Here is a 55753-nt window from a genome sequence, read left to right as displayed (position 1 = left end):
ACCGAACTTCGCGTCGGCTCCGGTGGCGACCTTCTCGTGGTGGCCCGTCCCGATCCCGGGATTGATTCGAATGGCGATCCGACCGTCGTAACCGCGCTCGGCCAGTCGGTCGAGCGTGTCGGTCGCGCCGATCGTAATCGTCAGCCCGGGCGCCTCCTCGGCGAGGTCCGCAGCGTAGTCCAGGTCGTGATCCGGTGGGTTGACGGCGGTGTACTGGAGGGTGTTCGGGTCCGCGCCGGCGTCGATCGACCGCTGGAGTTCACCCCAGGCCGCACACTCGATGTCGGCGCCGGCCTCGAGGACGGCCTCGAGGACCGCCTTCCCGGTGTGGGCCTTCGCGGCGTACATGACCTCGGCGTCGGGGAAGGCCGCGGCGAAGCGGCCGTAGTTCTCCGTGACGCGGTCGAGATCCATCACGTACAGCGGCGTGTCGTACTCGTCGGCGAGGCCCTCGAGTCGCCCGTGGTCCCAGTCTGCGAGCCGGCGCACGGCCGGCGAGTCGGCGAGGTCGGTCATCGTTCGTCCCGAGTGACCGCGAGGAAACAAGGGTTTGGATTCCCCGGGAACGCCGCCCAATCGAGCGGGGCGATCAGCGTTCGGTTCCCAACAGTCGTCGAAGGAGTTCGACCAGATCCTCGAACGACGGGGTACCGCCGTACACCGAGACGGTATCGACGCCGGAGTAGCCGTGTTCGCCCGACTCGTCGCGTTCCCAGTAGAGCCAGGCGTCGTCGTCCCCGCTGGTGAGCCCCGTCTCTTCGACCGGGAACGACAGCGTGAGGACTTCGGTCGTCTGCTCCCGGTCGCCGCGCTCCGTCGTCGTGACCTCACCGTCGTCGACCGGTCGGGCGCCCTCCCCGTCGTCGAGTGCGCCTCGAGAGCCGAAGCGGTATCCGACCTCCCGCTCGGTCGGATCGAACCGTTCTCGCTCGCCGTCCGAGTTCAAAAACGTCGACGGGTGGACCGCGACCGAAACGTCCTCGTGTTCGTCGAGGTCGATAACGTTGTCTTCGTTTCCGGGCTGGACGTCGATATCCAGCTCGACCGGGAAGTGCGCCGCTGCCACGCCGCTGAGCGCGGGGACGGCAGCCACAGCGGCAGCGATCCCGGCCGTTCCGCTGAGGAACCGACGGCGGTCGAACGCGGTACGAACGCTCCGTGTCGCGGGCGTCTCGTCGGACATGGTACCGGAGTCGACCAGAGCGAACGTAGGGGTTCTGGTACGATCGACGAATCCACGCGTGCGTTCGCGGCGAGAGACCCTCGAGCGCCTACTCCGGGAACAGCTCCTCGGTTCGCTCGACGGCGTCGATGCGCTCGAGATCCGCGGGCTCGAGTTCGAATTCCAGTGCCTCGAGGTTCGCCTCGAGATGGTCGCGGCTGCTGGCCTTCGGGATCGGGACGACCCCCTCTTTCGCGGCCAACCACGCAAGACAGACCGCCTCGGGGGTGGTATCGCGGCGATTCGCGACGTCGACGACCGCGTCGATCTCGCCCGCGCGGCCGTTCGCCAGCGGCGAGTACGCGACCAGCGGGTAGCCGTGCTCCCGGGCGTGTGCGAGCAGTTCCTCGGGCTGGTACAGCGGGTGGTACTCGACCTGATGGGCCGCGATCGGCGCCTCGAGGACCTCTCGAGCGGTCTCGAGTTCGGGCACCGAGAAGTTGCTCAGGCCGACGCCGCCGATCGTGCCCTCCTCGTAGAGGTCGTCGAACGCCGGTAGCGTTCGCTCGGGCTCGTAGGCCTCGATCGGACGGTGGACGTACAGCAGGTCGACGCCCTCGAGGCCGAGTCGCTCGAGGCTCTCCGCGGTCGTCTCGCGGACGGCTTCGGGCGCCAGGCTGTCGGCCCACACCTTCGTCGCCACGACGACGTCCTCGCGGGGAACCGAACTGCGGGCCAGCCCCTCCCCGACGACGGCCTCGTTCTCGTAGATCTGTGCCGTGTCGAGGTGTCCGTAGCCACACTCGAGCGCCGTCGCGATCGTGCCGGGGTCGTCGATCCCCATCGTGCCGAGTCCGATCGGTGGTAGCTGCATGCGTCGGTGTTCTCGAGAGAGACCTAAGAGCCCTCGTATCGACGCCGCTCCCCGATCGATCGACCGCCCGCCGCAGCCCCCCGTTCGTTTCGGGGACGCTCGACGACCGCGTCGCTCTCGAGCCCGACTTCTCGGTACACACCGTGTATGTACTGGAACGTATTCGATAACTAGTATACTATGATATAATATGTAAGTGGTGAGACTCAGAATCGAGATCGGTAATCGGGTCCGACGAGAAGTCCCGCGCTACGCGCGGACGCGACCACGAAGAGCGGCGCAGACACTGGTGTGGCGCGATTCGGGTCCCGCTCGGTCCCCTTTCTCGACTTGTTCGATCGGTCTCGGCTCTCGGGCCGACTTCGGCCGATATAACGGAGGAATAGGTTCGACAGCGCGTTTTCTCCCGCGATCGCGGCACTATCGCGATGTCTTTCGCTCGCCACTCCGAGTACACATCAGTAGTATGGGAGTTACGACGAACGGAAAGTATTCGAACACGTTTCGGTACGAGACCGCTTCGGCCGAGGTTATCGCTCGAGCGCTCACAATCGATCGAGACCGACCTCGCGAAGCGGATCGAACGGGGCCGTTCGTCACTACGAGCGATCTCGCCGTCGAACGGCGTCGCTCCGTTCGGTCGCGTCGACCGGAGCGTTCGGACGCCCTCGAGGCGCCCGAGTCCTGCCCTCGACGGCAAGAAACGGGGCGACGGAGCTGTTCCTACGCGTTGTCGGACAGCGCGTGCCAGGAGAGACGCGGGCTCCGGGCAGCGCTCGTCTGGTCGATGTAGCGGGCGCTGGTCGTCTCCGGCGCGGCCGCGATGGTCTCCTCGCCTTCGTCGGCGACGGCGTTGAACGCGGCAGCCAACTGGTCGAGCGTCGTTTTGCTCTCCGCCTCGGTCGGCTCCGTCATCAGCGCCTCGGGGACGATCTCGGGCCACTTCGTGGTCGGCGGGTGAACGCCGTAGTCGAGCATCCGCTTCGCGAAGTCCGCCGCGTCTCGCTCGCCCGCGCTCGCGACGAACTCGTGGTGGAACGGTCCGAACGGGATCTCGAGATCGATCTGGGACGCCAGGTAGTTCGCGTTGAGGACCGCTTTGGCGCTGGTATCCCTCAGTCCCGCATCGCCCAGTCGACGGATGTACGCGTGGGTCTTGAGCAGCACCAGCCAGTTCCCCATCGCGCCGTGGACCTTCCCGATCGAGTGCTCCGGCTCGACCAGTTCGTACGTCCCGTTTCTCGCTTCGACTTGCGGACTGGGGAGGAACGGTTCCAGCTCTTCCGTCACGCCGATCGGGCCGGCCCCTGGACCGCCGCCGCCGTGGGGCGTCGCGAAGGTCTTGTGGACGTTGTAGTGCATCACGTCGAACCCCATGTCGCCGGGGCGGGCGCGACCGAGAAGCGCGTTGAGGTTCGCCCCGTCGTAGTACAGCAGCCCGCCCGCATCGTGGACCATCCCGGCGATCTCCTCGATGTCGCGTTCGAAGAGGCCGAGCGTGTTCGGGTTCGTCAACATCAGCGCGGCGGTCTCTTCGCCGACGGCCGATCGCAGCGCCTCCAGGTCGACGCGGCCGTCGTCGTCGCCCGGTAGCTCGACGACGTCGTACCCAGCCATCGCCGCGCTGGCGAAGTTCGTCCCGTGGGCGCTCGAGGGGACGATGACCTCCGACCGTCGTTCCCCCTCGCCGTTCCGTTCGTGATACGCTTTGGCCACCAGGATACCCGTAAATTCGCCAGCAGCCCCGGCTGGTGGCTGCAGCGTCACCGCATCCATTCCGCCGATCCGTCCGAGGTACTCCTGTAGTTCGTGATAGAGCTGTAGCGTTCCCTGAACGGACGCTTCGGGTCGGTCGGGATGTACCGCGGCTTCGGAGCGAGCCGCGGCGTCTTCGGTGAACTTGGGGTTGTACTTCATCGTACACGACCCCAGCGGATAGGGACCGCTATCGATCCCGTAGTTCATCTGCGAGAGTCGCGTGTAGTGACGAGCGACCTCCGGCTCCGAGAGCGCCGGCAGCTCGAGGGACTCCCTGGTAAGCTCGTCGGGTAGGTCCTCGAATTCGACGTCGATCGTCGTTCGATCCTTTTCCGAGAGGAGCGGTTCGTACCCGTCCGAGCGATCCTCGTTCCAGACCGCCTGCTCGTGCCGTTGCATTACGCTACCACCTCCTCGATCGCCGTAACGAGCTCCGCCGCCCTACTTTCGTTCGCGTCGGTCACGCAGACCTGGATCGTATCGGCGTCGATCGCGTGGACGGCGAACCCCTCCGCGTACAGCTCCGAAACGAGCTCCGTCGCATCGGGCTCGACGGTCGCCCTGAACTCGCGGAAGTGGTACCCGTTCCGAACGGGCGCCGAGACGCCCTCGATCTCGTTCAGCTCGCTCGACAGGGCCTCCGGCAACCGGTGACATTTCTTCGCGAGATCGACGAGTCCCTCTGGCCCCAGAACCGCCGCGTGAATCGCGGTTCGGAGCGCGATCCACGCCTGATTCGTACAGATGTTCGAGGTGGCCCGCTCCCGGCGAATGTGTTGTTCCCGCGTCTGAAGCGTCAGCGTGTACGCCCGGCGGCCGCTCTCGTCGCGGCTCGCGCCGACGAGCCGACCGGGGACCTGCCGGAGGAACTCCTCCCTACACGCGAACAGCCCCAGGCTCGTGCCGTACGCCGTTCCCAGCCCGAGGACGCTCGCGTCGCCGATCACCGCGTCGGCGCCGACGGCTGCGGGCGTCCGGAGCAATGAGAGGGCGATCGGATCCGAACCGAGACAGAACAGCACGTCGTCGTCGGCCAGAAGCTCCCCGACCGTCTCGAGGCGGTCCTGTATGAGCCCCGTCGTCGTCGGGTTCTCCACGTAAACGAGCGCGACGTCGTCGTCGAGGGCGTCCTCGAGGGCGTCGGGTTCGACGACGCCGTCGGCGGTCGGATACTCCTCGACGGCGAGGGCGGTTCCGCCGACGTAGTTCTCGAGGACGGCTCGCCGTTCGTCTCGAAGCGCGTCGGGAACGAGCACGCGGTCGCCGGTGACGCTCCGGGCGCGCCGGGAGAGCGTCGCTACCTCGCCGAGTGCGGTTGCGGCGTCGTACATCGAGCAGTTCGCGACCGCCAGACCGGTCAGCTCGACCAAAAGCGACTGGTACTCGAACAGCGCCTGCAGAAAGCCCTGCGTGATCTCGGGCTGGTACTGGGTGTAGGAGGTGAGAAACTCCGAGCGATCGGCCAGGTGGTCGACCAGCGACGGAACGTAGTGATCGTAGCGTCCCCGTCCGAGAAACTCGGTAGCCGATTCGTTCCGACCGAGCGTCTCCACGACGCTCCGTACGACCTCCTGCTCCGACGCGGCTTCGATGCCGAACTCGCCGTCGAACCGGACCGAGCTCGGGACGTCGAAGAGCTCCGCGACGGACTCCGCGTCGACGGCCCGCAGCATCGCTTCGACGTCGGCTTCGGTGTGGGGCGCGAACGGGCTCCCGGTCGATTCCGTCGCGGTCCCGTCCGTCCGTGACAGGTGGTTCTGATAACTCATCGGTTCAGATCGTCTCCTCGTACTCCGAGGCGTCGAGTAGGTGCTCGAGATCCCCCGCCGGTTCCAGCTCGATCAGCCACCCGTCGCCGTACGGATCCTCGTTGACGAGTTCGGGACTGTCCACGACCGCCTCGTTGGCGGCGACGACCGTTCCGGCGACGGGGGCGTAGAGATCCGAAACCGCCTTGATGCTCTCGAGGACGCCGAACTCCTCGCCCGCTTCGAGCTCCGCCCCTTCGGCGGGAAGCTCGACGAAGACGATGTCGCCCAGTTCGTCCTGTGCGAAGTCGCTGACGCCGACTCGCACCGCGTCCGTTCGCTCGTCCGCCCATTCGTGTGATTCCGCGTATCGTAGTTCGGTCGGTATTTCGAATTCCATCGTCTCAGGTATCGGCTTCGAGTGTGTTCAGGAAGCGCTGGTCGACGACCGTTGCATCCACGGTTCGGTTGCGAACGTCGACGCCGAGTTCCGTTCCGTCCGCGGCGTACTCCGCGTCGACGTATCCGAGCGCCAGGGGCACGTCGAACGTCGGGCTCATCGTCCCGCTGGTCACGTGCCCGACCTCGTCGTCGCCGTCCGTTATCGCGTACCCGTGTCGCGCGATCGCCCTGTCCTCGATTCGGAGCCCGACGATCCGTTCGTCGACGCCCGTCTCCTCGAGTTCGCGGAGCGCGTCCCGTCCGACGAACGAGGGTTTCTCGACGTCGACGACGAACCCCAGTCCGGCCTCGAGCGGCGTGCGAGGCTCGCTATCGGGATCGAAGTCCTGCCCCGAGAGGAGCAGTCCCGCCTCCAACCGGAGCGTGTCTCGAGCGCCGAGCCCGCACGGCTGGATCCCGTCGAACGCGGCCCAGACGGTCTCGGAGTCGGCCGCCGGAAAGACGACCTCGTACCCGTCCTCGCCGGTGTACCCAGTTCTGGCGACCAGACAGCTCACGCCGTCGATCTCCGTTCGTCGCGCCGTAAACTGGGAGAGCTCAGCCACGGAGTCGGCCGTAACGGACTCGACCGCCTCGACGGCGTCGGGCCCTTGAACCGCGAGCATCCCCGTCTCTTCGGTCCGATCTTCGACGGTCGCATCGAACTCGAGCGCCGACGCCCGCTCCTCCCACCGGGTCGACATCTGCTCCCCGTGACCCGCGTTCGGGACGAAGAGGTACCCGTCCCGATCCGGGTAGCGATAGACGACGATATCGTCCAGTATCACGCCCTCGTCGTTCAGCACGCACGAGTACTGCGCGTCGCCGGGTTCCAGTTCGCGTACGTCGTTCGTGGTCAGGCGATTCGTCAGCGCGGCCGCGTCGGGGCCGCGCACGACCACTTCGCTCATGTGGCTGATATCGAAGCGTCCGACCGCGTCCCTCACTGCGCCGTGTTCGGTGCGTATCGAATCGAACGAGGCGGGCATCTCCCACCCGCCGAAGTCGGTGAAGTCCGCCCCGGCGCTCCGATGAGTCCGGTACAGAGGTGGCTTGTGCGACGTCACGTCTGGTACGATCCGGGACGAATCACATAAAGTCCACTGTTTGAGACGGCCGCGGTCAGTTGATGCGCGTAACCGAGAACTCCGCGTCGCGAATCGCGTTCATGATACGGTCGGTCTGCTCCGTCCCGCTCGTCTCGACTCGGAAGTAGAGGTACGCCTCGCCGACGTCCAGGTTTTCGACGGATCGCTCGTGTCGCACGTTGCGGACGTTTGCGCCATGGTCCGCGACGATCTCCGAGATCCGCTCGAGCCGTCCCGGCTCGTCGACGATGTGAACTCGAAACCGAACGAGCTGACCCCGGGTCGTCAGCCCGTGGGTGAGAATCGTCTGCAGATCGGTCATGCTGAGGTTCCCGCCGGACAGTACCGGAACGACGGTCTCGCCGTCGACGTCTACCCGATCGCTGCGGAGTGCCGCGATCGTCGTCGCACCCGCACCCTCGACCATCTGCTTCGTCCGCTCGAGGGTAAACAGCAGGCTCTCGGCGATCTCCGTATCCGAGACGGTGACGACCTCGTCGACGTAGGTTTCGATGCAGTCGTACGTGAGCTGTGAGATCCCCCCGGTCGCGATTCCGTCCGCGATAGTCTGGACGGACTCCGTCCCCTGCGGTTCGCCCTTCTCGAGGCTTCGCGGAAGCGTCGCCGCCCCGGTCGCCTGGACGCCGACGATTCGCGTTTCGGGCGCCCGTTCGCCGACGACGGTGGCGATTCCGCTCATCAGCCCGCCACCGCCGACCGGAACGATCACGGTATCGACGTCGGGGACCTGCTCGAGAATCTCGAAGCCGAGCGTCCCCTGTCCGGCGACGATGTCCGGGTCGTCGTACGCGTGGACGAAGACCGACCCCTCCTCGAGGAGCGACTGTGCGTGTTCCATCGCCGCCTGAAAATCGCGTCCGTGTAGTTCGACGTCGGCACCGTACCCCGCCGTCGCGTCGATCTTCGCCTGCGGGGCGTTCCGGGGCATGACGATGGTCGAATCCAGCCCCGTCTTCGTCGCGGCGAGCGCGACTCCCTGGGCGTGATTGCCGGCGCTCGCCGCGACCGCGCGCGAGACCTCGGGATCGGACTCTACGACCTGGACGAGCTTGTTGTACGCGCCGCGCGTTTTGAACGAGCCGGTTCGCTGGAGATGCTCCATCTTGAGCAGCACCTCCGCGCCGGTTTCTTCCTCGAGTGATCTGCTCGTTTCGATCGGCGTTTGCTGAACGACCGATTCGTCCAGTCGCTCGCGCGCACGCTCGATATCGGAAACTGATACGGTCGTCGCTCGGTTGTCACGGGTCATTGCGGTGTCTTCGTGCACTACCCGTCACCGGCGCGTAATAACGTTAGCGCCGAACCGGGAATCGCCCGAGAGAACGCGCCGTCGGAGAATTCGTGTCCTGGGGAACGAGGAAGTGGCGGACCAGCCCTATATTCAGTGCAGTATCCACTCGTACGAATGCGTACCTGGAGGGCTGTGCAGTCGGAAGAGTCCCGAACAGCTGTACGCCGATAGGCGAGGTCGTACCGCCCGGCTTCGGGATCGGGATACTCCGGTGACTCGTACGTTGCGGGCGGATCTCCGACTCGACGACCGTGGCCCGACCGAACGTGTCCCGAATCCGGAATGACGGTCGCCGACGATCTGTTGTTTCCATTGTGGGGAAAATTTCGATGGGACCGATCCGAAAGTACTGACTCCGTCCAGGCGGTGCTCGCTGTCTCGCGATCGATATCGACGCGACCGGTATCGTAATTGTGGGATGACACGACGTTTTCCTGTCAGGAAAGGAGTCGAAAGAGACCACGAGCCGTGCTGCGTTTTCTGGAGCAGTCCCTTCCGGTTACAGTAGTACAGGTGTAAAGAAGATCGTTCTCGAGGGAGCGATCCGTAGCCGCCCTCTCAGTTCGATTCGGAGGACGCTAACTCGCGCTCTAACTCGGAGACGACCGGTCGGAGGAGTTCGACCAGCTCGGTATCGGCGGGAAGGCGATAGGGAGGCCCCGAAACGTCTAGCGAGCCAAAAACGGTCCCGTCGGGGTTCTCTACGGCGATTGCGACGGAATGCAGACCCTCGAAGGCTTCCTGGTCGTTCACTGCGTATCCTTGCGATCGAATCTCCTCGATCTCATCGAACAGTCGATCCCGATCGGTAATCGTGTTCGTCGTTTCCCTCGGCAACCCCCACCTGTCGATCACGTCGTCGATGTACTCGTCGGGGAGTTCGGCGAGCATCGCCTTCCCGCTGGCGGAGTTGTGCATGTAGAACTGGTGACCGACCTGAAATCCCTCTACCGAAGGGTTGCTAACCTCGTCGAAGAGGATGATGCTTCTCCCGTTCTCTTCTACGGCAAAGTTCACCTCCTCGCCCGTCGTATTCGCCAACTCCCGCGCGCTCTCCCTCGCGAGATCGTACCGATCGTCCCGCCGTCGCGCCTCTTCCCCAAGGTGGAAAAGCTTCAATCCGAGCTCGTACCGATCGCCGATCTTGGTGACGTACCCGTGGTCGGTTAGCGTGTTGAGGTGCGTGTACACCGTACTCGTCGACAGATCGAGTTCCTCGGCGATCTCCGTCAGTCGAGCGCCGCCCAGCTCGTCCACGGCATCGACCACTCGGAGCGACGTCGCCGTCGTTTTCCTCCGATCGCCGCCTCCGTTCGGTTCCATACTCCGTGTTGTCCCATACTCTACTTAAAGCCGGTTCTCCGGCTACGCGTACACGTTTGCTGTATACCCCGGTTCTCCGTCTCCGAGCCTCCTCGCAGTCTCCGAAGGCGGGGCTCGCTCCGCGCGACTGACTGCCGGGTCGCGTTCGGTCGGCGGACGCGATCGCAGGTGATCCTGAAAGGATCCACTGAAGCGGTGCGTGACGCATACCCGCGCGTTCGGACGTTAACCGAGCGATCGGCGCGAAGACGGACATCTCGCCGTCGGCCGTTCACTTTACCCGTAAATTTATAATGGTGCATTATAGGATAACAGTTACCATGGAATGGTACTCTAATACAGCTATTGCACCGGCCTATATGGACGTGGCAAACAGCAACTGGCTGTGGATCTCCGCGACGCCGGTGGTCCTGATGGTCCTCCTTCAAGCGGGGTTGTTCCTTCGACGAGCGTGGAAGAACGGACAGGAGATGGGACTGTCGGACGACCAGCTCAGAAGCGGCCTGAAGACGGGGATCATTTCGGCTATCGGGCCTGCGATAGCGGTACTCGCGGCGATGTTGGCGCTGATCGCGACCATCGGCGGACCGGTCGCGTGGATGCGCCTCTCGGTGATCGGATCGGTCGCCTTCGAACTGCCGGCCGCGGAGATCGGTATCTCCCAGCTGGGGTACGGCTTCGGCGACGACGGCATCACCGAAACGGCGTTCGCAACCTCGGTGTGGACGATGACGCTCGGCGGCATCGGTTGGCTGCTCGTCGTGGCCGTCGGGACGCCGCACATGGAGAAGGCGAGAGAGAGAATCGTCGGGGGGAGAGATACGCTCCTTCCGATCGTCACCTCGGGTGCGATGCTCGGAGCGTTCGCGTACTTCGTGTCCGGAGAGATCACGTCCGGGGCGCCCGAAACGGGATCCGCCGCGGTCGGCGGACTCGTTATGCTCGCGCTGCTGAAGATAGCCGACGAGAAGGACGTTCAGTGGATACGCGAGTGGGCGCTGGGTAGCGCGATGGCCGTCGGTCTCGTCGTCGGGACGGCGATTCACGCGGCAGCTGGAGGGGGGTGGTAACGGTGTCGTCGCCGTCCAGTTCGGGGGAGACCGTGTCCCCGTCCGACTCGAGCGAAAGCGTGTACGAGTCCAACTTCATCCCGTACATCAACAGGTGGGGCAGGATAACGAGTCTGCTCGCCGTGGCGTTTTCGTTCGGGCCGGCCCTGACGTTGCTCGCTATCTTCGAGATCGTTCCCCCGTCCGGGGCGATCGTCGGCGGGTTCCTGTCCGTCGCGGTCACGTTCGGTCTCATCTGGTTCATCGAGCCGATCTCGTACTACCCCGTGCTCGGCATTCCTGGAACGTACATGGCGTTTCTCTCGGGGAACATCTCGAACCTTCGCTTGCCCTGTGCCGCGGCGGCACAGGAAAGCGCCGACGTCGACGCGGGATCGCCGCGGGGAAGCATCATCTCCACGATCGCGATCGCCGGATCGATCTTCGTCAACATCACGGTCCTGACCGTCGGCGTTTTCGCGCTCGTCCCCGTCTTCGAGGCGATTCCCGAGTTCGGTCGGAACGCCCTCGAGTCCTACCTCGTTCCGGCGATCTTCGGCGCCATCTTCGCCCAGTTCGGCAGGGACTACCCCAAGGTAGCCGCCGTTGGACTCTGTATCGCGCTGGCGATGACGCTGTTGATGGAGTTCGGACTCCTCGCCTTCCTCCCCGGCGTCCCGCTCTATGCAGTGATCTTCGTCTCGGTGTTCGGGACGATATACGCTGCAAAGCTCATGTGGGAGAACGATATGATCGAACCCGACTCGTGACGCGTCATCCGCCTCTCGGCGAAGCCGTCTTTCACGGCGCGATCGGAGCGCGTTCCTCCCGGAACGTCCGGACGGCGAGCGGCATCGAATCCGAGCCTCAGCGGCGCCCCAGTAGCTTTAACTAACCAGCGTATGACAATACCGAACACATGGCGAAGGGTAAGACCGAGGTTCGAGCGTGGATCGACGAGAACTACGAGGACCTGCGAAACGTCGCCCGGGTGATCTGGGAGCGGCCGGAGGTGGAACTGGAGGAAGAGTTCGCGTCCGGGCTACAGGCGAACGTCCTCGAACGGGCGGGATTCGACGTGACGAGAGGGCTTGCGGGTCTCCCGACGGCGTTCGTCGCGGAGGCGGGATCCGGCGAGCCGACTATCGGGATCTTGGGCGAATACGACGCGCTGCCGGGGCTGTCACAGAAGGTGCAGGCCGAGGAGGAACCGCTCGAGGAAGGCGGCGCCGGACACGGCTGCGGACACAACCTCCTCGGAACCGCCGGCGTCGGGGCCGCGATAGCCGTCAAGCGTGTGCTCGACGCCGGAACCGGTTCCGGAACGGTTCGCTACTACGGGTGTCCCGCGGAGGAAACGCTGCTCGGCAAGGTGCTCCTCGCGAGAGACGGCGCGTTCGACGATCTGGACGCCGCGCTAACGTGGCACCCGATGAACACGAACGCGCCGTGGATGGCCGAGAGCCTGGCCATGAATTCCGTGCAGTTCAACTTCGAGGGCACCTCGGCCCACGCCTCCGCCGCACCGGAGCGAGGACGGAGCGCGCTCGACGCAGTCGAACTGATGAACACCGGCGCGAACTACCTCCGGGAGCACGTTCCTGATCCCGTGCGACTCCACTATTCGATCGTCGAGGGGGGCGGAAAGCCGAACATCGTCCCGAAGGAGGCGGCGGTCTGGTACTACGTCAGAGCTCCGAGCCGGCAGCGAGTCGAGTCCGTTACGGAGCGTCTCGAGAAGGTCGCGGAGGGGGCGGCGACGATGACCGAGACGACCGTCGAGACCGAGTACCGCGCCGGCTGTTACGACACGCTTCCGAACGGGGTTCTCGGGTCGACGATCCTCGAGAACATGGCGGAGATCGGTGAAGTCGGATTCTCGGAGGAAGAGTACGAGTTAGCCCGGGATCTCAGACGAACGGTCGACGACGTCGAGGAGACGATGAGCCGACAGGGAGTCCCCGACGACATCATCGAGACGGAGCTTCACGGGGCGCCAGTCGACGAGATCTACGACGAGGGGGAGCAGTTTACCGCCTCGACCGACGTCGGAGACGTGAGCTGGAACGTCCCGCTGGGGCAGTTCACCGCGGCGGCGTGGCCGATCGGGGTCTCCGCTCACTCCTGGCAATCGACGGCGGCGAGCGGCTCCGAGATCGGATACAAGGCGATGCGCTTCGCGTCGAAAGTGTTGGCGAGCACCGCGATCGATCTCTTTCGGGACGAAGCGATCCTCGAAAACGCTACCCGGGAGTTCGAGGCCGCATCGGAGGGATCCGACTATACCGCTCCGCTGCCGGAGGACTTCGTGTCGCCCACGTAGGATCGTCCCGTCGGGAGCAGACAGCGTATGCAGCGATCGTATACGGCCGGAACCGGACGACGCTGGCGTCTCGCTCGCGCTCCGGCCGTCGAAGTTCCGTGATAACGGCCTCGCGGCGGCGAGTCGCGACCGCCGGACGACTACAGCCCCAGCGCCTCGCCCGCGACCGTCGTTTTCTGGATCTCGGTCGTCCCGCCGATGATGCTCAGGATCTTCGCGTCCCGATAGTAGCGCTCGAGGGGGAGGTCGGTCCGGTACCCCTTCCCGCCGTGAATCTGGATCGCGTTCCGCGTGACGAACTCCGCGGCCTCGCTGGCGACGTACTTCGCCTTGCTCGACTTGCGCGTGTCGCCCTCGCCCTCGGCGATCGCCGTCGCGGAGTCGTAGACGAGGTGGCGGGCCGAGTCGAGCTGGGCGTCCATGTCGGCGACCAGCACCTGCACCGCCTGGTACTCGCCGACCGCCTGCCCGCCCTGCTCGCGGTCGCCGGCGTAGTCGACGGCCTCCTCGAAGGCCGCCCGGGCGATCCCCGTCCCGATGGCGCCTAGCCCGGTCCTGGCCATGTCGATCGTCCCCATGGCGATGCGGAAGCCGTGGCCGACCTCGCCCAGCAACGCGCCCTCGCCGACGCGGACGTCCTCAAGCGTCGAGTCGCCGGTGACGTGGCCGCGCATCCCCATGAACTCCGTTCGGTCGAACTCGAACCCGTCGGCCGCGTCGGCGCCGGGCACCAGGAACACGCTCACGCCGTGGCCCTCCTCGGGCGCGGGCCGCTTGCGCGCGACGACGAGGTGGACGTCAGCGATGCCCGCGTTCGTGCCGAAGGACTTCTCGCCGCTGACGAGGTAACCGCCGTCGTCGTCGGCCTGCGCGACCGTCGACAGCTCGGTCGGCGAGCTTCCCGCGTCGGGTTCGGTCAGCAACATCGCGCCGACGGACTCGCCTCGGGCCATCGGCTCGAGCCACTCCTCCTTCTGGGCCTCGCTGCCGAAGTTCGCGATCGGCAGCGCCGCGAACGTGTGGCCCTGGATCGTCTCGGCGACGGCGCCGCTGGCTTTCGCGACTTCCTCGACCGCGAGACAGTACGAGAGGAAATCGGACCCCTCGCCGCCGTACTCCTCGGGCAGCAGGATGCCGAGCAGCCCGCGCTCGCCCGCGGCCTCGATCACCTCGCGGGGGAACTCGTCCTCGTTCTCGATCCGTTCGGCCTCGGGTTCGACGACCTCCTCGGCGAAGGTCGCTGCGCGGTCGCGGAACTCCCGGTGTTCCTCGGAGAGGGCGTTCTCGATGAGCGTCATACACCCCTACACGGGGCACACACCACTATAAAAGTTCTCGAGCGCTCGCTACCGCGATCGCGCGGGGCGGCTCACTCGAGGTTGACGTTGACGTTTTTCGTCTGGGTGTACTCGTGGATCGCCTCGGTGCCCTGCTCGCGGCCGTAGCCGCTCTCCTTGAAGCCGCCGAAGGGCGTCTGGGGCTGAGTGACCGGGAACTCGTTGATGCTCACCATCCCGTAGTCGAGGCGGTCGGCGACCCCGTGTGCGGTCTCGAGGTCGGAGGTCCAGATTCCCGCCATCAGCCCGTACGGCGAGTCGTTGGCGATCTCGATCGCCTCCTCGCGGTCGGAGAACTCGATGACCGAGAGGACGGGTCCGAAGATCTCCTCTCGGGCGATCGTCATGTCGTTGGTGACGTCGGTGAAGACCGTCGGCTCGACGAAGTGGCCGACGTCCCTGTCCGCGGGAACGCCCCCGCCGGTGGCGACGGTGGCGCCCTCGGATTTCCCGGTCTCGATGTAGTCGAGCACTTCCTGTTGCTGGTCCGCGCTAACCGTCGGCCCCATCCGACCGTCGTCGTCGATCCCGCTGCCGAGCGGCGTCCCCTCGGCGCGCTCGACGACCTTCTCGACGACCTCGTCGTGGACCGACTCGTGGACGAGCAAGCGCGACCCCGCCCAGCACATCTGACCCGCGTTCATGAAGATCCCGTAGTGACAGCCCGCCGCGGCGTCCTCGAGGTCGGCGTCGGGGAAGATGACGTTCGGTCCCTTCCCGCCGAGTTCGAGGGTGACGCCGGTGACGTTCTGTGCGGCCCGCTCCATAACGCCCTTGCCGACCCCGGTGCTGCCGGTGAAGGCGACGTGGTCGACGTCGGGGTGTTCGGCCAGCCGGTTGCCGGCGGTGCTTCCCCGACCCGGGACGACGTTGACGACGCCGTCAGGAAGCCCCGCCTCCTCGGCGGCGACAGCGTAGTACAGCGCCGACAGCGGCGTCGTGCTCGAGGGTTTGAGCACCGCCGTGTTCCCGCAGGCCAGCGCGGGTGCGAGGCTGCGACCCGCGAGCTGGAACGGGTAGTTCCACGGGATCACGTGACCGGTGACGCCGACGGGTTCGCGGACGGTGTAGTTCAGTCGATCGCCGGGGACGGGGACCTCGTCGCCTTCGACCTTGTCGGCCCAGCCCGCGTAGTACCGGAACGTGTCGATCACCATGTCGACGTCCAGCGTCGCCTCGAAGGGGGTCTTCCCGTTGTCGTGAGATTCGACCAGAACGATCTCGTCCTTGCGGTCCTCGATCGCGTCGGCCATCGCGCGGAGGTGCGCGGCTCGTTCCTTGGGCGCCAGCGAGCGCCACTCGGCGTCGCGCTCGACGGCTTCGGCCGCGGCGTCGACGGCGCGGTCGACGTCCTCCTCGGCTCCCTCGGCGACGGTCGCGTAGCGCTCCTCGGTCGCCGGGTCCTCGGTCTCGAACGTCTCGCCCGCCTCGGCGGGGGTCCACTCGCCGTCGATAAACAGGTCTGTCGGACCGTCGTAGCTCATGCGAGTGTGGGTTGTGGACACCCCGATAAAAAACGTCCGGAACCGTTACCCCTCGAGCGGCGGTGGGTAGTTATAAGTTACCCCGGCAGATAGTTCGGTCCATGCGAGACGCATACGTACTGGGGGCCGGACAGTCGTCGTTCGGCTCCTTCCCCGAACGATCGTACCTCTCGCTGTTCGACGACGCGTTCGACGCGGCGGTGGACAGCGTCGACGGCGAGCTCTCACCCGACGAGATCGACGAGGCGTTTCTCGGCACGCTCGGCGTCGGCGGGCGCCAGATCGGCCTCTCGGGGCCGGCGGTGACCGAACACCTCGGCCTCCACGGCGTCCCGACCACGCGGGTCGAGAACGCCTGCGCGGCCAGCGGCTACGCCTTTCGCCAGGCGGTGACCGCCGTGCGATCGGGAATGGCCGACGTCGCGCTGGCGGGCGGCTACGAGGTGATGACCGACGCCAGCTCCGACCACACGCGCTGGTGGCTCGGCGTCAGCGGCGAGACCGAGTGGGAACGGATGAGCGGAACGACCTTCGCGGGCGTCTACGCCCAGATGGCAAGCGCCCACATGGAGGCGTACGAGACGACCACCGAGGACTTGAGCCGCGTCGCGGTCAAGAACCACGGCAACGGCGCACAGAACCCGAAGGCCCACCTCGGCTTCGAGTGCTCGCTCGAGGACGCCGTCTCCGCCCCGGCGGTCGCGGACCCGCTGAACCTCTATCACTGCTGTCCGACGACCGACGGCGCAAGCGCCGTCCTCGTGGTCAGCGAGGACGTCGCCCGCGAGTACGGCGACGCGCTCGTCCGGGTCGCCGGCGCCGGGGCCTCGAGCGGGCGGGTCGGGCTCTTCCAGCGCGAGTCGCTGACCTCGATCCCCGCGAGCGTCCGCGCTGGCGAGGACGCCTACGAGGAGGCCGGGATCGGTCCCGACGACCTCGACTTCGCCGAGGTCCACGACTGTTTCGCCATCGCCGAGTTGCTGGCCTACGAGGACCTGGGCTTTTGCGAGCGCGGCGAGGCGGGCCGACTCCTGCGGGAGGGGGTCACCGACCCCGACGGCGAGTTGCCGACCAACACCAGTGGCGGGCTCAAATCGAAGGGCCACCCCATCGGTGCGACCGGAACCGGCCAGGTCGTCGAGGCGTTCAAGCAGCTCCGCGGCGACGCCTACGTTCAGGTCGAGGACCCGCGGTACGGACTCACCCACAACGTCGGCGGCAGCGGGGGCGGGGTCACCGTTCACGTCTTCGAGCGCGAGGAGGTGGACGCATGAGGGGGATCGTCGCGGGCAGCGTCTACGTCCCCCGGTTCAGACTCGAGAGCGAGGAACTCGAGGCCGCGTGGGGAACGAACCACGCCTCGGGCGTCGGGGAGAAGGCCGTCCCCGCGGCCGACGAGGACGCGCTGACGATGGCGATCGCGGCGGCCCGGCGGGTCCTCGACGACGCCGCGCTCGAGCGCGCGGCGCTGGAGACCGTCGCGGTCGCGACGACGAACCCGCCACTCGAGGAGGGCGACCTCGTCCCGCAGCTGGTGCGGGCGCTGGAGCTTCCCTCGGACGTCGCGAGCGCGACCCTCACCCAGCACGCCGCGGGCGGCGCGGAGGCGCTCTCGCGGGCGCTCGACGCGGACGGTCCCGCGCTGGTCGTCGCCTCGGACTGCCCCGAGGGCGAGCCCGCCGACGCCGACCACGCGCTGGGCGCGGGCGCGGCGGCGTTCGTGATCGACGACGATCCCGCGGTCCCGATCCGCGACGTCGCCTGGCACAGCGACCACGCGCCCGGCGTCCGCTTCCGCGAGCGCGGCGACCGTGGCGTCGAGTCCCTCGACATCACGACCTACGAGCGGACGGCGCTCCGCGAGGCCGTCACCGAGACCGCGTCGGCGCTCGCGGTCGACCTCGAGGACGTCGGCGCCGCGGCCGTCCACCAGCCCGACGGCGGGCTTCCCTACCGCATCACGGGCGATATCCCCGTCTCCGGCGAGGCGGTGGCGGCCGGCACCGTCGCCGACCGCATCGGCGACGCCGGCGCGGCGACGGTGCCGATCGGGCTGCTCGCGGCCCTCGCCGAGGCCGAGGACGACGCGACGCTCGGCGTCTTCGTCGGCGGCGGTACCGCGGCCGCGCTCGCCTGCGAGGGAAGTCTCCCCGTCTCGGGCCTCGAGGACCTCGAGGGCGGCGAGTCCGTCGAGTACGCGACCTACCTCCGCGAGCGGGGCTACGTCGTCGACGGCGAGGTCGCCGGCGGGGGCGCGAACGTGAGCCTGCCGAACTGGCGGCGCTCGCTCGAGCAGCGCTACCGGCTCGTTGCCGGCGAGTGCCCCGACTGCGGGGGGATCAGCTTCCCGCCCGAGGGCGCCTGCCAGGAGTGTCACAGCCGCGTCGAGTTCGAACCCCTCGAGGCCTCCCGGACCGGAACGACCCGCGCGGTGACGGTTATCGGCCAGGGCGGCGCGCCGCCCGAGTTCGCCGAACTGCAACAGCGCGACGGCGCCTACGCCGTCGCGATCGTCGAACTCGAGGCCGGCGATGGAACGGTGACGCTGCCGGCCCAGCTCACCGACGTCGATCCGGAGTCCGTGGCCGTGGGCGACGAGGTCCGGGCGACGATCCGGAAGATCTACGCGCAGGAGGGCGTGCCCCGCTACGGCGTGAAGTTCGAACCGGTCGAGTAGCGTCCCGACGCGCTCGGTCCCCCTACCGACTGCAAGAACCGACGGAACCGCTGCCTTTACCGCGGTAACGGTGTACAAGGTACGTGTAGACACATGACAGACGACTGCGACGAGTGCCGGGGCGCGCGTCCGGGGAGCCCGTACGGGGCGGAGACGCGGTCGCTCGACGACCTCCTCGAGGTGCTGGCCGACCAACGCCGACGGTGCCTGCTGGCGTACCTGCTGGATCGGGACGCGGCTGCCGCGTCGTTCGAGGACGTCACCGACGGCGTCCTCGCGGAGCTGGAACGACGGGGAGACGGGCGACCGAAGCGGGAGGTGATCGCCGCGGACCTCCGGCATCGCCACCTGCCGCGACTGGCCGACGTCGGCGTCCTCGAGTACGACTCGCGGAGCCGAACGATTCGGGTCCACGGCCACGAGCGTCTGGAGCGACTGTACGAGCAAATCAGACCGCTCGAGGCGGAGTAACCGAGGACGGGACTGCCCGAGCGCAGGGGGACGGTACGCGTTCCGTCGACTTCGCTGACGGCCGCGACCCACCGATATGCTTATCCGTACCATGTGAGATGATATCGTATGCGAGACCTCCAACCTCCGACTCCGGACGATCTCGAACAGTCCGCCGCGGTTCATCACGTCGACCTCTCCGAGGCCGAGCGCGATGACCTCGCGGCTGCAGCCGCCGGACTTTTGGACGCCTACGAGCGACTCGCGGAGCTCCCGCCGTCGGAGCCGACGACGCCTGCCGACCCCGATCGATCCGGGACCGTCCCAAGCGACGACGAGAATCCGTACAACGCCTTCATCAGGCGTTGTTCCGTCTCCAGCGACGGCGGCCCCCTCGAGGGGTACGACGTCGGACTGAAGGACAGCGTCTCCCTGGCCGGGATCGAACTGACCTGCGGCTCCGCGGTGCTCTCGGAGTACGTCCCCTCGACGGACGCGACGGTCGCGACGCGGCTGCTCGAGGCGGGTGCGACGATCACCGGGAAGCTCAACATGGAGGACATGGCGTTCTCGGGCAGCGGCGAGCTTTCGGCCCACGGCCCCGTCCCGAACCCGCACGATTCCGACCACCTCGCCGGCGGCTCCTCGAGCGGTTCGGGCGCCGCGGTCGCCAACGGCGACGTCGACATGGCGATCGGCACCGACCAGGCAGGATCGATCCGCATCCCGGCCGCGTGGTGTGGCTGCGTCGGACACAAGCCGTCCTACGGGCTCGTCCCCTACACCGGGATCGTCGGACTCGGTCGATCGTTCGACCACGTCGGCCCCCTCGCCCGTTCGGTCGAGGACTGCGCCCGCACACTCGAGGCGATCGCCGGCCCGGACGGGCTGGATCCGCGCCAGGGTGCCATCCCGACGGAGCCCTACGCCGAGGACCTCGAGACCGACCCCGCCGATCTCACGATCGGCGTCCTCGAGGAGGGGTTCGACCGCGAAGAGAGCGAGCCTGGCGTCGACGAGACCGTCAGCGACGCGCTCGAGGATCTCGCCGACGCGGGCGCCGAACTACGCGAGGTGTCGGTGCCGATGCACCGCGACGGGCTCGCGATCTGGAACGGGATCGCCATCGAGGAGACGACCGCGACGATCGCCGGCGAGGGAATCGGCTCCTTCGGGAACGGCTACTACGACGCCGAGCTGATGGCGGCGTTCGGCCGGGCGCGCCGGGAGCGGGCTGACGAGTTCCCGCCGACTGTCAAGCTCGTGGTCGCTCTCGGGGAGTACCTCGCCGAGGAGTATCACGGTCGCTTCTACGCCAGGGCTCGGAACCTCGCGCTGGACCTCGCGGCCGCCTACGACGAGGCCCTCGCCGACGTCGACGTCCTCGCGATGCCGACGACGCCCCAGACGGCTCACGAGCGCCTCGAGGACCCCTCGCGGCTCCAGGTCCTCGAGCGAGCGGTGAACATGCTCGAGAACACCGCGCCGTTCGACGCCACCGGCCACCCCGCGCTCTCGGTTCCCGCGGGCTCGAGCGACGGGCTCCCGGTGGGCCTGATGCTCGTCGGCGAGGCGTTCGACGACAGGACTGTACTGCGAGCGGGTCGGGCCGTCGAGCGAAGCGTCGACTGGACCGCCTGACCCGTTTCGAACGGACGGGAGGTGGGATGGGAACACTTTTCATCGTCTCGCGAGTGGATTCGTGTATGCACGTCACGGTACTCGGAGCCGGGAGCATGGGACACGGAATCGCGCAGGTGTCCGCAATGGCGGGCCACGAGGTCGTTCTGCGGGACATCGAGGCGGACCTCGTCGAGGACGGCCTCGAGGGGATCCGCGAGAACCTCCAGGGCGGGGTCGACCGGGACAAGGTCACCGAGGCGGAGATGGAGGAGACCCTCGAGCGGATCGAGGGGATGACCGACCTCGCCGACGCCGTCGCCGACGCCGACCTGGTGGTCGAGGCGGTTCCCGAGGATATGGAGCTGAAGCAGGACGTCTTCGCCGACGTCGAGGCGGCGGCGGACGAGGAGACGATCATCGCCTCGAACACCTCCTCGCTGTCGGTGACCGAGATGGCCAGCGCGCTCGAGCGGCCCGAGCGCGCCGTCGGACTGCACTTCTTCAACCCGCCTCACATCATGGATCTCGTCGAGATCGTGATCGCCGAGCAGACCGACGCCCGGACCGAGGACGCGGCAATCGAGTACGTCCGCGGGCTCGAGAAGGAAGACGTCGTCGTCCGGGACACGGCCGGTTTCGCCAGCTCGCGGCTCGGCGTCGCGACGGGGCTGGAGGCGATCCGGATGGTCGAGGAAGGCGTCGCCAGCCCGGCCGATATCGACGAGGCGATGAAGATCGGCTACGGCTACCCGATGGGGCCCCTCGAGCTGACCGACCTCGTCGGGCTCGACGTTCGCCTCCACATCGCCGAACACCTCCGCGAGGAGTTAGGCGAGCGGTTCAAGCCCCCGCAGACGCTGCGCCGGAAGGTCCGGGCGGGCAAGCTCGGCAAGAAGTCCGGCGAGGGCTTCTACGTCTGGGAGGACGGCGAGCGCGTCGGCACGAGCGGCGACTGGGGTGAGGACGATGACTGAACTCGAAGACGAGTACGAGCTGCTGTCGGTCGAGGTCGGCGAGCGCGCCGATCGGGTCGCGACGGTCGCGATCGAGCGCCCCGACGCGCGCAACGCGCTCAACGGCCAGGTCCGCACGGAGCTCAAGGACGCCGTCGCCGCGGCCGACGCCGACGACGAGGTTCGCGTCCTCGTGCTCACCGGCGGCGAGGGGTCGGGCGCGTTCGTCGCCGGCGCCGACGTCACCGAATTCGCGGATCGGGGCGTCGTCGAGCAGCGCGAAGCCAGCGAGCGACCCCGCGTCTACGAGACCGTCGACGACGCCTCGATCCCCGTGATCGCCCGCGTCAACGGTCACGCGCTGGGCGGGGGCTGCGAGCTCGCACAGGCCTGCGACGTCCGGATCGCGCAGGCGGGTGCGAAGCTCGGCCAGCCCGAGATCAACCTCGGGATCATGCCCGGCGGCGGCGGCACCCAGCGACTCACCCGCCTGGTGGGCGAGGGCCAGGCCATGAAGCTCGTGCTCTCGGGCGAGCTGATCGACGCCGCCGAAGCGAAGGAGATCGGCCTGATCGACGAGGTCCACGACGCCGAGTCCCTCGACGACCGCGTCTACGAACTCGCCGGAAAGATGGCTTCGAAGAGCCCGATCGCACTGGAGTTCGCCAAGAAGGCGATCAAGGCCAGCTCCCGGACCGGCCTCGAGGAGGGGCTCGACTACGAGGCCGAGCTGTTCGTCCAGTTGTTTGCCACCGAGGACAAAGACGAGGGGATCGAGGCGTTCCTCGAGGGACGCGATCCCGAGTTCACCGGCGAGTAACCGCGTCGACGTCCGCGGCTCTCGTTTCGGATTCTGCGTCGGAAGCTGCGGACGAGGCACGCGTCCCGGCGAAACCGGCCGCTCTCGGCGCCTCTCAGGCGTCCCCGATGCGGAGAACCGGCTTGATCGTGTCGCCGTTCTCCGAGTCCTCGACCGCTCGTTCGATCTCCTCGAAGTCGTAGTACGTGATGAGTTCGTCGAACGGGAACTTCCCGTCCCTGTACAGCTCGATCAGGTCCGGGATGAACCCCTGCGGATCGGCGTCGCCCTCGACGATCCCGGTGATGCTCCGCCCGTTCAGGATGAGGTCGTTGACGTCGTAGCTGGCCCGCGTGCCAAGCGCCGGGGCGCCGACGATCCCGAGGGTGCCCCGCTGGGTGAGGACGTCGGTCGCCTGCTCGGCGACGTCCGGGACCCCGGTCGTCTCCAGCGCGTAGTCGACGCCGCCGGTTAGCTCCCGAACTGCGCCGACGACGTCGTCGGCGTCGTCGGGGTTTACCGTCTCGGTGGCACCGAACTCGCGGGCCGATTCCAGTCGCCCGTCCACCAGATCGACCGAAACGATCTCCGTGCAGCCCGTTAGCTCGGCCGCCATGACGGCGGAGAGGCCGACCGATCCCGCGCCGAAGATCGCGATCGACGATCCCGGGTCCGGCGACAGGGAGTTGATGACGCCGCCCGCACCCGTCTGGATCCCGCACCCCAGCGGTCCGAGCGCTTCCAGCGGAACGTCCTTCTCGACGGGGACGACGTTTCGATCGGTCGCGACCGCGTGGGTGGCGAACGACGACTGGCCGAAAAAGCGTCCGCTGATCTCGTCGCCCTCTTGCGAGATCGGCGAGCTTCCGTCCTCGGGTCGGGCGCCGCCGAAGTTGTGCGCGAAAAAGTCCGCGCAGAACGCGGGATGGCCGTCCCGACAGCTCGGACAGGTTCCGTCGGAGTCGAAGCTCAGAACCACGTGGTCGCCGGGGTCGACGCTCGAGACGTCCGCGCCGACCTCCTCGACGACCCCTGCCCCCTCGTGGCCCAGCACCGCGGGCAACGGCGTCGGATACAGCTGGTCGCGAACGATCAGGTCGGTGTGACAGACGCCGGCTCCGACGACGCGAACGAGCACCTCGTCCGATCGCGGTTCCTCGAGCGTTACCTCCTCGATCTCGAACGATCCGCCTCCTCGCGGACGACCGCAGCGTGAGCGTTCATAGGTTACGACCGGAACTCCACGCGACGACACTTAGCGTTTGTCACGCTGTTCCATAACATGGGATGCGGTTTCCGGCGAGCATCACAGGCGGCAGTCTGGTAGACGAGTTGGATATCAAACCGAAACGGGTGTCGGTACCGGGTCAGTCGTCCGCGGGGGTTACCGTCCCGCCTGCGGCCTCGAGTCGGACGCTCGAGACCTTGAACTCCGGAATCCCGCTGATCGGGTCGAACGTCTCCTGGGTGAGTTCGTTGACCGCGCCGTCGGCGAAGTGCATCGGCATGAAGACGACGCCTCGGTCGGGACGGTCGGTCACCTGCGCGGTCACCTCGATCGAGCCGCGCCGGGACTCGAGGCGGACGTCCTCGCCGTCGGCGATCCCGAGCTGGGCGGCCGTCTCGGGGTGGACCTCGACGAAGCTCTCGCCGACGTGGGACATGATCCCCTCGACGCGGCGGGTGAGCGTCCCCGTGTGGAAGTGATAGAGGACGCGCCCGGTCGTCAGCGTCAGCGGGTACTCCTCGTCGGGGAGCTCGCCGGGCTCTCCCAGGTCGGCGGGGACGAACCGTGCCTTGCCGTCGTCGAAGTTGAATTCCTCGTCGTAGAGGTACGGCGTGCCGGGATCGGACTCGTCCCGACAGGGCCACTGCAGTCCGCCCTCGCGCTCGAGGCACTCGTGGCTGATTCCGCCGTAGATCGGCGCGAGATCGCTGATCTCGTCCATGACCTCTGCGGGCGAAGCGTAGCTCCAGTCGTAGCCCAGCCGGTTCGCGATCGTCTGCAGAATCTGCCAGTCCTGGCGGGCCTCCCCGGGCGGGGACAGCGCCTGGCGGACCAGCTGGACCCGACGCTCGGTGTTGGTGAACGTGCCGTCCTTCTCGGCGAAGCTCGCTGCCGGCAGGACGACGTCGGCGTGTTCGGCGGTCTCGGTCGGGAAGATGTCCTGGACGACGAGGAACTCGAGTTCCTCGAGGGCCGCCTCGGCGTGGTCGATGTCGGGCTCGGAGAGCGCGGGGTTCTCGCCCATCACGTACATCCCGCGGACGGCGCCCGCGTGAGCCTCCTCGAAGACCTCGGGAACGGTCAGCCCGGGCTCGCTCGGGGGTCGCTCGCCCCAGGCCTCCTCGAACACCTCGAGGACGTCGGGGTCGTCGACGGGCTGGTAGCCCGGCAGGCTGTTGGGCAGCGTGCCCATGTCGCCGCCCCCGCCCTGGACGTTGTTGTGGCCGCGGAACGGCGAGAGCCCCGAGTTCGGTTTGCCGATATGGCCCGTGACGAGCGCGAGGTTCGCCAGCGCCAGCACGTTCTGGGTGCCGTGGGAATGTTGGGTCATCCCCATCGCCCAGCCGAACACGCAGCTGTCGGCGGTCGCGATCGTCTCGGCCGCGGTCGCGAGTTCGTCGGGCGCGACGCCACAGAGACGCTCGACCGCCGCGGGCGTGAACGGCTCGACCTTCGTCCGGAGTTCCTCGAGGTTCTTCGTTCGTTCGGCGACGAACTCCTGGTCGTGGAGGTCGTGCTCGAGGACGTACCGGGTCAACCCGTTGATCCAGGCGACGTCGTAGCCGGGCTCGACCCGGGTGTACTGGTCGGCGTGTTCGGCGATGCCGACCCGTCGCGGATCGAAGACGAACAGGTCCGCGCCGTCGCGGACGTTTTGTTTGATGCGGGTGGCGAGCACAGGGTGGCTCTCGGTCGTGTTCGAACCGGTGATCAGGTAGCAGTCGGCGTTGGCGACGTCCTCGATGCGGTTCGTCATCGCGCCGTAGCCCACCGTCTGTTTCAGGGCGGCGACCGTCGAGGAGTGACAGAGCCGCGCGCAGTTGTCGACGTTTTTCGTCCCCAGGACCTGGCGGGCGAACTTCTGTAGCAGGTAGTTCTCCTCGTTGGTACACTTCGAGGAGGCGAAACAGGCCAGCGCGTCGGCGCCGTGCTCGTCGCGGATTCCGGAGAGGCCGTCGGCGACGCGCTCGAGGGCCTCCTCCCAGCCGGCCTCGCGGAGCTCGCCGCTCTCACGGTCCCGAACCAGGGGTCGTTCGAGACGGTCCTCGCTGTCGACGAAGTCGTAGCCGAACTTCCCCTTGACACAGGTCGAGAATCCGTCGTTAGCGGGGGCGTGGTCGGCGTCGGTCGGTCGGACCCCCAGCACCTCCTCGTCGTCGGCGTAGACGTCGAACCGGCAGCCGACGCTGCAGTAGCCACAGGTCGTCTCGGTGACGTCGAGATCGTCGAGGCGACGGTCGGCGACGAACTCGGCGATGTCGAACATCCGCCCCTCCGAGAGGACCTTCGTCGCGACGCTCTCACCGGCGTGTTCGGCCTCGAGGAGCGCGCGTTCGCCGGCCTCCCGGACCGCTCCGGTCGCCCGTCTCTTCGCCCGCTCCATGACGCCCGCGACGCCCGACAGTTCGGCGTCGTCCTCGGCCTCGGCGGAACCGCCCGCGCCGTGGGCCCCGCTCGAGTCCTCGGGTTCGACGGTCTTCCCGATGGAGTTCTTCTGGTTGAAGCCGGGAACGGGCAGCGTCGCGCTGTCGGCGAGACCCTTCTCGGTGATCGACCCCGTCGGACAGACCGTCGCGCAGTGGCCACAGGAGACGCAGGCCGAGTCGACCATCGCCTCGGCGTCGTCCTGGAAGCCGATCCGGGTGTCCTCGCCGGTCCCCTCGATCCGGAGCACGCCCTCGACCTGGACGTCGTTACAGGCCTCGACGCAGCGATTACAGAGGATGCACTTGTTCCGGTCGATCCGGATGAACGGCGAGGTGTCGTCGAGGGGCTCGTACTCCTCGCGGTCGTCGAAGACGCCGTAGCGCGGTTCCTCGACCTCGTTCTCGATCGCGGTGTCCTGGAGCTCGCAGCGCCCGTTCTGGCCGCAGGTCGTACACCGGAGGTTGTGGTTCGAGAGCACCAGATCGAGGTTGACGTCCCGGGCCTCCGCGGCCTCCTCCTCGTCGGTTCGGACCTCGAGCCCCTCCTCGGCGGGGTGGCTACACGCGGGCACGATCCCGCGCTCGTCGGTGTCGATGACGCAGGTCCGGCAGGTGCTCCGGGGGCCGATCTCGTCGCTGTCCTCGTAGTGACACAGCGCGGGCACGTCGGCGTCGGCTCCGGCGGCCTCGAGGGCGTCGAGGATCGTCGCGCCGTCGTCGACGGTGACCGTTCGCCCGTCGACGGCGAGCGTGGTTCGGCCGTCGGCGCCCGCGGGGTCGGGATCGTTCGCCGTCCCCGTCGTGAAGTTCTCGGTCAGCGGGGTGCTCGGCTGCGGATCGTCGACGTCCGGCACGCTCGGCAGCGGTTTCCCGTCCGATACCTCGGCTCGGTCGCGGTGGCTCTGGCAGTGATCCTGTAAGCTCATGCGTTCCCTCCGTCACACTCCCCGGCGGGACAGCGTCCGTTCGCGTGGGCGACGAACTCGGGCTCGAACGTCTCCAGCGCCGTCGTCGTCGGGCGGGCGGCGTCCCGACCGAACCCGCAGAGGCTCGAGCGCTCCATCACGCGGGCCAGCTCTCGGGCTTCGTCGATCGCGCCCTCGCGCTCGTAGGTCGACCGAAGCAGCTCGGTCAGCTGCGTCGCTCCCTCGCGGCAGGGAACACAGCGGCCGCAGTTCGTCTCTCGGGCGAACGCCGCGCGCCGTCCCGCGAGCGCGACGGGACAACGGTCCGTGCCGAACAGTTCGATCGCCCCGTTCGTGCCGAGTCCCGCGGCCGCGAGGTCGCGAGCGCTCGCGGAGACGTCCAGCGTCTCGGTCAGCCCGCCGAAGACCCCGCCGACACACGCCAGTGCGGCCTCGTCGACTCCCAGCGGTTCGACCGCCGCCGCGAGGGTCTCGTCGGTCGGCACCTCGACGACCGTCGACGGCCCGAGGTCGCCGCCGACCTCGAACAGCCGCGTCCCGGGGTCGTCGTCGTCGCCGACGGGCGCGTCCTCGAGCGCGAGCGCCCGCAGCTGGGCGAGCGTCCGCGGCGTGTGGATCACGGTCGGCCGGCCGTGCAGCCCGTACTCGGACGGTCCCGGCGGAGTGCGCCGCGCCTCGATTCGATCCGCACCCTCGAGGGCCTCGAGGGCCATCGTCGGCTCGCCGGCCGCGTACTCGTCGGGGCCGGCGACGACATCGATCGGGACGTCGCCGTCGACGACCCCCTCGAGACGCGCGGCCGCGTCGGCCGCGGTTCGGTGGACGCGCTCGTCGTCCTCGTTGCAGTAGACGACGACGTCCGCGGCGCCGACGCGGTCGGCGACCGCGACCGCGGGATCGAGGACTGCCAGTGGATCCGCGGCGAGCAACAGCGAATCGATACTCACGCGCGGGTCCGCCTCGTTGGCGTTGACGACGACGACGGGCTCGCCGTCGGTACTCGCCGCCGTCTCCCAGGACTCGCCGACCGGTTCGTTCGTCGCGATATCGCCTCGGCCGCGTCCGCGGAGGCCCGCGTCCGCGGCCCGCTCGAGTTCCTCACCAGAGCCGTCGGCGAGGACGGGTCCCCTGGTGGCGTAGTCGGCGACCGAGGTCGGGCGGGTCCAGCCGCAGGCACCCACCACTCGGCCCCGATCGACGGCGAACGGGACGTTCTCGGCTCCCGGAAGCGCCGTCACTCCGGGGTCGTGTTCGACGACGGCCGTCGCGCCGTCGGTCGGGAGCTCGTCCCGCGTCAACGACTCGGCGACCGCTTCGACGCTCGCTCGGTCGGGGTCGGCGAAAAACGCCGTTCGGTCCCCGAGCGTCGCCGCGACGCAGGGATCCAGCGCCGCGACGCCGGTCGGGCCGACGTCGACGACGGATAGCGATTCGGTACGGGTCTCGCTGGCGTTCGCACGCAGGGCGTCCGTCTCGATCGACCGCGCCCCGATCGGGACGCGAAGGACCGCCCGGGCGTCGAACGCGCTCTTCCGATCCATCAACTGCGTCTCTCGAGCGGTCCGGGGTAAGTGTTGTTTTCCGCGCCGAGGGCAGGTAGTCGCGGCCGAGCGTCCGGGCTACTCGCCGGTGAACTCGGGGTCGCGGTTCTCGCGGAACGCCTCGAGCCCCTCGCGGTGGTCCGCGGTCTCGATGAGCGTGCTCTGGGCGAGTGACTCGAGGACGCCCGCCGTCTGCATGTCGGTGTCGCGGGCGGCGTTGACGACGCGTTTCGCCAGGCCGAGCGCCTGTGGGGGCTGCTCGAGCAGCGACTCCGCGTAGGACCGCGCGGCGGCGTCGGGGTCGTCCGCGACGCGCTCGACGAGGCCGATCTCGCGGGCGCGCTCGCCGTCGATCAGCTCGCCGCTGAAGATCAGGTCCTTTGCTGTTCCCGGCCCGACGAGCTGGACGAAGCGGGAACAGCCGCCGAGCCCGGGGATGAGGCCGATATTGTGCTCGGGAAAGCCGAGCGTCGCGTCGGGGCCGGCGATCCGAACGTCGCAGGCCAGCGCGAGCTCGAGCCCGCCGCCGACGCAGGTGCCCTCGATCGCGGCGATGACGGGTTTCTCCATCGTCTCGAGGCCGTCGAACGCCCGGCCGAGGATTCGCGAGTTCGAGCGGAACTCGGCGGTGGTCCAGTCCTGTGCCGTCTCGAAGAGGCCGACGTCGGCCCCGACCGAGAAGACGTCGGCGTTCCCGGCGAACACGCCGACCCGAACCCGATCCTCCCGGAGCACGTCGACCGCCTCGGCGAGTTCGTGGCGCATCTCCTGGTCGATCGCGTTGACGGGGTCGTTGTCGATCCGGACCGTCGCGATGCCGTCGTCGACGGTAACGTCGAGCGTGTCGAACGTCATGCGTCGGTAGACGGATGGAACCGTCTTGATTCTACTGACTCACCCACTCGGGTTCGCGGTCCGCGAAGAACGCCGACAGTCCCTCGTCGAAGAGGTTCGAGTCGCTCATGCGCTTGATCGCGGTCCGCTCGTGCTCGAGGTGTTCGTCGAGCCGCCCGGCAAATACCGAGTCGACGAGCTCCTTGGTCCGGGCGTGGGTTTCCGTCGGCCCCTCTGCGTAGGTCCTCGCGTCGGCCGTCACCTCGTCGACGAACGCCGCTTTCTCCGTCTCGTATCGCCCATTGGCGAGGCCGAGTTCGACCGCCTCGGCCGCGGTGATCGGCTGCGGGTCGAACAGGAGCTCACGAGCCTTGTACGGCCCGACCGTCTTCACGAGGAAAAACGGCGTCGCGTTGTCCGGCGTCAGCCCGATCCGCGCGTAGGCGGTGTCGAAGATGGCGTCCTCGTGTACGTAGATCAGGTCACACGCCAGCGCGAACCCGAGTCCGCCCCCCGCCGCGACGTCGGTCACCGCCGCGATCACCGGGGCGGGGAAGGTCCGAACGGTGCGGATGAACCGGTTCGACGCCGCTGCGATCGCGTCGATCTTCGCGGGGCGCATCTCCTGGGGCCGCTGCTCGATCGCGCGCAGGTCCGCGCCGACGGAGAACACCGGCTCGCCGTAGACGATCAGACAGTCGACGTCGCCCGCCAGCGCCTCGACGGCCGTCGCCATCGCCTCGACCTTCGACGGCCGGAACGTGTTCAGCGACGAGTCTCCGTTCTCCATGACGAGGCGGGCGATTCCCGACTCCTCGAGGTGCTCGATCCGTACCTCCTCGTGTACGCGTTCGGTGTTCGCTATCATCCCTGATTGCCCTCGCGTTCGTCGCCACGGACCGCACCGTCATTACGATACCGCTCGGCGAGGGCCAGATACTCCTCGCAGTACCACCGGATCTGCTCGCGGTGGTCCTCGGAGAGCGGCCGGATCTCCGCCGGCGCGCCGTAGGCCATGTGACCGCTTGGCACCTCCTGCTCCTCGCGAAGCAACGTCCCGGCGGCGACGATGCAGTCGTCGCCCACCGTCGCGCCGGGAAGGATCGTGCTCGAGATCCCCACGAGGACGTCGTCGCCGACGGTCGCCCGGTCGACGACGACGTTGTGGCCGATCGTGACCCCGGAGCCGATCGTCGCCTCGTGGAGCATCGTGAAGTCCTGCACGTTCGAGTCCGCGCCGACCGAGATCGGGCCGTAATCCCCGCGGAGACAGGTGAACGGCCAGACGCTCGCGTTCTCCGCGACGGTGACGTCTCCGATCAGGGAGGCCATCTCCGAGACGAACGCCGAGTCGGCGATCGACGGCGTCGTACCTTCGAATGCGCGTTGCATACTCCGACTGTGTCGGGCGGGCAAGTTATTACTTGACCCCCAGGTACCCCTCCATCGCTTCCCGGTCGGCGAGCAGCTCCGCGGCCGGCGAGTCGTGGACGATCCGCCCGTTCTCGAGGACGTAGGCGTGGTCGGCGAGCTCGAGGGCCATCTCGGCGTTCTGTTCGACCAGCAGGATCGTCACCCCCTCCTCCTCGTTGAGCTCTCGGACGATGTCGGCGACGTCGTCGACGATCTGGGGGGCCAGGCCCTCGCTGGGCTCGTCGAGCAGGAGGACGTCGGTCTCGGGGCCGAGCAGCGCGCGGGCGATCGCCAGCATCTGCTGTTCGCCCCCGCTCATCGTCCCGGCCTTCTGGCTGCGGCGCTCGTCGAGGCGGGGGAACCGCTCGTAGACGTCCTCGAACCCGCCGGACTGGTCGCCCTCGCCGGTGCTGGCGGCCAGCCGGAGGTTCTCCTCGACGGTCAGCCCGCCGAATACCCGGCGCTCCTCGGGCACCCAGGAGATTCCGCGCTTGCGGATCTCGTAGGGCTCGAGCCCGTCGATCGGCTCGCCGTCTTTCGCGATCGTCCCCTCGGCCGGCGGCGTAAGTCCCAGAACGCTTCGCAGCGTCGTGGTCTTGCCCGCGCCGTTCCGGCCGACCAGGGCGACGATCTCGCCGCGGGGGGTGCCCAGCGAGAGGCCGAACAGGTGGTGGCCCGGCCCGAGGTAGGTGTGTAGGGAGGCGCGGGGGAGCAGCCCCTCGGCCGCCGACGCTCGGTCGGCGGCCGGCGTTTCACTCACGGCCGCCACCTCCGAGGTACGCCCGCTGGACGCGCTCGTCGGCCTGGATCTCCGCCGGAGCGCCCCACGAGAGCAGTTCGCCCTCGTTGAGCACGGCGATCTGGTCGGAGAGCTCCATCACGATGTCGGTGTCGTGTTCGATGAGCACGAGCGTGACGTCGTCGGCGATCGCCTTGACGAGGTCGACCACCTCGTGGGTCTCCTCCGGGCTCATCCCGGCCGTCGGCTCGTCCATCAACAGCAGCTCCGGCCGGGCCGCGAGCGCGATCCCGATCTCGAGGTGACGACGCTGCCCGTACGAGAGGTTCGCCGCCGTCGTGCGGGCTGCGTCCTCGAGGTGGACGCGCTCGAGGATCTCGTAGGCGTCCGCGATCGGCTCCTCGAGCGAGGCGTGGTGTCTGGCGAAGTCGTCCGGGCCGAACCCGCTGTAGTGTGCCTGGGTGGCGATCCGAACGTTCTCGAGGGCGGTGAGCTCCCCGAAGAAGTTCGTGATCTGGAACGACCGGACGACACCCCTGTCGACGATCTCGTGTGGAGCGAGCCCGCCGATGGACTCGCCGCGGAATTCGATTCGCCCCCCGGTCGGCTCGTGTTTCCCGGTGAAGAGGTTGAACAGCGTCGTCTTCCCGGCGCCGTTCGGGCCGATGATCGAGGTGATCTCGTCGGCGGGGATCTCGATCGAGACGTCGTCGATCGCGGTCAGCGTGCCGAACTTCTTCGTGACCCCCTCCGTCCGGAGGATCGGGTCGGTTTCCGATACGTCGCTCGCGGTCGCAGTAACGGTTTCGCTCATGTTATCGTCTTACCTTCTCGATGTAGTTTCGGATCGCGCGTTTCGCGTTCGTCGCGACGTTCGTCGGGTCGTCTCGAACGGAGGTGATCGCCCCGGCCAGCCCCCGGGGCGCGAAGATCACCACGACGACGAAGATGCCGCCGAGGACGATCTCCCAACTGGCGAACCCGGCGAGTTGCTCCTCGAGGAAGACGACGAGGGCGGCGCCGAGCATCGGTCCCCAGAGGGTGCCGAGCCCGCCGAGCAACAGCATGACGACCAGTTCGCCGCTGATCATCCAGTGGAGCATCCCGGGGTGGGTGACGCTCTGGAAGGGGACGTACAGGCCGCCGGCCAGGCCGGCGAAGGCGCCGCTGAGTGCGAACCCGAACACCTTGTACCGGCGGACGTCGTAGCCGAGGAACTGCACCCGCTCCTCGTTCTCGCGGATCCCCTGCAGGACGCGTCCGAACGGGGAGTTCGAGAGCCGCAGCAGCGCCACGAACGAGAGCGCGACGGCCGCCAGCGTCAGGTAGAAGTACACCAGCGTCGGCGTGAAGTCGACACCGAACAGCGCGTACCGCTGGATCCCGTACAGGCCGTTGTCGCCCCCGGTGAACGACTCCATACCGAGGATCGTCGCCGGCAGGTCGGTAAACGCCATCACGTAGAACAGCTGGGCGAACGCCAGCGTCAACATCGCAAAGTAGATCCCGCGAGCGCGGACGCTGAACCAGCCGATGATCCCTGCCACGACCGCGCCGACGACCATCGCGGCCGGAAGCACGACCAGCGCGTTCACCGTCACCTCGCTGATCAGCATCGCCGCGGCGTACCCGCCGGCGCCGAACATGGCGGCATGGCCGAACGAGAGCAGGCCGGCGTACCCGAAGACGAAATCGAGGCTCAGCGCCAGCAGCGCGAAGATCATCATCCGCACGAGCATGTTGAGCCAGAACGGCTCGTAGGCGTCCGCGATCGGCGCGAACAGCGCGAGCGCGCCGACCGAGACGAGCACCGCGAGTCGACCCCGGCTCGAGAGCAGCTGATCGCCCGTTTGCGACGACTGGCTTCGACCGAAGAGTTCGACGACTGATTTCATCTATGCTGCCTCCGTTGCGCCGAACAGTCCGCTCGGCTTTGCCATGAGGACGATCGCCATCATCGCGAACAGGAACAGGTCCGTCAGCGTCGGGGCGATCAACGCCCCGTACGCGGTCACCAGCCCGATCAACAGCGCCGCGTACACGGCGCCGCGGAAACTACCCAGGCCGCCGATGACGACGACGATGAACGTCTCGATGATGATCCCGAAGCCCATCCCGGGGTGGACCGACCGGGAGCCGCCGAGCAACACCCCGGCGACGCCGGCCAGTACGGCGCCGAAGACGAACACGCCCGTGAACACCTTCGAGACGTCGATGCCGAGAGCGCTGACCATCTCCGTGTCGTGGGCGCTGGCCCGCATCAGGATGCCGAGATCGCTTCGTTCGATGGCCAGCCAGACGACCGCGATCAACAGCGTGCTCACCCCCAGCACGAACAGCCAGTAGATCGGGTAGCTGACTGGACCGACCGAAACCGACCCCGAGAGGAGGTCGGGAACCGGGATCTGCATCGACTGGGCGCCCCAGATCTCGATGATGGCCCCCTGGATCATGATCGCGACGCCGAAGGTCAGCAGGATGTGATACAGCGGGTTCCGGTCGTACAGCGGGCGCAGCGAGAAGATTTCGATCGCCGCGCCAACGAGCCCGACCATCAGCGGTGCGAGCACCAGCGCGAGCCAGAAGCTCCCGAGCTGGCCCGCGACTACCGTCCCGAAGTACGCCCCAAGCATGTACAACGCGCCGTGGGCGAAGTTGATAACGTCGAGCATCCCGAAGATGAGCGTCAGGCCGGCAGCGATGAGCGCCAGTGTCATTCCCAGCTGGAGCCCCAGCAGCGTCGCGCGGAGGACCGACTCAATCACGGCGAACGCACCTCCGAGTCGATCCACCGTCGGTCGGACCTGCGGGGCGTCGATCGGAGCCTCGAGCCGCGGGCGGTCGCGAGCACATTAGTTACTACACCCCCAGGCCGGGCCCTCGACCGCCTCGAGGACGTCGATGACCTCGTTCTCGACGGACTCGCCGTCGTCGCTCTCGACGACCTCCCGGACGTACATGTTGTGGATCGGTTCGTGGGTATCGGGGTTGAACCGGAACTGCCCGCGAGGACTGTCGAACTCCATCTCGACGAGGCTGTCGACCAGCTCGTCGGGATCGGTGCCGCCGGTCTCCTCGACGGCGTCGACGAACGCCTGCGCGGAGTCGTACCCCTGGCAAGCGTAGACGTTCGGCGATCCGCCGTGTAGCTGTTCGTAGTTCTCGACGAACGTTCGGTTTCGGTCTGTGTCATGCGTTGTCGTGTAGTGAAGCAGCGAGTACATCCCCAGCGCCGAGGCGCCCTGCGCGGGGAGCGTGTCGTTCGCCAGCAGGAATCCGCTTCCGGTCTGGGTCATCTCCTCGTCGAGGCCGAAGCTGCTGAAGGCGTTGACGTAGTTGACCGCGTCGCCGCCGGCGAAAAAGGAGTACACCGCCTCCGCCCCGGAGTCCTGGATGTCCCCGAGGTACGGCGAGAAGTCGTCGGTTCCCAGCGGCGCGCCCACCTCGTCGACGACCTCGCCGCCGAGCTCCTCGAAGGCCTCCTTGAAGAACTCCTTGGAGTTCTGGCCGAACGCGTAGTCGGCGTAGGCCAGACAGACGTTGTCGGCGATCTCGTCGTAGACGAACCGCGCCAGCGGCGCGCTCGTCTGCCAGTCGTTGAACGAGGTCCGGAAGTGGTACTCCGGACACCCCTCCGCCGTGATTCGGTAGTCGCCCGCGTTGGCGTTGAACCAGATCGCGCTCGATTCGGTTTCGATCGGCTGGATCATCGCCATCGCGACGGCGCTCGAGACGGGGCCGACGATGGCGTCGGCTCGCTCCTTGATCAGCAGCTCGCGGGTGACGTCGACGCCCTTGTTCGTGTCCGCTTCGGTGTCGCGCCGCACGAGTTCGACCTCCTCCCCGTTCACCTCCCCGTCCCGCTGGTCGAGGTACAGTTCGAAGCCGTCGACGATGCTCTCGCCGAGCAGCGCGTACGTCCCGGTGAACGGGAGCGCGAACCCGACGGTCAGCCCGTCCTCGCGACTGCCGAGACACCCGCCGAGCGCCGCCGTCCCACCGACGGCGGCGCCGCTCGCGAGGAGCTGCCGTCTCGAGACGGAGCCCCCGCTGGTGGTACTACTGTGGGATCTACCCACACCTTTGCCAGACATATGCAACCAGTGTCTTCCATGTCTATTTATAATTTACGTTGCGCGGCGAACATGAACGGGCTGGCGGCTCTACGATCGGGTGCGCGATGTCGACGGCGCCGGAGATTCCGTACCCGATCAACGGCCCGAACAGAAAAATTTCCCTACGTATCACGGGGGAGATGAACCGATAGGTATATAATTTAAAGCTATGATGAACTACTCGTACATGCAGCCGACCGTCCCAGAGGAGTATCTACCGGACGAATCGATCACCCCGGACTACGTTCATCCCACGCCGGAAGCTCACTACCCCCAGCGGATCAACGTCGCCGAAGAACTCGTCGACCGCCACGTTCAGGAGGGCCGCGGCGACAACGTCGCGATCTACTTCGAGGATCGAACGCTCACCTACGAGCAGCTCCAGGAGAAGGTCAATCGGATGGGGAACGCCCTCCGCGACCTCGGGGTCGAAGCCGGCGATCGCGTCGTCGCTCGCTTCCCGAACCGTCCGGAAGCGATCGTAACGTGTCTGGCCGTCCAGAAGATCGGTGGGGTCGCGCTGCCGTCGATGAAGCTGCTGCGGGCCAAGGAGCTCGACTACATCATCAACAACGCGGAGGCGACGGCCGTCGTCGTCTACGACGACCTCCTCGATGAGGTCGAGAACGCGCTCCCCGACCTCGAGACCGTCGAGGACGTTATCGTCGCCGAGCGCAACGGCGTCGATCACGACCACCACAGCTACGACGAGCTCCTCGAGGACGCCGACGACGAGCTCGAGGCCTACGAGACCGAACGCGACGACCTGGCGCTGATGCTGTACACCAGCGGGACGACGGGACGCCCGAAGGGCGCGATCCACAGCCACCGGAGCGTGCTCGCGACCGCGGACACGTACGCCCGGTACTGCCTCGAGCCCACCGAAGAGGACGTCTTCGGCGGGAACCCGCCGCTTCCGTTTGCGTACGGCTACGGCGACCTGGTCACGTTCCCGCTCCGGTTCGGCGCGAGCACGAGCCTCGTCGAGGACGCCAGCCCCGGCGACCTGCTCGAGGCCGTCGAGAACCACGGCGTCTCGGTGCTGTGTTCGATCCCGACCGGGTTCAACCAGATCCTCTCGAACTACCCCGAGGGACCCGAGGAGTACGACGTCTCCTCGCTCCGGGTGGGACTCAGCGCGGGCGAGCCGCTCACACCGACGACCTTCGAGAACTTCAAGGAGGAGTACGGCATCAACCTGCTCGACGGCATCGGGACGACCGAGATGCTCCACATCTTCGTCAGCCACCGCCACGACGGCGAGATCGACCCGACCGCCACCGGCTTCCCCGTCCCCGGCTACGAGTGCAAGATCATCGATCCTGACACCGGGGAGGAACTCGAGCGCGGCGAGGCCGGCCTGCTCGCCGTCCGCGGGCCGACGGGCGTCGAGTACTGGAACCGCCCCGACAAGCAGGAGGGGTCGACGACCGAGGACGGCTGGTCGATCCCCGGCGACATCTTCGTCCAGCGCGAGGACGGCCGCCTCGAGTACAAGTCCCGCAGCGACGACCTCATCATCTCGAGCGGGTACAACATCCCCGGCCCGGAGGTCGAAGCGGTCATCGAGGAACACGAGGCCGTCTCCGAGGTCGCCGTCGTCGGCAGCCCCCACGAGGAGCGCGGCGAGGTCGTGAAGGCGTTTACCGTGCTCTCGAACGGCACCGCGCCCGACGACGACCTCGTTACCGAGATCCAGACCCACGTCAAGAACACGCTCGCCCCGTACAAGTACCCCCGCAAGATCGAGTTCACGGAGTCGCTTCCGCGCACGGAAACCGGGAAGATCCGCCGGACCGAACTCCGGGAGCAGGAACACGGTCGCTGATCGGATCCATCCTGGGTCGACCCGCGAACGATACGTGACCCGGACGGGAGCCCGCTGTCCGTCCGCTTTCTGCCGTGTCGAAACATGTTCGGAGCAGGAGTTATCGTTCGCTCGAGCGAACCGTTTCGCATGTCCTCGAGTGATAGCCGAGCGACCGACGCCTGTACCCCGTGGGACAACTCCGAGTGTCGCGGGACGCCGTACTGTCCGCCGCGGTGTCCGCGGTTCGAGAGCAAGAGCGGCACTGCGCTTCTCGTTCGGCCCTGCGAAGCGGACGACGTGGACCCGCTCGCCCGGATGTACGACGACTTCGATCAGTACAGTCGGAGTATGGGGTTGCCGCCCAACGGCGTTTCGAAGATCGAACGCTGGCTGGACCGGCTGACGTCGACGGGGTGGAACCTCGTCGCGTTCGACGGGGACCGAGCCGTCGGCCATGTCGCGGTTGTCCCCGCCGAGTCGGTCGATCACAGATGGAAGTTCCTCGTCTACGTCCACCAAGAGTACCAGAACGAAGGCGTTGGCTCCGAACTGCTCAAACAGCTCGTCGCGTACGCCGACGAGCGCGACGGCGACGAACTCGCCCTGGAGGTGTCGACCGGGAACGAGCGCGCGATTACGGTGTACAAGAACGTCGGCTTCGAGGTGATCGAACGCGGGTTCTCCGAGCTGTCGATGGCGCTCGAGCTTCGGCAGCCGCTCACGCGGCGAGTGCGGCGACCGCCCGCGGAACGCGACTGAGTCACGAAACGCGACGCTTGCGTCCTCTCAACGCCAGTCTTTGCGTATACGGGTTCCGTAATCACCTCTCAGATACGGGCCGTGTATACGTCCGTTCTCTCGACTCGTCGGCTCGAAACCGTCGGCCGCCTTCGTCTCGGTGGATTACATCGGTACCTCCGTAAACGAGCGAGTAATCTATTTACAGAAATACTACTGTAATAATACCGCCGTCCACGCCGAACGGGGTGAGCACGTCCCCGTATACGAGTGCCGTATACGAGTTTCGGGAGCGAAAGAGCCCGCCCGCTCTCGAGTCGATAGCGACGGCCGAAAAGCGCGTTCGATGATCGTCCCGGCGTCAGGGACTCTCGTCGGTCCGGATCCGGAGATCCGATCGCGGTTTCGCGACGCAGGTCAGCGCGTACCCCTCTTCTTTCTCGCTGTCGGAGAGGAACATTCCCTCGGTCTGCTCGACCGCTCCGTCCTCGACGATCATCCCGCAGCAAACGCCACAAACGCCCATCCGACACTGGTACGGCGGCGTGAGTCCCGCCTCCTCCGCTGCCTCCAGAATCGGCTGGTTCTCCGGAATCTCGAGTGTCCGTCCCTCGTCGACGAACTCGACTGTGTAGGTCTCGACCATGCTCACTGATCGATCGACTTTTCGAAGACGTGCTCGACCGGTTCGAACTCGTTGGCCTCGTAGAACCCCTCCGAGTCGTCGTCGCCGTGGATCACGTCGACGCGGTAGAAGTCGATCTCGCGCTCGGACCGATCGAACCACTCGTGGACCGCGTCGAGCAACTGACTGCCGACTCCCTCGCCGCGGTGGTCCTCGTCGACGAAGTGACCGTTGATGTAGCCGTGGTCCTGCAGGCGGAAGATCGGATGGTTGCCCATGATCCGCGCCTCCAGTACGCCGACGAGGTCCCCGCTTTCCTCGTGTTCCGCCACGAAGACCGTCCCGTACTTCGAGTCGACGAGCTGGTTTTCGAAGTACTGGAGCCACCGGTCGTTGGCGCTCTCCTTGTGGCGGTACCGGTCGTCGTGCTTCGAGAGGTGGTCGGTAAAGCCGTGCCACAGTTCGAGGAGGTTCTCGCCGTCGTCGCTAGTCGCCTGTCGTACGTCGTACGTCATAGCTTACCATCTGGATCGGATTACTAAAAAAGGCACTGTTGTATATGTAATATATTTGTGCTATTTACGCGCGTGCGACGCGATACGGTCGTCGATGGGGTTCGGTTCGTTCGGTCGGGGTCCCGATCCGGCGCTCGAGGCGTATACGGGTTCCCCGGATCGAGGACGGGCGAGTCGGGACCGCTCGCAACCGGCGAGCGGAGTCCGAGTTCGCGACCGTCGCCGAAACGGCCGATATGATACACGAAGCGTATACAGAAAACAATTATAACCCTGGGCGGACAAGCGATAGATGGACGATTAGAGCCATGCCCTCAGAAAAACAGTTCAAACAAGAACTACAGAACGGGCGGATGATCGAATCGACGGAGGAGATGACCGACGGCTACAAGAAGGCCCTCAAGCAGATCCTCCTGGTGTCGGGCGATACCGAGTTGATGAGCGCGCCGGCGTACTACGACCAGTCGCTCAACGCGCCGTCGCTGGACGCCCGCGCGTCGTGTATCAGCGTGATCCAGGACGAACTCGGCCACGGCCACATCGCCTACCGGCTGCTCGAGGACCTGGGTGAAGATCGCGAGGAGCTGATCTACGAGCGCGAGCCCCACGAGTTCCGCAACACGTACGGGTTCGACCAGCACATCGACAACTTCGCCGAGCTGGTCTCCGCACACGGGATGTTCGACCGCGCGGGGATCGTCCTGCTCGGCGACATCCACGAGAATACCTCCTACGCGCCCTGGAAGCGCGCGCTGACGAAGGTCAGCAAGGAAGAGCAGTTCCACCTGCGCCACGGCGAGACGTGGATGCGCCGGCTCGCCAACAACGGCGAGAAGACCAAACGGCAGCTCCAGGAGGCCGTCGACTGGATGTTCCCGATCGGCGTCGAGTGGTTCGGGATGCCCGACGACAAGAAGAAACACGACGACCAGCTCGCGTACCGCATCAAGGGCAAGTCCAACGACGAGCTCCGCCAGGACTGGCTCTCGCGGACGATGCCGCTGATGGACGAGCTGGATCTCGACGTGCCCGCCCACTACGACGAGGACGCCGACGAGTACGTCCTCGAGTACGACTTCCCCGTCGCGTTCGACGCCGAGAACAAGGAGTGGCGCTTCGACGAACCGATCTCGTGGTCCGACACGATCGACCGCTGGCGAAATCGCGGTCCGGCCAACGAGAAGTACGTCGACCTGATCCAGTCCGGTACCGTCGAGGTCGAGGTCTAATGTCCAGCGCACAGCGAAACGGTACCGAACTGACGGCGGTCTCTCGAACCAGCGAGTTCGTCGAGGGACGCCGCGCCGATACGACGCCGTTCGAGCGAGAGCTGTGGGACGTCCTCGACGAGATCCCGGACCCGCACATCCCCGTGAGTCTGGTCGAGATGGCGATGATCTACGACGTCACGGAAGACGACGGCCACGTGACCGTCGAGATGTCGTTTCCCTGTATGGGGTGTCCGGCCTACGACATGATCCACAACGACGTTCGGAGCTGTCTCGCGCTCGTCGACGGCGTCGACGAGGTCGAGGTGGACGTCGTCTGGGATCCCGTCTGGTCGAAGGACATGCTCACGGAATCGGTTCGCGAAAAGATCCGCGAAGCGGGGATCAGCCTATGAAGTACGAAGTGTTCGCACGAATCAACCAGGGTGACGAGACCAAACACATCGGCAACGTCACCGCGGAGAGCGACAGACTGGCGAAGATGTACGCGTACAACACGTTCGACGAGGAGGACTGGGACATGCTCGCGGTCGTCCGACAGGACGACTACCTGCGAGTGAGCAACGACCCGAAACCGACCGCCGGGGTGAGCGCCGGTGAGTGACTGGCCCGAACCGGCGGTCGACTACGTTCAGGCGATCACCGATACGAAACTCGTCCTGGGCCACCGGTACGCCCAGTGGGCGCTCTCGGGACCCACCCTCGAGGACGACATCGGCGGCGCCAGCGCGGCTCAAGAGGAGATCGGTCACGTGCGCCAGCTCGCACGCAAGCTCGAGGCCCAGGGGCGGGACCTCGAGTGGGTCAACGGCCAGCGCGACTCCGACGAGTTCGCCAACGCCGCCTGCCTCGACGCGATCGAGGGCGACTGGACGGAGTACGTCGCCTCGGTCGCGCCCGCGGACCGGGCCGCGTGGTACCTGCTCGACGCGATCGATCGGGACGACCTCGAGGGCCTGATCACGAAGATGGGTGAGGACGAGTACTTCCACCTCGAGTACCACGACGCCCGCCTCGAGACGCTCGCCGAGGAGAATCCCGAGACGGTGCAGGCGACGCTCGAGCGGACGCTTCCGCAGGCGCTCGCGCTCATCGGGCCGGCGGCGTACGACGAGAGCGAGGACCCCCTCTACGAGGCCGGCTTCACCGACCGCCCGGTCTCGGAGATCAGAGCGGCCTTTGCCGACCACTACCGCGAGCTGTTCGCCGACACCGACGTCTCCCTCGAGGGCGTCGACTGGGACGCGCCCGCCGTCGACAACTGGGACGAGACCCGACGCCGGACCGGAACGGACGCGATCTCGACCGAAGACGTCGAACAGCTCCGCGGCGAGCGCAACGCCGAGTTCGCCCTGAGCTGATGATGACCGACCACGCCTCGGAGCCGGAGGTTACGTGTCCGTTCTGCGAGTCGGTCGACACGGAACGGGAGTCGGCGTTCGGGAGCGAGATCTCGAAGACCCAGTACTACTGTAACGGTTGCAACACCGTGTTCGAACGGATCAAGTACGACGGCGACAATCCAGACACCGGAAGATAACAGAGGTCGAAAAGCAGAGGCTAATCGCCCCAGTACTTCCGAGTATATCCAAATATATTCTACAAAACTGGACGAATAGAAACCTTCATGTGGAGGGAGCGTGATTGGGATACTGTATGGAACTCAAAGCGTTCGACGAGTTGGATCTAGAGTACTTCACGACGGAGGTCAACGACCACATCGGGGAACTGCGTCTCGACCGCCCGCCGGCAAACGCACACGACATCGAGGTCCTGCTGGACCTCCAGCGCGCGGTCGAATCGGTGCGCTTCGACGAGGACGTCCGCGCCGTCATCTTCGGAAGCTCGAACGAGAAGTTCTTCTCGACCGGGTTCGACATCCAGGAGCTCCAGGACAAGTCGGGCCGACAGGTCGGCTACGCGAGCCAGACGAGCAAGGAGATCATCATGAAGATGCGAACGACCGACACCATCTTCATCGCCGTCGTCAACGGCCACTGCATGGGCGGCGGCCTCGAGCTCGCACTCGCCTGTGACTTCCGGTACGTCGGCGACGACGAGAGCTACAACGTCGGCATGCCCGAGATCCACCTGGGCATGATCGCGGGCGAGGCCGGCACGCAGCTGCTTCCGCGCTACATCGACCGCTCCGAGGCGCTCCGGATGATGCTCACGGGCGACACGCTCACCCCCCAGGAGGCGACCGGTCGCGGCATCTTCGACGAGATCCACCCGCCGGAGGACGTCGAGGAGCAGGCCCGCGAGTTCGCCGCGCAGATCGTCGAAAAGCCAAGTGTCGCCGTCGGCAACAACAAGCTGGCCGTCAACGAGGGCCTCGAGATGCCGCTCTCGGACGCGCTGGCCCACGAGCGCGAGCTCCAGAACCGCCTGCTGGGCTCCGACGTCGCCGAGGAGGGCGTCGACGCCTTCCTCAACGACCGCGAGCCGGACTTCCTCGGCGTCGAACTCGGCGAGAAGGAGCCGGGCGACGAATAAGACTCGCCTCGAGACCGGGACTCCCGTAGCGTGGATCGAGACGGTCCGCTACGCGCGCCTCGAGTGTCTCTCCCATAGTTCATCCGTATTTTCGCAGACGGTTCTCGTCGAGAAGCGACAGCGACGGAAGACTACGGCGAGAGGGACAGTCCGGACGGATACGAGTCGACAGCGGGTCGGTACCGAGTCCGACCGCGGTCGTCCGTGCTCCGCTCGACGATCCCCAGTTCGGCGAGCCGGGCCAGATGCGCGGCCGCCTCGCCCGCGCCGAACTTCGCGTGGACGCCCTCCATCTCGCCGAACAGCTCGCGGGCGACCGGCCACGGGGTCAGCGACCTTGCGTCGGCCTCGACGATCGTTCGAAACGCCGCCGCGGCCCGGTCCCGGTGGTGGCGTCGCACTTCCGCGATACTCTCGTCGATCGCCACGCTCGTTCCGTGTCCCGGTTCGCCGCGTTCGTGGTCCGCGACGCGCTCGAGCGACGAGAGGTACGCGCCGAGGGGATCCTCGAGCCTGGTGTCGCTCCCGCCGACGTTCGGGGTGTACGTCGGCAGGAGGAGGTCGCCCAGAAGCACCGTTTCGTCGATCCGCAGCGAGACGTGGCCCTTCGTGTGGCCCGGCGTGTGGACGACCTCGAGCCCGGCGACGGCGTCACCGTCGTCCAGTCGGTTCACGGGTGCGGCGTCGGGAAGCGGCGACGGCGCGTCGCGCTCGATCACCGCCCGCCGAACCGACTCCGGGACGCCCCACCGCTCCAGGGTTCGCTCGTCCCGACGGAGACGGCGCGCTCGAGCGTCCGCGTAGTCGCCGATCAAGGGCGCGTCCTCGCGGTGAACGTGGACCGTCGCGTCGGCGCGGTCGGCGATGCGGTGTGCCAGTCCGGCGTGATCGGCGTGCCAGTGCGTGACAACGACGTGCTCGAGGCGATCGAGCCCGAGCGAGTCCTCGGTCCCGCGGCGGAGGTCGCGCCACGCCCGCTCGGACGGCGGTCCGGCGTCGACGAGGACGCCGCGGTTCGGAAGGAGGTACGCGCTGTTGGTCCCCTCCGGCGTGCCGCCGCCGACGGGGATGCGTTCGATCTCAGTCATCGCGTTTCGGACCGATGAGGTCGTCGAGTCCTAAGGCTTCCCATCGCTCCTCGAGGGCATCCTTGACGCTGTCGGAAAACGACGTCTCGAAGGTAACCTGCGGCGCGATGTACTCCTCGTCCCAGTGGGGGTCCCACGTCGCGTTGATGTACAGTCGGGACCCGGTTTCGCCGTCGCGTCGGTAGGTGGGCGTGGCCGCGCTCGGGGCGTTGGGCTCGCTGAAGATCCAGTCGTTTCCGGGGTGGGCTTTCACCCACATGTCGTCGATCGACCGCGCGAGGTTCGCCGGATCGGCGTTCTCGTCGAGCACGAGCACCTTGTCGAACAGGTCCGAGAACGAAAACAGCGTGTTCGCCAGCTGCCACTCGAATCCCGCGTAGAGGATCTCGCTCGAGACGATACAGAGCCCGAGTCGAGCCTCGACGGGCAGGCGGATCCACTCGACGGGCGAGACCCCCCAGTAGCCGTTCACGCGCCGGAAGAGCTGGGCCGCCTCGACGAGGCTCGCGAGGTGGAGGTCGTCGGTCAGGGGGCCCTCGAACGGCGCGAACGCGACGACGGGATCCTCGCGGGTCGCGACGCGATCGACGCTGACGTCGACGGTCGTCGTCTCGCAGGAGAGCTCCCAGGCCGCCGTCCTGTCGCTCGGATCGTCGCCGGTTCCGTCGACCGTCAGTCGACCGTCGATCAGTACGTTCGCCTCCGACGGGACGACCCGCGAGTCGACGGTCGCGAGCGGGACGTCGGCGATCCCCGTCGCCAGCCCGAGGACGTCGGGTACGGTTCGGTCCTGGGTCCACCCCTGGAACGCCGCCACGAGCGGTGCTGCCCCCACGCCGAGGGCGACGCTCGCGTCGGCTCGCTCCCCACACCAGTCGGCGAACGCGCTCGGTACCGCGAGGCGGAGCCGCGTGCTGCGCCGTTCGATCCCCCGGATCGGCGCCCAGCTGGTGTCGCCGTCCCGGGTCGCGATCGCGATCCCGAGCTCGATCAGCGGGCTGCCGTCGTCGGCCGTTGGCAGCCCGAGCCCGTACAGGTCGGTATCGGCAAGCCCCGTCGCCGCGGGCTCCCCGTCGGCCTCGAGGGCGGCCGTCGACGCTCGCGACCGCGAGAGCCGTTCGATCACCGCCTCGTACGAGCAGTCCGAACCGAACTCGAGTGCCTGGGCGATCCGCCGCCAGGGTCGGCGATCGAGGCTGGCTAACTGATCGGGGCCGCCGAAGACGCCGCTGGTAAAGTGCACCTCGCCGGGCGTGTTCTCGAACAGCACCGCGGGACAGTTGTGTCGGGCCGCCTCGGTCGCGATGGACGCGGCCATCCCGTCCCAGTGGACCCGTTCGTCGATCGACACCAGATCGTCGGTTCCCCGCAGCGTCTCGAGATGGTCATCGAGGGCGGTCATCGCTCGGACACCCCGGGGTCGACGAACGGCAGCTTCTCCGGGTCGACGCCGGCGGATTCGAGGATCTGCTGGGCCCGGTACTCGAATTCGATATCGCCGCCGTCCCCGGCCCCGACACCGTCGTCGTCACTGGTCGCGTCGATGTAGGCCTTTGCCGTCTTCGCCTTCGAGGTTCCGGTCTGGACGTCGCCCTTCTCGGTCGGGGTCTGGTAGATGTTCAGGGGCACCTTCGGCATCGTCTCGACGCCGAACTGGTGGAAGTCCTCGTCGGGGTCGGCGTGAAGCGCGAGCGCCTCGAGCACCTGGCGCTGGTCGAGCGGGTCGACGTCGGCATCGACGAAGATGAAGAAGTCGACGTGGAGCATCCCCCAGGTCGTGAAGATGAAGTTCGCGAGTTCGTGGAGGGCGCCGTCGTCGTCGGTCGGCGTCGCGATCGTGTACACCGTTCGCGGCGTCGACTTCCAGGGCGCACAGCGCTCGACCTCGAAGCCGGCGGTGCGAAGGCCGAGCGTCGCGTCGGGGCCGACGCAGCCGACCTCCATGGAGCTCGTCGAGTTCTCGGAGTAGCCGACCCCCGTCCCCTCGACGCAGAACGGAATGATCGGGTCCCGTTGGTGAGTGATCCCCGTGATCCGGAGCAGCGGCATCGACCGCCGCGGGCCGTGGACGTAGCCGAAGTAGTCGCCGAACGGCCCCTCGTCGCGGCGCTCGTTCGGAACGATCTCGCCCTCGACGACGAGTTCGGCCGTCGCCGGCACCTGGAGGTCGTTGGTCTCGCACTCGACGAGCTCGATCGGCTCGCCCTTCAGTCCGCCCGCGTACTCGGCCTCGTCCCGTCCGGTCGGGATCCACATGACGGAAGTGGCCTGGACCGCGGGTTCGGCGCCGACGGCGATCGCGACCGGCATCGGTTCGTCGCGCTGTTCGTACTTGTAGTAGTAGAGGTTCGGCGTCTGCTCGCCCGCGAGCAGGAGGACGCTGGCGGTCTCGCCGTCGTGGATCATCGAGCGATGGTACGACCAGTCGACCCACTCGGAGTCGGGGTCAGGAGCGACGAGCGTGTGCAGGTTCGAGTAGCGACCGCCGTCGCCCGCGTGGATGTACGGCCAGGGAAACTCCAGCAGGTCGACCTCGTCGCCGGTCGCGACGACGTCCTTGCAGGGGGCGTCGGCGGTCGGAACGGTCGTCGGCTCCCTCGGGTCGTTCAACCGCTCGATCACCGCCTCGTAGTACTCCTCGGCGGAGAGATCCGGCGGGAGCCCGAGGCCGAGCGCGATCCGATCCCAGGGGCGCCGCTGGCGACCCCGGTACGGATCGCCGACGAGCCGCGCCCCGTCGACCGACTCGAACAGGGGGATCCCGGCGTCTTCCGTGTTCGCGAGCATCGTGACCGCGCTGGCCTCGAGGTTCCAGGAAACCGGCTCCGAGATCCGGTGGAGGTCGCCCCTGGTCTCGAGGAGCTGGAGGTACTGCCGGAGGCTGTCCGCGGTCATGTGTCGTCGTACAGCTCGTCGGCCAGTTCGCTGCGTTCGGACTGGACCTTGAGATCGATGTACTCGCCGACGAGATCCGGGTACTGCTCCGAGAGGTAGTCGAGCATGATCGTCCGGCTGGCCTCGGAGACCGAGTCGTACTCGCCCGTCTCGGCGAGGTATCGCAGCAGCGTCTTGACCTCCTTCGATCGGGTGTTGATGACCGTCGACTGCTCCTCGACGGCGGCCATCGTCGACTCGAGCAGCTCCCGGTCGACGTCGTCGTCCTCGGTCTCGAGGACGTCGATGTACCACTCCTCCTCGGTGTTCTCGTGGGGCCCTTTGACCACCGTCAGTCGGTCCGGATCCGACAGGTTCTCCGGCTCGCGGTCGATCTTCGCGCGGACGTCGAAGATTTCCTTCGTGCGCTCGTCGCTGACCTGGAGCTGTATCTCCTCCCCCTCCGGGTCGTCCGGTAAGTTGCTTTCGGATGTCATGTATTTCCCTGTCATACCTACTACCACAGAATAGGGGATCCCACCACAAAAACTCTATTCAATGGACCCTTCGGCACGAGACTCTCTCGAGCGACGCGACCGCCGTCGACTGCAGCGCCCGGAACGGAGTTCCTTTCCGGAGCAGTAACGCACATCCGTCCCGGCGCCATCGGCGAGCGTATGAACGGGACCGACGAGGACGCGGTCTTCCTCGAGGACGTTACGGTCGGCGAGACGATTTCGTGCGGCTCGGTGACGGTTACCGAGGAGGAGATCACCGACTTCGCGGAGCGGTTCGATCCGCTGGCGATCCACACGGATCCGTCCGCGGCCGCCGAGAGCAGGTACGACGGGCTCATCGCGAGCGGGTACCACACGCTCTCGCTGTCGGTTCGGTTGCTCGTCGAGGCGGTTCGGAAGGAGCGAGCCGTGATCGCGGGGTTGGGAATCGACGACGTTCGCTGGCGCGAACCCGTCCGCCCCGGCGACACGCTCTCCGTGACGACGACGGTCACGGACGCGCGCGTCTCCGAGAGCGATCCCGGGACCGGGGTCATCGACGAGTCGATCGCGGTGACCAACCAGGACGGCGTCGAGGTGTTGACCCTCGAGAACCACGAACTGCTCGAGCGGCGGTCGCCGTAGCCCGAACGCGACCCGGCCGCGTCCTCGACCCCCCCGCGGCCCGAGACGAGGGTCGCGGTCGTCACGCCGCGGAGCGGTCGTCTCCGACCTCTCCGGCGACGAGTACCGGTCGTTCGGCGCTGAGAATCACGTCCTGGGTGACGCTTCCGAACAGGGCCTTTCCGGTCGGCGAGCGCTTCCGACCGGCGACACAGATCAGCGCCACGTCGTTCTCGGTCGCGTACTCGAGGATCTCCGCAGCGGGATCGCCGCTTCGCTCGCCGAAGGCCGTCTCGAACCCCGCCTCCCCGAGTCGATCCGCCGCGAGTCGCGCGGTCTTGAGCTGGTTGACCGACGCTCCCGAGGGGTTCTCCGAGAACACGTGCAGGATCGTTACCGTCAGCTCGTCGCTCGAGAACGGGAGTCCGACGAGCGTCTCGATCTGGCGTTCGACGTGCGACTCGTCGTCGTCGACGGCGAGCAGTGCGGTTGGCATACCAGCACATACTCGCGAACCGTGAAATAGCTAGGTGATCCCTCGCCGGCCGGGAACGCGAGGACCGGTGTCACCGTCGCTCCAGGAAGGCTCGAACGCCGTCCTCGTGTTCGGGCGTTCCGTACGCCAGCGACTGGGTCAGTAGCTCGTGATCGAGCGCCTCCTGCCAGTACCGCCCCATGTTCTCGTGGATCGCCCGCTTGGTCAGCCCGAGGGTCGCCGTCGGGCGCTCCCGAAGCGTCTCGAGCAGTTCCGCGACCGCCTCGTCGAGCTCGTCGTCCGGGACGGCCCTGTTGACGAGTCCGAGCTCCGCGGCCTCCTCGGCGGAGACGAACTCGGCGGTCAGCGCCAGTCGCTTGGCGTCCCGGAGCCCGATCAGCTGCGGGAGCAGGAAGGTCCCCCCGGTGTCGGGAACGAGCCCGACCCGGACGAACGCGCAGCTGAACGCGGCCGACTCCGCGGCGTAGGCGAAGTCGCTGACCGCAGTGACGGCCAGCCCGGCGCCGACGGCGTCGCCGTTTACCTTCGCGACGATCGGAACGGGCGAGGTGAGCGCGGCCTCGACGACCCGCCCCAGCGTCTCGGTCGTCCGGTCGTAGGATTCCTTGGGCGTCTCCTCGCGTTCGTCCATCGCCTCGAGGTCGCCGCCGGCGCTGAACGCCTCGCCCTCCCCCGTGAGGACGACCGCGTCGTACTCGTTCTCGTCGACGCCCTCGATGGCCGCCGCCAGCTCGCTGGCCTCGTCGGCCGTAAACGAGTTCAGCTGCTCCGGTCGGTCGAAGGTGACCCTCCGCACGCCGTTCTCGTCGTCGATGCGCATACGCTGGCGACAGCGTCGAGTACAATAACGATTCTTATCTTTCGTCCCGACGACCGACCTCGTCGCGGAATACGTCCCGATCCGCGAACCGCCGTTTAATTACCATCTACCCGAGTACTTTCGTGACAGCTCGGCTCTAGAGAGTATCGAGCGCGTATCTCGGTGCGGCGTCGCCGACGGCGACTCGACTCGGCTGAACGGGCCGCGGCGTCGGCTGTGAGACGTAGACGACACCGAAGTGAGAGTCTCCCCTTCTATCGGGGCGTCCGCTACAGCGTTCGCGATCGACGCCCAGGGAGAAAGCACCGATCGGCCCCTCATGGTACCCTCGAGCGCTCTTTCGACCGATACGCGGAGTGCGTTTACCGAATCACTCGATTCTCCTCCGCTCGGACGTATCTGAACTCGTATAACTATACTAGGATGGTAATTCGGACAGGGTCGCCGGCACCGGGCGCTGTCGAGACGGGTGCTCGAAAAACGCCGCGATCGAAACGACTGTCGACGCCTACTCGCGGAGCGCGTCCTCGCGCTCGGTGGCCTCGAGGGTCTCCGTCTCGAGGTCGGTGGCGACGACGGCAGGTTTGTAGGCCCCGCCCTCGAAGAGGTCGTGGTCGCTGACCGAGGACTCGACGAACCGCGTGAATGCGCGGCGGTCGGCGGGCAGTTCGCCGTAGACGACCTCCTCCTCGACGAGGTCGTAGACGGGAATCCGCGGCGTCAGGAGCGTGTTTTCGCCGACGACGCTGTTCTCGCCGACGACGAACCCCGAGGTCACCCGACAGCCCGCACCCAGCGAGACTCCGTCCTCGACGACGACGGGCGCCGACTCGACGGGTTCGAGGACGCCCCCGATCAGCGTGTTCGCGCCGAGTTTGACGTTCTCGCCGATCTGGGCGCAGGAGCCGACCGTGTCACAGGAGTCGACGAGGGTGCCGTCGCCGACGTGGGCGCCGACGTTGACGAAGCTCGGACTCATCATGATGCAGTCCGAGCCGAGGTAGGCGCCACGCCGGATCGTCGTCCCGTCGGGCGTGTTCCGCGTCCCGCGCTCGCCGAGATCCGCCGTCTCGCGCAGCGGGAGGACGTCGTAGTGGTCGACGCCGCCGTACTCGTAGGCCGCGTTCTCCCGCAGGCCGAAGTTCAGCAGGATCCCCCGCTTGACCCACTCGTTGGCCTCCCACTCGCCGCCCGACTTCTCGGCGGCACGGACCTCGCCGTCCTCGAGGGCCTCGAGAAAGGCCTCCAGGGTCGCGAGCTCGTCCTCGCCGGCCGACCCCGTGTCGACCTCGCCGTTTTGCTTGCGATCCCACAGCTCGCCGATCTCGCTCTCGAGCGCGCTCATTCGTCGATCACGTCCGCAAAGTCGTAGTTCCCCGCCTTCCGTCCTGCGATCCAGACCGCGGCGTCGACCGCGCCCGCGGCGAACACGCCGCGGTCTTCGGCCCGGTGGGTCAGGCGGACCTCCTCGTCGTTGCCCGCCAGCAGGATCTCGTGTTCGCCCGTCACGTCGCCCGCCCGGAGCGCGTGGACGCCGATCTCGCCGTCCTCGCGGGGGGCCTCGCCCTCGCGGCCGTGCGTGCGCCCCGCAAAGTCGCCGTTTTCCTCGATCTCGTCGAGCAGCCGGTTCGCGGTGCCACTGGGAGCGTCGCGTTTCCCGTTGTGGTGGGTCTCGACGAGTTCGACGTCGTACCCCGGGAGGTTCCGGACCGCCTGGCCGACGACGTTGACCAGTGCCTGGACCCCACGGGCGAAGTTCGGCGCGTGGAGGACCGGAACCTCGTCGCCGGCCTCCTCGAGGGCCGCGAGCCCGTCGTCGTCGAACCCGGTCGTCCCCGTGACGAAGGCGACGCCGGTCTCGGCGCAGGCCCGGGCGTAGTCTGCGGCCGACTCGGGTCCGGTGAAGTCGATCACGGCGTCGGGTTCGCGCTCCGCGAGCAGCGCGTCGAACCGCGCCGCGGCCTCGAGTTCGACCCCTTCGATGTCCCCGCCGTCGGGGTCGCGGTTGACCGCGAAGGCGACCTCGCAGTCCTCGCGGTCGGCGACGGCGGCGACGACCTCCCGTCCCATCCGCCCCGTCGCCCCGGTGACGCCGATCCCGACCGTCATGGCCCGGCCTCTGCGTCGGCGACCGCCGTCGGCTCGCCCTCGAGCTCGGCGAGGACGTCCTCGAGCATCGCTCGGTTCTCGTCGGTGAGGCGGGTCATCGGCGAGCGCATTCGCGCGGGACCGTAGCCGCGAATCTCCATCGCCTCCTTGACCGGGATCGGGTTGGTCTCGACGAACAGCGCCCGGAACAGCGGGCCGAGTTCGTGGTGCAGTTCGCGGGCTCGCTCGTAGTCGCCCTCGAGGGCGGCGCCGACCATCGCGCAGGTCCGTTCGGGTTCGACGTTCACCGAGACGCTGATCGTGCCAGTGCCGCCGACTGACAGGACGGGCAGGGTGAGCGCGTCGTCGCCCGAGAGGACCGCGAAGTCCTCGTCGCGCGTGCGTTCGACGACCTCGCCGATCTGGCCCAGGTCGCCGCTGGCGGCCTTGTAGCCCGCGATGTTCTCGTGGCTCGCCAGTTCGACGGCTGTGTCGGGTTCGATGTTCTGGCCGGTTCGCGAGGGGACGTTGTAGACGATCTGGGGGAGGTCGACGGCGTCGGCGATCGCCTCGTAGTGCTCGACGAACCCCTGCTGCTCGGGCTTGTTGTAGTACGGCGAGATCAGGAGCAAGCCGTCGGCGCCGGCGTCGGCCGAGCGCTCGGAGAGCTCCAGCGCCTCGCGAGTGTTGTTCGAGCCCGAGCCCGCGATGACGGGCACGTCGTCGACGGCGTCGATCACCGCCTCGACGACCTCGACGTGTTCGTCGTGGGTCAGCGTCGCCGATTCACCCGTCGAGCCGACGGGAACGAGTCCGTCGACGCCCGCCTCCTCGAGTCGCTGGGCGTCAGTTTGCAGTGTTTCGAAGTCGATTCCTTCGTCTTCGTCGAACGGCGTACACATCGCCGGGAAAACGCCGCTGAAGTCGATGTCGGATGTCATGTATCTGGGTTGTGGTGGCTGTGAGTTCGTCGAACGATCCATCGAACCGCACCGAACCGCGCCCGAAACGAGGTCGCTACGCTCGCCACGAGCACACCGTTCAGACGCGTTTTTTCGAGAAGAGAACCGCGCTCGCTCCGCTCACGGAAACCGGGTCGGCGACGCGAGCGGTGCGTGGCATACGCGAAACAGCGACGGGGACGGACTTATTGATTTCGCTCCCTCTCGTATTTGCGAACGCGCGGAGCGGGCGTCGGTTCGGGCGTCTCGAGTCGATCCCGTAGGCCGCGGCGGCTCTTGGGCCGCGACCCCGGCTGCGATTTCCGTGCGCCGTCTGTCGAATCCTCCCGCGAAATTTATACACCGCGACTCCCTAGATCGGGTTATGACAGACTTCGGACTGAAAGTGCGAATGTTCGTCGTCGGCTCGCTGCTGGCGGCGCTGTACCTGTTCGTCGGGGCCGTCGGCCTGGCGTTTCTGGGAACGGGCGCCTGGCCGATCGTCCTGGCGCTGCTGGTGACGTTCCCGTTCGTCCAGTACAAGATCGGCACCTGGAGCGCGACCCGCGGCGCCGAGGAGATGCCCGAGGAGGGGCAGTATGCCGATATTCACCGCATGACCGAGTCGCTCTCCCACGACATGGGGATCAAAAAGCCCAAGCTGATGGTCCAGGGGATGGGCGTGCCCAACGCCTTCGCGACCGGTCGGAAGGGCAACGGCGTCGTCGTCGTCAGCGAGGAGCTCATCCGGCTGCTCGACCACGACGAACTCGAGGGCGTCGTCGCCCACGAGCTGGCCCACATCAAGAACCGCGACGTCCTGATGATGACGCTCGGTAGCTCCGTCGGGATGATGGTCGGCTACGCCGTCTACTTCGTCTACGTGTTCGCCGGCGAGGACAACCCGGGGGGCTTCATCGTTGGCTGGATCCTCTCGATGGTCGCCCAGATGCTCGTCACGGTCCTCGTGATGGCCATCTCGCGGTACCGCGAGTACGTCGCCGACGACGACGCCCGCCAGTACATCGGCAGTGGCGATCCGCTGGCGCGGGCCCTCGAGAAGATCCAGAAGGGCGCCCAGAACCGCGAGTCGACCATCGACGAGGGCCAGGCCGCGCTCTGTATCTTCAACTCCGAGCGCGGGCTGCTCGAGACGGTGTTCGCTACTCACCCGCCGACCGAGAAACGCATCGCGAAGCTGCGCAGCTAACGCTCGACTCGCCCTCTCGGACGGCGTTCGAACCGTCGTCGCCGAACGACGCGACTTTTTAAGGATAGTCGACCCAAGATACTATATGACGGAGATTCACTCGGGACAGCGCGTCGCGGTCCTCGTCGACGCCCAGAACCTCTATCACACCGCACAGAGCCTCCACAGCCGAAACATCGACTACTCGTCGCTGCTCGAGAAGGCTGTCCAGGGCCGCCAGCTCACCCGCGCCATCGCCTACGTGATCCGGGCCGATTCGCCCGAGGAGGAGAGCTTCTTCGAGGCGCTGATCGACATCGGCTTCGAGACGAAGATCAAGGACATCAAGACGTTCGCCGACGGGTCGAAGAAGGCCGACTGGGACGTCGGGATGAGCCTGGACGCGGTGACGCTGGCGAACCACATCGACACGCTCGTGCTCTGTACGGGCGACGGCGACTTCTCGCGGCTCTGTTCGCACCTGCGCCACGAGGGGGTCCGCGTCGAGGTGATGGCCTTCGAGTCCTCGACCGCCGAGGAGCTCATCGCGGAGGCCGACTCGTTTCTCGACCTCGAGTCGCGCCACGAGACGTTCCTGCTCTAGACGCGCTCGTCGCGGGCGATATCGGCGAACAGCGCGCACGTACCGACCACCAGCGCCGACCCCGTCAGCGCGTAGCCGAGGAGGTCGGACTCGAGGACGGCGGGGCCGACGAAGGTCAGGCTGCTCACGGCGAGCAGCGCCAGTCCGAGGCCGACCTGCGTGAGATCCATTCGATCGTCCAGTCGCCAGCGAGCTATATAACGGTCCTGATGACAGTCGCGGCCCGCCGGCTGTCACCGGATCGAGACCGTCGTCGTCGGCAGGTCGAAGGGCTTTCGACCGCCCGCGGCGAACCCGGGCTATGAGCGATCCAGCCGACGGAAACGCGGGCCTGCCGGCGCTGCGGACGATCACCGACTACCAGTTCGGCGCCGGCGCGGGCGCGAGCCTCTTCCCGCCGACGGAGTCGCTGACGGTCAAACGCACCACCTCGGGTCGGCCCCAGCAGGTCCATTGCGCGAACGGCCGCCTCGTCTCGTTCGGGATCGACGGCCGGTTCACCCTGGGAATCGAGGGGGGGCGACGGCTCGACGCCGCGCTCGCCCACCCCGCCTACCGCGTCGTCGTCGACGACGAGAGCGAGCCGTTCGTTCGCGAGGAGAAGAACGTCTTCGCGAAGTTCGTCCTCGAGGCGGGCTCCGAGATCCGCCCGGGCGACGAGGTAGTCGTCGTCCATGAGCGCGGCGAGGTGCTCGCGGTCGGGACGGCCCGACTCGACGGCCCGGCGATGGGTGACTTCGAGACGGGGATGGCGGTGAGCGTCCGCGAGGGCGTTCCCGCGGAGCGCTGACCCTCGGCGACCGTCCGGACTCGAGCGCGGCGATCAGATCGGGTCGTCGGGATCGTGCTCGTCGGCTACTCGAGCGGCCTCGTCGGCGTACCGGTCCCGGAGTTCGGGGTCGTCGACGGCCTCGAGGTTGTCCGGCGAGACGTCCCTGGCCGCGGTGACGCTCCCCGCGTCGACGGCCTGCGCGGCGAGTTCCTTGCGGAAGAGGCGCTGTCCGTCGGGGGTGGCGTACTTGAGGATGATGAGGTCGCGGTTGTTGTATCCGCGCTCGACGAGCCACACGCGAACGTCGTCTCGCTCGGCTGGCATGGGAAGGCAAACGAGCGACGGACGGATACTCGTTGGCCCTGAGGGAGCGACCGCTTCGGATCCCGTCGGGCGCTCTCCGAACGACAAAGTAAAAGGTTGCGGGTGGCGACGTACCGGGTATGTTCGGAGGAGGCGGCGGCATGAACCCGCGCAAGATGGAACAGATGATGGAACAGATGGGGATCGACGTCGAGGACGTCGACGCCGAGGAGGTCGTCATCCGGACCGCGGAGTACGACCTCGTCTTCGACGACGCCGAGGTCACGAAGATGGACGCCCGCGGCCAGGAGACCTACCAGATCGTCGGCTCGCCCGAGGAGGTCGAGTCGGGTGCGGCGGGGGGCCGGGCCGGCGGCCGCGGGGGGGGGGCGGCGGGGGGCGGGCGCCCGCCCCCCGGCGG

Annotated in this window: 57 protein-coding genes (1 of these 57 cut by a window edge); 22 read left to right on the top strand and 35 right to left on the bottom strand. The window is 67.2% G+C overall.

Annotated elements, in window-relative coordinates:
- From lysA to GWG54_RS10775, 9 genes are all read right to left on the bottom strand, one after another.
- Nucleotides 1–516, bottom strand: partial view of a diaminopimelate decarboxylase gene (gene lysA, locus GWG54_RS10815; protein WP_167937782.1) — the start only. It extends 720 nt beyond the left edge of the window; only the first 516 of its 1236 coding nucleotides appear in the window; the start codon lies at nt 514–516; its stop codon lies off the left edge, out of view.
- Between the two features lie 73 nt (nt 517–589).
- Nucleotides 590–1183 (bottom strand): hypothetical protein, encoded by a 594-nt coding sequence (locus GWG54_RS10810; RefSeq protein ID WP_209438394.1) that lies wholly within the window; start codon nt 1181–1183, stop codon nt 590–592.
- An 88-nt stretch (nt 1184–1271) separates the two neighbouring features.
- Nucleotides 1272–2036 carry an aldo/keto reductase gene (locus GWG54_RS10805; protein ID WP_167937781.1) on the bottom strand — a complete coding sequence of 255 codons (765 nt, stop codon included), beginning with the start codon at nt 2034–2036 and terminating at the stop codon, nt 1272–1274.
- A 723-nt stretch (nt 2037–2759) separates the two neighbouring features.
- Entirely contained in the window at nt 2760–4193 is a 1434-nt protein-coding gene (gene gcvPB / locus GWG54_RS10800; protein ID WP_167937780.1) for an aminomethyl-transferring glycine dehydrogenase subunit GcvPB, read from the bottom strand.
- A complete protein-coding gene (gene gcvPA, locus GWG54_RS10795; protein WP_167937779.1) occupies nt 4193–5563 on the bottom strand; it encodes an aminomethyl-transferring glycine dehydrogenase subunit GcvPA in 1371 nt (456 codons plus the stop codon). Before gcvPA ends, gcvPB begins: the two co-directional genes overlap by 1 nt.
- Before the next feature lie 4 nt (nt 5564–5567).
- Nucleotides 5568–5942, bottom strand: a complete 375-nt coding sequence (gene gcvH, locus GWG54_RS10790) for a glycine cleavage system protein GcvH (RefSeq protein WP_167937778.1) — start codon at nt 5940–5942, stop codon at nt 5568–5570.
- Between the two features lie 4 nt (nt 5943–5946).
- Nucleotides 5947–7050 carry a glycine cleavage system aminomethyltransferase GcvT gene (gene gcvT, locus GWG54_RS10785; RefSeq protein WP_167937777.1) on the bottom strand — a complete coding sequence of 368 codons (1104 nt, stop codon included), beginning with the start codon at nt 7048–7050 and terminating at the stop codon, nt 5947–5949.
- Nucleotides 7051–7105: 55 nt separating this feature from the next.
- Complete coding sequence (ilvA, locus tag GWG54_RS10780; RefSeq protein ID WP_167937776.1) at nt 7106–8341, bottom strand: threonine ammonia-lyase; 1236 nt, start codon at nt 8339–8341, stop codon at nt 7106–7108.
- 600 nt (nt 8342–8941) lie between these two features.
- Nucleotides 8942–9706 (bottom strand): IclR family transcriptional regulator, encoded by a 765-nt coding sequence (locus tag GWG54_RS10775; protein ID WP_167937775.1) that lies wholly within the window; start codon nt 9704–9706, stop codon nt 8942–8944.
- A gap of 359 nt (nt 9707–10065) precedes the next feature.
- On the opposite strand from GWG54_RS10775, the gene GWG54_RS10770 reads away from it, so the two are divergent.
- The 3 genes from GWG54_RS10770 to GWG54_RS10760 all read left to right on the top strand — a co-directional run bounded on the left by GWG54_RS10770 (nt 10066) and on the right by GWG54_RS10760 (nt 13078).
- Nucleotides 10066–10776: a DUF5058 family protein gene (locus tag GWG54_RS10770; protein ID WP_167937774.1), complete on the top strand. Its 711-nt coding sequence runs from the start codon at nt 10066–10068 to the stop codon at nt 10774–10776.
- Between the two features lie 32 nt (nt 10777–10808).
- A complete protein-coding gene (locus GWG54_RS10765) occupies nt 10809–11525 on the top strand; it encodes a hypothetical protein (RefSeq protein ID WP_312854278.1) in 717 nt (238 codons plus the stop codon).
- 149 nt (nt 11526–11674) lie between these two features.
- The gene (locus tag GWG54_RS10760; protein ID WP_167937772.1) at nt 11675–13078 is read left to right on the top strand and encodes an amidohydrolase; all 1404 of its coding nucleotides are present in this window, start codon (nt 11675–11677) and stop codon (nt 13076–13078) included.
- Nucleotides 13079–13218: 140 nt separating this feature from the next.
- Here the strand turns inward: GWG54_RS10760 and GWG54_RS10755 are convergent, their stop codons facing one another.
- Nucleotides 13219–14376 (bottom strand): acyl-CoA dehydrogenase family protein, encoded by a 1158-nt coding sequence (locus GWG54_RS10755; RefSeq protein WP_167937771.1) that lies wholly within the window; start codon nt 14374–14376, stop codon nt 13219–13221.
- A gap of 71 nt (nt 14377–14447) precedes the next feature.
- On the bottom strand, nt 14448–15899 hold the full coding sequence (locus tag GWG54_RS10750; protein ID WP_167937770.1) for an aldehyde dehydrogenase: 1452 nt from the start codon (nt 15897–15899) through the stop codon (nt 14448–14450).
- Between the two features lie 101 nt (nt 15900–16000).
- Here GWG54_RS10750 and GWG54_RS10745 point away from each other — a divergent pair, with 101 nt between their 5' ends.
- The 6 genes from GWG54_RS10745 to GWG54_RS10720 all read left to right on the top strand — a co-directional run bounded on the left by GWG54_RS10745 (nt 16001) and on the right by GWG54_RS10720 (nt 22422).
- Entirely contained in the window at nt 16001–17173 is a 1173-nt protein-coding gene (locus tag GWG54_RS10745) for a thiolase domain-containing protein (protein ID WP_167937769.1), read from the top strand.
- A complete protein-coding gene (locus GWG54_RS10740) occupies nt 17170–18576 on the top strand; it encodes an OB-fold domain-containing protein (protein ID WP_167937768.1) in 1407 nt (468 codons plus the stop codon). The genes GWG54_RS10745 and GWG54_RS10740 overlap by 4 nt, the downstream gene beginning before the upstream one ends.
- A gap of 93 nt (nt 18577–18669) precedes the next feature.
- Nucleotides 18670–19047 carry a hypothetical protein gene (locus GWG54_RS10735; RefSeq protein ID WP_167937767.1) on the top strand — a complete coding sequence of 126 codons (378 nt, stop codon included), beginning with the start codon at nt 18670–18672 and terminating at the stop codon, nt 19045–19047.
- 108 nt (nt 19048–19155) lie between these two features.
- Entirely contained in the window at nt 19156–20667 is a 1512-nt protein-coding gene (locus GWG54_RS10730) for an amidase (RefSeq protein WP_167937766.1), read from the top strand.
- A gap of 65 nt (nt 20668–20732) precedes the next feature.
- On the top strand, nt 20733–21623 hold the full coding sequence (locus GWG54_RS10725; protein ID WP_167937765.1) for a 3-hydroxyacyl-CoA dehydrogenase family protein: 891 nt from the start codon (nt 20733–20735) through the stop codon (nt 21621–21623).
- Nucleotides 21616–22422: an enoyl-CoA hydratase/isomerase family protein gene (locus GWG54_RS10720; protein ID WP_167937764.1), complete on the top strand. Its 807-nt coding sequence runs from the start codon at nt 21616–21618 to the stop codon at nt 22420–22422. Before GWG54_RS10725 ends, GWG54_RS10720 begins: the two co-directional genes overlap by 8 nt.
- Nucleotides 22423–22516: 94 nt before the next feature.
- Here the strand turns inward: GWG54_RS10720 and GWG54_RS10715 are convergent, their stop codons facing one another.
- The 11 genes from GWG54_RS10715 to GWG54_RS10665 form a co-directional block, all read right to left on the bottom strand.
- Nucleotides 22517–23539 carry an NAD(P)-dependent alcohol dehydrogenase gene (locus GWG54_RS10715; protein WP_312854277.1) on the bottom strand — a complete coding sequence of 341 codons (1023 nt, stop codon included), beginning with the start codon at nt 23537–23539 and terminating at the stop codon, nt 22517–22519.
- A gap of 229 nt (nt 23540–23768) precedes the next feature.
- Nucleotides 23769–26981: a formate dehydrogenase subunit alpha gene (gene fdhF, locus GWG54_RS10710; protein ID WP_167937763.1), complete on the bottom strand. Its 3213-nt coding sequence runs from the start codon at nt 26979–26981 to the stop codon at nt 23769–23771.
- The gene (locus tag GWG54_RS10705; RefSeq protein WP_167937762.1) at nt 26978–28522 is read right to left on the bottom strand and encodes an NADH-ubiquinone oxidoreductase-F iron-sulfur binding region domain-containing protein; all 1545 of its coding nucleotides are present in this window, start codon (nt 28520–28522) and stop codon (nt 26978–26980) included. Before GWG54_RS10705 ends, fdhF begins: the two co-directional genes overlap by 4 nt.
- Before the next feature lie 78 nt (nt 28523–28600).
- Nucleotides 28601–29377: an enoyl-CoA hydratase/isomerase family protein gene (locus GWG54_RS10700; RefSeq protein ID WP_167937761.1), complete on the bottom strand. Its 777-nt coding sequence runs from the start codon at nt 29375–29377 to the stop codon at nt 28601–28603.
- 31 nt (nt 29378–29408) lie between these two features.
- Nucleotides 29409–30224, bottom strand: coding sequence for an enoyl-CoA hydratase/isomerase family protein (locus tag GWG54_RS10695; RefSeq protein ID WP_167937760.1), 816 nt, complete (start codon nt 30222–30224; stop codon nt 29409–29411).
- Nucleotides 30221–30748: a gamma carbonic anhydrase family protein gene (locus GWG54_RS10690; protein WP_167937759.1), complete on the bottom strand. Its 528-nt coding sequence runs from the start codon at nt 30746–30748 to the stop codon at nt 30221–30223. The genes GWG54_RS10695 and GWG54_RS10690 overlap by 4 nt, the downstream gene beginning before the upstream one ends.
- A 28-nt stretch (nt 30749–30776) precedes the next feature.
- Nucleotides 30777–31538 (bottom strand): ABC transporter ATP-binding protein, encoded by a 762-nt coding sequence (locus GWG54_RS10685; protein WP_167937758.1) that lies wholly within the window; start codon nt 31536–31538, stop codon nt 30777–30779.
- Nucleotides 31522–32322 (bottom strand): ABC transporter ATP-binding protein, encoded by an 801-nt coding sequence (locus GWG54_RS10680; RefSeq protein WP_167937757.1) that lies wholly within the window; start codon nt 32320–32322, stop codon nt 31522–31524. The genes GWG54_RS10685 and GWG54_RS10680 overlap by 17 nt, the downstream gene beginning before the upstream one ends.
- A gap of 1 nt (nt 32323) precedes the next feature.
- Entirely contained in the window at nt 32324–33403 is a 1080-nt protein-coding gene (locus GWG54_RS10675; RefSeq protein WP_167937756.1) for a branched-chain amino acid ABC transporter permease, read from the bottom strand.
- On the bottom strand, nt 33404–34273 hold the full coding sequence (locus tag GWG54_RS10670) for a branched-chain amino acid ABC transporter permease (RefSeq protein ID WP_167937755.1): 870 nt from the start codon (nt 34271–34273) through the stop codon (nt 33404–33406).
- Nucleotides 34274–34360: 87 nt separating this feature from the next.
- A complete protein-coding gene (locus GWG54_RS10665) occupies nt 34361–35587 on the bottom strand; it encodes an ABC transporter substrate-binding protein (protein ID WP_312854275.1) in 1227 nt (408 codons plus the stop codon).
- Between the two features lie 205 nt (nt 35588–35792).
- Between GWG54_RS10665 and GWG54_RS10660 the strand changes: the two genes are divergently transcribed.
- Nucleotides 35793–37451, top strand: a complete 1659-nt coding sequence (locus tag GWG54_RS10660) for an acyl-CoA synthetase (RefSeq protein WP_209438393.1) — start codon at nt 35793–35795, stop codon at nt 37449–37451.
- A 129-nt stretch (nt 37452–37580) separates the two neighbouring features.
- The gene (locus GWG54_RS10655) at nt 37581–38192 is read left to right on the top strand and encodes a GNAT family N-acetyltransferase (protein ID WP_167937753.1); all 612 of its coding nucleotides are present in this window, start codon (nt 37581–37583) and stop codon (nt 38190–38192) included.
- A gap of 340 nt (nt 38193–38532) precedes the next feature.
- On the opposite strand, the gene GWG54_RS10650 is transcribed toward GWG54_RS10655, so the two are convergent.
- Together GWG54_RS10650 and GWG54_RS10645 are read right to left on the bottom strand one after the other, a co-directional pair.
- Complete coding sequence (locus tag GWG54_RS10650; protein WP_167937752.1) at nt 38533–38817, bottom strand: 2Fe-2S iron-sulfur cluster-binding protein; 285 nt, start codon at nt 38815–38817, stop codon at nt 38533–38535.
- A 2-nt stretch (nt 38818–38819) separates the two neighbouring features.
- Nucleotides 38820–39311: a GNAT family N-acetyltransferase gene (locus GWG54_RS10645; RefSeq protein WP_167937751.1), complete on the bottom strand. Its 492-nt coding sequence runs from the start codon at nt 39309–39311 to the stop codon at nt 38820–38822.
- A gap of 308 nt (nt 39312–39619) precedes the next feature.
- Here GWG54_RS10645 and GWG54_RS10640 point away from each other — a divergent pair, with 308 nt between their 5' ends.
- The 6 genes from GWG54_RS10640 (at nt 39620) to GWG54_RS10615 (ending at nt 43036) form a co-directional block, all read left to right on the top strand.
- Nucleotides 39620–40540, top strand: a complete 921-nt coding sequence (locus GWG54_RS10640) for a Phenylacetic acid catabolic protein (RefSeq protein WP_167937750.1) — start codon at nt 39620–39622, stop codon at nt 40538–40540.
- On the top strand, nt 40540–40935 hold the full coding sequence (locus tag GWG54_RS10635) for a metal-sulfur cluster assembly factor (RefSeq protein ID WP_167937749.1): 396 nt from the start codon (nt 40540–40542) through the stop codon (nt 40933–40935). Before GWG54_RS10640 ends, GWG54_RS10635 begins: the two co-directional genes overlap by 1 nt.
- Nucleotides 40932–41144, top strand: a complete 213-nt coding sequence (locus tag GWG54_RS10630; RefSeq protein ID WP_167937748.1) for a phenylacetic acid degradation PaaB family protein — start codon at nt 40932–40934, stop codon at nt 41142–41144. The genes GWG54_RS10635 and GWG54_RS10630 overlap by 4 nt, the downstream gene beginning before the upstream one ends.
- The gene (locus GWG54_RS10625) at nt 41137–41901 is read left to right on the top strand and encodes a Phenylacetic acid catabolic protein (protein WP_167937747.1); all 765 of its coding nucleotides are present in this window, start codon (nt 41137–41139) and stop codon (nt 41899–41901) included. Before GWG54_RS10630 ends, GWG54_RS10625 begins: the two co-directional genes overlap by 8 nt.
- Nucleotides 41901–42080 (top strand): hypothetical protein, encoded by a 180-nt coding sequence (locus GWG54_RS10620; RefSeq protein ID WP_008426954.1) that lies wholly within the window; start codon nt 41901–41903, stop codon nt 42078–42080. Before GWG54_RS10625 ends, GWG54_RS10620 begins: the two co-directional genes overlap by 1 nt.
- Nucleotides 42081–42196: 116 nt before the next feature.
- Entirely contained in the window at nt 42197–43036 is an 840-nt protein-coding gene (locus tag GWG54_RS10615) for an enoyl-CoA hydratase/isomerase family protein (protein ID WP_008426955.1), read from the top strand.
- 131 nt (nt 43037–43167) lie between these two features.
- Here the strand turns inward: GWG54_RS10615 and GWG54_RS10610 are convergent, their stop codons facing one another.
- Genes GWG54_RS10610 through GWG54_RS10595 form a run of 4 tightly spaced genes read right to left on the bottom strand, consistent with a single transcriptional unit; the run spans nt 43168 to nt 47495 of the window.
- A complete protein-coding gene (locus GWG54_RS10610) occupies nt 43168–44124 on the bottom strand; it encodes an MBL fold metallo-hydrolase (RefSeq protein ID WP_167937746.1) in 957 nt (318 codons plus the stop codon).
- Complete coding sequence (locus GWG54_RS10605) at nt 44117–45526, bottom strand: UbiD family decarboxylase (protein ID WP_167937745.1); 1410 nt, start codon at nt 45524–45526, stop codon at nt 44117–44119. The genes GWG54_RS10610 and GWG54_RS10605 overlap by 8 nt, the downstream gene beginning before the upstream one ends.
- Complete coding sequence (locus GWG54_RS10600; protein ID WP_167937744.1) at nt 45523–47019, bottom strand: UbiD family decarboxylase; 1497 nt, start codon at nt 47017–47019, stop codon at nt 45523–45525. Before GWG54_RS10600 ends, GWG54_RS10605 begins: the two co-directional genes overlap by 4 nt.
- Complete coding sequence (locus tag GWG54_RS10595) at nt 47016–47495, bottom strand: hypothetical protein (protein ID WP_008426959.1); 480 nt, start codon at nt 47493–47495, stop codon at nt 47016–47018. The genes GWG54_RS10600 and GWG54_RS10595 overlap by 4 nt, the downstream gene beginning before the upstream one ends.
- 180 nt (nt 47496–47675) lie before the next feature.
- Here GWG54_RS10595 and GWG54_RS10590 point away from each other — a divergent pair, with 180 nt between their 5' ends.
- The gene (locus GWG54_RS10590; RefSeq protein ID WP_167937743.1) at nt 47676–48140 is read left to right on the top strand and encodes a MaoC family dehydratase; all 465 of its coding nucleotides are present in this window, start codon (nt 47676–47678) and stop codon (nt 48138–48140) included.
- Nucleotides 48141–48201: 61 nt separating this feature from the next.
- Here GWG54_RS10590 and GWG54_RS10585 read toward each other — a convergent pair whose 3' ends face one another.
- The 5 genes from GWG54_RS10585 to dapA form a co-directional block, all read right to left on the bottom strand.
- Nucleotides 48202–48615: a universal stress protein gene (locus GWG54_RS10585; protein WP_167937742.1), complete on the bottom strand. Its 414-nt coding sequence runs from the start codon at nt 48613–48615 to the stop codon at nt 48202–48204.
- A gap of 70 nt (nt 48616–48685) precedes the next feature.
- Nucleotides 48686–49435: an enoyl-CoA hydratase/isomerase family protein gene (locus tag GWG54_RS10580; RefSeq protein ID WP_167937741.1), complete on the bottom strand. Its 750-nt coding sequence runs from the start codon at nt 49433–49435 to the stop codon at nt 48686–48688.
- A gap of 508 nt (nt 49436–49943) precedes the next feature.
- On the bottom strand, nt 49944–50780 hold the full coding sequence (locus tag GWG54_RS10575; RefSeq protein WP_167937740.1) for a 2,3,4,5-tetrahydropyridine-2,6-dicarboxylate N-succinyltransferase: 837 nt from the start codon (nt 50778–50780) through the stop codon (nt 49944–49946).
- A complete protein-coding gene (gene dapB / locus GWG54_RS10570; RefSeq protein WP_167937739.1) occupies nt 50777–51544 on the bottom strand; it encodes a 4-hydroxy-tetrahydrodipicolinate reductase in 768 nt (255 codons plus the stop codon). Before dapB ends, GWG54_RS10575 begins: the two co-directional genes overlap by 4 nt.
- Nucleotides 51541–52464 (bottom strand): 4-hydroxy-tetrahydrodipicolinate synthase, encoded by a 924-nt coding sequence (dapA, locus tag GWG54_RS10565; protein ID WP_167937738.1) that lies wholly within the window; start codon nt 52462–52464, stop codon nt 51541–51543. Before dapA ends, dapB begins: the two co-directional genes overlap by 4 nt.
- 385 nt (nt 52465–52849) lie before the next feature.
- Here dapA and GWG54_RS10560 point away from each other — a divergent pair, with 385 nt between their 5' ends.
- On the top strand, nt 52850–53674 hold the full coding sequence (locus tag GWG54_RS10560) for a M48 family metallopeptidase (protein ID WP_167937737.1): 825 nt from the start codon (nt 52850–52852) through the stop codon (nt 53672–53674).
- Between the two features lie 85 nt (nt 53675–53759).
- Entirely contained in the window at nt 53760–54257 is a 498-nt protein-coding gene (locus GWG54_RS10555; protein WP_167937736.1) for an NYN domain-containing protein, read from the top strand.
- Here the strand turns inward: GWG54_RS10555 and GWG54_RS10550 are convergent.
- Nucleotides 54254–54427 carry a hypothetical protein gene (locus tag GWG54_RS10550; RefSeq protein ID WP_167937735.1) on the bottom strand — a complete coding sequence of 58 codons (174 nt, stop codon included), beginning with the start codon at nt 54425–54427 and terminating at the stop codon, nt 54254–54256. The genes GWG54_RS10555 and GWG54_RS10550 overlap by 4 nt on opposite strands.
- Before the next feature lie 131 nt (nt 54428–54558).
- On the opposite strand from GWG54_RS10550, the gene GWG54_RS10545 reads away from it, so the two are divergent.
- Nucleotides 54559–55047, top strand: coding sequence for a PUA domain-containing protein (locus GWG54_RS10545; protein ID WP_167937734.1), 489 nt, complete (start codon nt 54559–54561; stop codon nt 55045–55047).
- A gap of 33 nt (nt 55048–55080) precedes the next feature.
- On the opposite strand, the gene GWG54_RS10540 is transcribed toward GWG54_RS10545, so the two are convergent.
- Nucleotides 55081–55353, bottom strand: a complete 273-nt coding sequence (locus tag GWG54_RS10540; protein WP_167937733.1) for a hypothetical protein — start codon at nt 55351–55353, stop codon at nt 55081–55083.
- 119 nt (nt 55354–55472) lie between these two features.
- Between GWG54_RS10540 and GWG54_RS10535 the strand changes: the two genes are divergently transcribed.
- A partial coding sequence (locus GWG54_RS10535; protein WP_167937732.1) for a nascent polypeptide-associated complex protein occupies nt 55473–55753 on the top strand: 281 nt, incomplete at its 3' end.

Source organism: Natronococcus sp. JC468, from assembly GCF_012163165.1.
Classification (GTDB): Archaea; Halobacteriota; Halobacteria; order Halobacteriales; family Natrialbaceae; genus Natronococcus; species Natronococcus jeotgali.
The sequence above is the reverse complement of the archived record's forward strand: the minus strand, read 5'-3'. Positions and strand labels throughout refer to the sequence as shown.

Coding starts and splice junctions, on each gene's coding strand:
- gcvPA (WP_167937779.1), bottom strand. CDS start 5,563: ATGAGTTATCAGAACCACCTGTCACGGACGGACGGGACCGCGACGGAA.
- GWG54_RS10735 (WP_167937767.1), top strand. CDS start 18,670: ATGACAGACGACTGCGACGAGTGCCGGGGCGCGCGTCCGGGGAGCCCG.
- GWG54_RS10695 (WP_167937760.1), bottom strand. CDS start 30,224: ATGATAGCGAACACCGAACGCGTACACGAGGAGGTACGGATCGAGCAC.
- GWG54_RS10595 (WP_008426959.1), bottom strand. CDS start 47,495: ATGACATCCGAAAGCAACTTACCGGACGACCCGGAGGGGGAGGAGATA.
- ilvA (WP_167937776.1), bottom strand. CDS start 8,341: ATGACCCGTGACAACCGAGCGACGACCGTATCAGTTTCCGATATCGAG.
- GWG54_RS10555 (WP_167937736.1), top strand. CDS start 53,760: ATGACGGAGATTCACTCGGGACAGCGCGTCGCGGTCCTCGTCGACGCC.
- dapB (WP_167937739.1), bottom strand. CDS start 51,544: ATGACGGTCGGGATCGGCGTCACCGGGGCGACGGGGCGGATGGGACGG.
- GWG54_RS10620 (WP_008426954.1), top strand. CDS start 41,901: ATGATGACCGACCACGCCTCGGAGCCGGAGGTTACGTGTCCGTTCTGC.
- GWG54_RS10615 (WP_008426955.1), top strand. CDS start 42,197: ATGGAACTCAAAGCGTTCGACGAGTTGGATCTAGAGTACTTCACGACG.
- GWG54_RS10690 (WP_167937759.1), bottom strand. CDS start 30,748: ATGCAACGCGCATTCGAAGGTACGACGCCGTCGATCGCCGACTCGGCG.
- GWG54_RS10805 (WP_167937781.1), bottom strand. CDS start 2,036: ATGCAGCTACCACCGATCGGACTCGGCACGATGGGGATCGACGACCCC.
- GWG54_RS10755 (WP_167937771.1), bottom strand. CDS start 14,376: ATGACGCTCATCGAGAACGCCCTCTCCGAGGAACACCGGGAGTTCCGC.
- GWG54_RS10700 (WP_167937761.1), bottom strand. CDS start 29,377: ATGACGTTCGACACGCTCGACGTTACCGTCGACGACGGCATCGCGACG.
- GWG54_RS10630 (WP_167937748.1), top strand. CDS start 40,932: ATGAAGTACGAAGTGTTCGCACGAATCAACCAGGGTGACGAGACCAAA.
- GWG54_RS10740 (WP_167937768.1), top strand. CDS start 17,170: ATGAGGGGGATCGTCGCGGGCAGCGTCTACGTCCCCCGGTTCAGACTC.
- GWG54_RS10580 (WP_167937741.1), bottom strand. CDS start 49,435: ATGCGCATCGACGACGAGAACGGCGTGCGGAGGGTCACCTTCGACCGA.
- GWG54_RS10760 (WP_167937772.1), top strand. CDS start 11,675: ATGGCGAAGGGTAAGACCGAGGTTCGAGCGTGGATCGACGAGAACTAC.
- GWG54_RS10775 (WP_167937775.1), bottom strand. CDS start 9,706: ATGGAACCGAACGGAGGCGGCGATCGGAGGAAAACGACGGCGACGTCG.
- GWG54_RS10705 (WP_167937762.1), bottom strand. CDS start 28,522: ATGGATCGGAAGAGCGCGTTCGACGCCCGGGCGGTCCTTCGCGTCCCG.
- GWG54_RS10680 (WP_167937757.1), bottom strand. CDS start 32,322: ATGAGCGAAACCGTTACTGCGACCGCGAGCGACGTATCGGAAACCGAC.
- GWG54_RS10725 (WP_167937765.1), top strand. CDS start 20,733: ATGCACGTCACGGTACTCGGAGCCGGGAGCATGGGACACGGAATCGCG.
- GWG54_RS10540 (WP_167937733.1), bottom strand. CDS start 55,353: ATGCCAGCCGAGCGAGACGACGTTCGCGTGTGGCTCGTCGAGCGCGGA.
- GWG54_RS10675 (WP_167937756.1), bottom strand. CDS start 33,403: ATGAAATCAGTCGTCGAACTCTTCGGTCGAAGCCAGTCGTCGCAAACG.
- GWG54_RS10600 (WP_167937744.1), bottom strand. CDS start 47,019: ATGACCGCGGACAGCCTCCGGCAGTACCTCCAGCTCCTCGAGACCAGG.
- GWG54_RS10640 (WP_167937750.1), top strand. CDS start 39,620: ATGCCCTCAGAAAAACAGTTCAAACAAGAACTACAGAACGGGCGGATG.
- GWG54_RS10810 (WP_209438394.1), bottom strand. CDS start 1,183: ATGTCCGACGAGACGCCCGCGACACGGAGCGTTCGTACCGCGTTCGAC.
- GWG54_RS10585 (WP_167937742.1), bottom strand. CDS start 48,615: ATGCCAACCGCACTGCTCGCCGTCGACGACGACGAGTCGCACGTCGAA.
- GWG54_RS10660 (WP_209438393.1), top strand. CDS start 35,793: ATGATGAACTACTCGTACATGCAGCCGACCGTCCCAGAGGAGTATCTA.
- GWG54_RS10590 (WP_167937743.1), top strand. CDS start 47,676: ATGAACGGGACCGACGAGGACGCGGTCTTCCTCGAGGACGTTACGGTC.
- GWG54_RS10730 (WP_167937766.1), top strand. CDS start 19,156: ATGCGAGACCTCCAACCTCCGACTCCGGACGATCTCGAACAGTCCGCC.
- fdhF (WP_167937763.1), bottom strand. CDS start 26,981: ATGAGCTTACAGGATCACTGCCAGAGCCACCGCGACCGAGCCGAGGTA.
- GWG54_RS10720 (WP_167937764.1), top strand. CDS start 21,616: ATGACTGAACTCGAAGACGAGTACGAGCTGCTGTCGGTCGAGGTCGGC.
- GWG54_RS10650 (WP_167937752.1), bottom strand. CDS start 38,817: ATGGTCGAGACCTACACAGTCGAGTTCGTCGACGAGGGACGGACACTC.
- GWG54_RS10605 (WP_167937745.1), bottom strand. CDS start 45,526: ATGACCGCCCTCGATGACCATCTCGAGACGCTGCGGGGAACCGACGAT.
- GWG54_RS10655 (WP_167937753.1), top strand. CDS start 37,581: ATGTCCTCGAGTGATAGCCGAGCGACCGACGCCTGTACCCCGTGGGAC.
- GWG54_RS10610 (WP_167937746.1), bottom strand. CDS start 44,124: ATGACTGAGATCGAACGCATCCCCGTCGGCGGCGGCACGCCGGAGGGG.
- GWG54_RS10550 (WP_167937735.1), bottom strand. CDS start 54,427: ATGGATCTCACGCAGGTCGGCCTCGGACTGGCGCTGCTCGCCGTGAGC.
- GWG54_RS10575 (WP_167937740.1), bottom strand. CDS start 50,780: ATGAGCGCGCTCGAGAGCGAGATCGGCGAGCTGTGGGATCGCAAGCAA.
- GWG54_RS10770 (WP_167937774.1), top strand. CDS start 10,066: ATGGACGTGGCAAACAGCAACTGGCTGTGGATCTCCGCGACGCCGGTG.
- GWG54_RS10745 (WP_167937769.1), top strand. CDS start 16,001: ATGCGAGACGCATACGTACTGGGGGCCGGACAGTCGTCGTTCGGCTCC.
- GWG54_RS10645 (WP_167937751.1), bottom strand. CDS start 39,311: ATGACGTACGACGTACGACAGGCGACTAGCGACGACGGCGAGAACCTC.
- gcvPB (WP_167937780.1), bottom strand. CDS start 4,193: ATGCAACGGCACGAGCAGGCGGTCTGGAACGAGGATCGCTCGGACGGG.
- GWG54_RS10635 (WP_167937749.1), top strand. CDS start 40,540: ATGTCCAGCGCACAGCGAAACGGTACCGAACTGACGGCGGTCTCTCGA.
- GWG54_RS10545 (WP_167937734.1), top strand. CDS start 54,559: ATGAGCGATCCAGCCGACGGAAACGCGGGCCTGCCGGCGCTGCGGACG.
- GWG54_RS10750 (WP_167937770.1), bottom strand. CDS start 15,899: ATGAGCTACGACGGTCCGACAGACCTGTTTATCGACGGCGAGTGGACC.
- gcvH (WP_167937778.1), bottom strand. CDS start 5,942: ATGGAATTCGAAATACCGACCGAACTACGATACGCGGAATCACACGAA.
- dapA (WP_167937738.1), bottom strand. CDS start 52,464: ATGACATCCGACATCGACTTCAGCGGCGTTTTCCCGGCGATGTGTACG.
- GWG54_RS10560 (WP_167937737.1), top strand. CDS start 52,850: ATGACAGACTTCGGACTGAAAGTGCGAATGTTCGTCGTCGGCTCGCTG.